This window comes from Streptomyces sp. SAS_281, from assembly GCF_052542855.1.
In genome coordinates this window covers 1-51,405 of the sequence record NZ_JBMNDO010000054.1, presented here as the reverse complement: position 1 = coordinate 51,405, position 51,405 = coordinate 1, and the positions used below count along the sequence as shown (strand labels likewise).

Genomic DNA, 51,405 nt, shown 5'->3' with positions numbered 1-51,405 from the left:
GGCCGCACCGACCGGTGAGGCGGCGGAGGCCCGGAAGCTGGAGTGGGGAACGTGTCCCGCCCGCGCCATGTGCGCCGAGCCGAAGGTACGGGGGGAACCCCGGCTCAGGACGCTGCCGATGACCAGTCGGCTCATTCCGTACAGCGTCCACAGGCCGGAAAACGTCACACCGGCCGGTAGCAGGGGTCAGCGGGCCGCCGCGGAGGCGGCCGGCACCGGGGTGGTGAAGGCGTCGGAGCCCGTCGTCGTACCGGTCTCCGTGCCTGTCTCCGCCCCGGGGTCCGGGGCGATGGCCGCCGCCGAGGGGCCGGGCGACTCGGTGAACCGGATGGAGGGGAGCGGTGCGGAGCCGTCGCCGCCCTGCCCGGCCCCGCCGCCGTGCTCGTCCTCCTCGGCGGCGAGCAGCCGGTCGCAGAACCGGTCCAGGTTGCGGGCACCCTTGGCCACGGCTTCGAGGCGGGTGCGGCGGTCGGCGTCGAGTGTGCCGTCGCGGTAGTCGCGGCACGCCTGGAGGGTCTTGGCGTACCAGGAGCTTGCGGTGCCGTCGCCCGGATGGCCGTTCCCCTTCGTGGGGCCCCCGTTCCCGCCGTCGTCGGCATCGTCGTCGCCGGGGTCCGCCCCGCCGCCGCTCCGGCTGCCGCCCGTCCGGTCGGTACCGGTCCCGTCGTCCTCGCCCTTCCGGTCGTCGTGGGACGCGCCGTCGCCGGGGCGCGCGGTGTCCTCGTCGTCGGTGTCGGTACGACCGCCGGGGGTGGGGCCGTCCGGGGTGGGGGTGCCGGGCGGCGGGGGCGCGGAGGTCTCCTCGTCGGGGACCACGTCGGTGCCCAGCTCCTCGGGGGATTCGGCGGCCGAGACCGAGGTCGCCGGTGAGGGGGCGTGCCGGCCGAAGGGGCCGGGCAGCACCCCGGACCCGGCGGCCACGGCCACCCCTCCTATGGCGCAGCAGGCCAGGGAGGCGGCAAGACCGAAGCGCAGGGGCCGGCTCCAGCGGAACGGGCGGTCACCGCGCGGACCGGCCGCCCTGCCTATGTGGACCGGGGGGAGCACCGCCGTCCCGGCGTCGTCGCCGTGCGCGGCCGTGGCCCCGGCGGTGCGGGGGCGGCGGGGAGCGGCGCGGAAGGCGGCGAGCGCGGCGGCCTCGCCGGGCAGGCGGCCGGTGGCCGGGCGGGCGGTGCGGGCGACGGCGTCGAGGGCGGCGGCCAGGCGTTCGGCGTCCTGGCGGGAACGGCCTTCGGCAGGGTCGACCGGTTCGCCGCGGAGCAGTTTCTCCGCCGCTTCCTTGTCAAGCCATGCGTCCTGCTCGTCGGCCATCACATGTCCTTCTGCGTCCACAGACGCGAATGCGTCACACCGGCGGGAGCCACCAGGCCGGTACGTGGGGGGCGTTGTACGGGTACGGCACCGAGCCCTCCGGTCCGTCCCGGTGCGTCCTCCGCATTCTCCCGGAAGGACGCCGAGGTGCCGCCGGGGCCCTCCGGCTCCGCCCCGTACCGCCGGCCGCTGTCCGCCGTGCCGGGGACGGGGGCGGGGGCGGGGCCGGGCTGTCCGTCCCCGCCGCCCGGGCGCGGGGCCGCGGTTCCCGCCGCGTCCGCCCGGAGCAGTTCGGCGAGCCGCTTCAGCCCCCGGTGGGCGGCGGTGCGCACCGCACCCGGCCGCTTGCCGAGCGTCTGCGCGGCGCTCTTCGCGTCGAGGCCGACCACCACCCGGAGCACCACCGCCTCGGCCTGGTCCTGCGGCAGCTGGGCGATGAGCGACATGGTGCGCCCGGTCGCCAGGGACTCGATCGCCTCGTCGGCCGTGTCGGAGCCGGCCGGCTTGTCGGAGAGCTCCGTCTCGTCGCCGCCGACGGCGGGGCGCCTGCCGCGCATCCGGAGATGGTCCAGCGCCCGGTTGCGGGCTATGCGCGCGGCCCAGCCCCGGAAGCGGTCGGCGTCCCCGCTGAAACGGTCGAGGTCGCGGGCTATCTGAAGCCACGACTCGGACGCCACGTCCTCGGCGTCCGGCTCCCCCACCAGTGTCCTTATGTAGCCAAGCAGCCGCGGCTGCACAGCGCGGTACACAGTACGGAAGGCGTCTTCGTCCCCGCGCTGCGCCGCGAGCACCGCGGCAGTAAGCCCCGCGTCGTCCCCCAGCACTACCTCAACCCTGCCCTGCTGTCCGAATCGCAGCTGGTCACCACTGCCGCGCCACCCTGCGCGACTCAGCACGCTACGTCCTTGGCGTGCACCGCGTCCATGACTTGTACAACCCGCAACATTCCATCGCCCCACCCCGGTGTGACAGAAAACGCACCCACGGCGCTGAGATGAGTACGGGGTCGTCCTGCGGCCCCGCGGAAGACGACCGGGGCCTCTCCTGTGGGGGGTGGCGGCCCCGGTCGTCCTCGTTTTTCCCGCGCCGCGACGAGGCGCCACCCGGAGGACGAGGCGGTAGCCCTCTCATCGACTCGGCCCACGCGTCTGCGGGGCCGACCTCAGGGAGCTGTCCGCGCGGACCGGAGCAACGGTCCGTGCGACGACCACCCTCCGCCGGAGCTTCGAACGGAGCGAGCGGACGAGGACGGGGCGCCCGGCGTCCATGTCTACGAGCTCGACGCGCCGACGGGGGCTTACGCGCCCGCCGGCATCCTCCGGGAATCCCTCCGTCGCCCCGTGCCCTTCCGGATCAGCCTCGAACTCGACGAGCTCACGCCGCCCCGGAACGGCTGAGGCCGCCGCCCCGAGTGCGGCACCCCCCGCTCAGCCCCGCACCCGCCCCCGTCGGGCCGCCGCCGCACGCAGCACCCGTTGGCCCTCCGTGGAGACGTCGCGGATCTGGCGCAGGCCGGCCGTGGCGGGGGCGGCCCCGTCCATGGCGGCCAGCATCTCCAGGATCGCCGTCTGGCGGGCCGCCTCACCGGCCAGGAGCGGGCCCGCGCCCGAGGGGTCGCCCGCGCGGCAGCGGGCCACCTGGTCCGGGGTCGCGGGGGCGGTCGTGTCGTGGCCGAGGTGGACCTCCAGGGCCAGCACCGAGCAGGCGTCCGCCCAGGCGCGCAGCGGATCGCCCGCCCGGTCGTCCGGGGCGGCGGCGAGCAGGTCCCGGACGCGGGCGGCCGGTGCGCCGGGGTCCCCGGCGGTGTCCAGGGCGGTGCGGGCCTCGGCGAGGCGGGCGGGCCAGAGCCGGGGCTCGGCGCAGGCGGCCCAGAGCGGGCGCAGCGGGTCGGGGCCGGCGCCCGGGGCGGGCCGGGGAAGACAGCGTTCGAGGCAGGCGACCGCTCCGGCGGCGAGCCCGCGGTCGTCGGCGGCGGCGATCAGGTCGAGCAGGCTCATCGGCGTCTCCTGTCAGCCCTCCCGTACGCATCCCATGCCGGGACACAGGGGGGCGCAGCGCTTCCTGTTATCGCATTCAGCGCCGAATGGCCGAAAAGCGTCACTGCCGATGGCTGATTACCACCGCCTCGCCTTACGGACCCGCCCCGCCCTGCGGACCTCCCCCGCCTTACTGACCCGCCCCGCCTTACGGACCTCCCCCGCGCCCGCCCCGCCCGCCGCCTGCGCGGCGGAGCCGCCTCAGTACGCCTGGAGCGCAGACGGCCCGGCGGGGAACGGGCCGAGATGCACGCGCGCGGACTGCATCGCGGTCAGCCTGCGGACGAACAGGATCGCCAGGACCGCCGCGGCGAGGTCCAGGGCGTCGGTGGCCGCGACCAGGTCGAGACCGCGGACGATCTCCTCGCCGGTCTCCGCGTCGGCGTAGAGGCGGCCGGTGCCCCGGCTCACGAGCTGGTCCGCGACGAACACCGCCCACCAGGCGTTCAGCGGTCCGCGCGGCACGGCGGTCCGGCCGCCGAGGGTGTCGACCGGGGCACTCGCGGCCCACACCCCCTTCGCCACCCGGTACGGCAGCCACAGGTTGCCGAGAGGCACGAACCAGCCACCGATCGCCCAGCCCGGCCGCATGGTGTGGGCGTACGGGTCGAGCACCTCGGCGTTGATCCGGACCCGGCGCAGCCAGACGAGGAAGACGACCGCCGTCGCGAGGAAGGTGAGCGCCTGGAGGGACCCGGCGGCCACGTACAGGTTGTCCGCGCGGGTCCACGCCTCCTCGTCGACCGCCAGGAAGCCGCCGTCCAGCCCGTCGGCGAGCAGCACGCGGGAGTGGATTCCGGCGGCGATCGACAGCACGTCCGCGACGGCCGCGGCGCCGAGCAGCACGCACACCGCCTTGGCCAGGCCCGCCGGCGAGCGCAGCCGGTCCGGCCCGAGCGGCTCCGGCGCCCAGCCGGTGCTGCCGGCCCAGGCCCGGCCCCGGTCGGCGCCGGCCGTGACGGCGCACACGGAGCACCGCACGTCGGCGGTGCCGGCCGGTCTCGTACCGCAGAGTGAACAGAGCATGGAAACGGGACCCCCCGGGATTCGGACGTCGACGCGAGAAGCGCGCGCGTCCCTCCCCGGACGGCGCGGCCACCGGACCGTATGCTCCGGAGGCCGCGTTGTCCACGGTCAGAGGCCCCGCACCGGCGCCTCAGCCCGCGTCGATCTCCTTCGCCAGCGACTGGAACTCCGCGTAGCTCAGCTTCGGCCTGCCCGGGACCCACAGCTTCTGGGCCGTCGCCCGCAGCGGCATCCGGATGCCCGCGGCGACCTGCTCGGCGGTCTGGGCGTTCGGGAAGTCGCCCCAGACGGCGAACCGGCCGCCGAGGATCTGGTCCGAGTAGCGGGCCGGGACCGGGGTGGTGCCGCGCAGCACGAGCGGGGTCCACTGCTCGTAGATCCGCTTGCCGGTCGGGTAGACGAAGGCGTTGGGCTGGCCGAGCACGTAGTACATGAACTCGTCGTTGAGGTTGAGGACCTTGCGGCCCTCGCGCAGGTACTCCTCCGGCGTCCGGGCCCCGTACTCCTTGCCCGTCCAGTACTCGACCTCGATGTCCTTGTCGGCGCGCACCTCGCTGTCGCGGAACTGGCCGTCGTTCCACGCCTTCGGCTGCATGCCGCGCTTGCGGACCACCTTCGCCCGGTCGTTGAGCCAGCCGGTGGCGAGGTCCGCGATGCCGGCCCCGGAGCCGTACTTCGCGACGGCGGCGCGCTGGAGCTGGGGGTAGGAGGCGGCCGGGTTGCTCGCCATCAGCGCCCGGTACTCGTCGCCGCCCAGGTGCCAGTACGCGCCGCCGAACAGTTCCGCGTACTCGCCCAGCAGCTCGTCGACCAGCTTGGCGGCGCCCGGCTTCGAGATGTCCAGCGATCCGGTCGAGGCGACGCCGGAGACGTTGTGCAGCTGGAGGTCGGGGTGGGCGCGCAGTACCGCGCCGAGGTGACCCGGCGAGTCGATCTCCGGGACGACCTGGATGTGCAGCCGGCCGGCCAGGGCGACGATGTGCCGGACCTGCTTCTTGGTCAGGTGGTCCGGGGAGACCACCTCGGGGTGCGAGTCGGACTCGATGCGGAACGCCTGGTCGTCGGAGAAGTGCAGGCCGAGCTGGTTGAGCTTGAGGTCGGCCATCTCCCTCATCCGGGCCTCGATCCAGGAGGCGGTGTAGTGCTTGCGGGCGATGTCGAGGTTGAGGCCGCGCTGCGGCTTGTCCGGCCGGTCGCGCACCACGCCCTCGGGCATGGAGCCGTCGGCGCGCACGGACTGCTTGAGGGTGCGGGTGCCGTAGAAGACGCCCGCCTCACCGGGACCGCTGATCCTCACCCGCCCGTCGGCGGTGCGCAGGGTGTACGACTCCGGCCCGCCGGACGCCTTCGGGGTGAGGGCGAGCTCGACGTCACCGGCGCGGGCGGGCACCTCGCCCCGGTAGTGGATCTTCAGCTCGCCCGCCAGGAGCTTTCCCTCGTCGGCCAGCTTGCCGCTGCCGTCCGCGATGACGACCCCGCTGTCCTCGGCGGGCTTCCAGCCGGGCCCGTGCGCGGGGGTGTGCTCCCGTACGGCGGGGATCGCGCGGGGCGTCTTCGAGAGCGGGTAGCTACGGGTCGGTGACGGGGTGGGGGAAGGGGACGACGCCGCGCGGGACGTCTCGGGGCCGTTGCCGTGCTCGGATCCGGAGCCGCCGCAGCCGGCGAGGGCGACGCCCGCCGCGGCCGCCGCCGCCACGGCCAGAAGGGTGCCGCGTGAGGGTGCCATCAGCCAGAAACCTCCGGTTCGGGGGAAAGGGAGCAGAAGGGGAGCAGAAAGGAAGCGGAACTGTCAGAAATCGGTGCAGATGTAGGGAGGTAACCGGGCATTCTCCTCACACATTCGCTCGTCAGGCATTGCGAAACTCTCCCGTCCGGGTGAAATTCGCGCATCCTTCGCCCACCCTTGTCCCCCCGTCGCTAGCGTTGAGCCCTCTTCCTATCCGAGTCCCCCTTCGTCTCTTCTTTCGGGAGCTCACGCTGTCCAGGTCCAGCGAGTCCCACGCCGGCCTCCCCGAGCAGCCGCCCCGGCCCGGCCGGCGCACCGCCGTGCCCGTGCAGAGCCGCACCGGCGCGTCCGCCCGGTCCACCATGCCCGCCTGGGACCTCCCCCGGTTCAACGGCGCTCCCGCACCCGAGGCCGAGGCGGCCCTCCTGGAGTGCTTCGGCAGCCCGGCGTGGGCGCGGCGCCTGGCCGGCCACCGCCCCTACCCGGACGCGGAGGCGCTGCTCGCCGCGGCCGACGAGGCGGCCTACGACCTCTCCCCCGGCGATCACGCCGAGGCGCTGGCGGCCGAGGTGTCCCCGGGGCTGCGGCCGGACGCGCCGCGCTCCGCCCATCTCGCGCTGGCCGCCGCCCACGCCGAGTACGAACGCAAGTTCGGCCACGCCTTCGTGATCTGCCTGGACGGCTATCCGCCCGCCGAACACCCCGACCAGGTGCTGGCCGGCATCCGGACCCGGCTGGCGCACGAGGAGGACCGGGAGCGGGCGGTCGCGGCGGACGAGATGCGGCGACTCGCCCGGGGCCGCCTGGCCGCGTTGATATCGAGTCGATAACGGGTTGGGGCCGGGCCGCCCGGCCCGGATTCCCCGGCACTGAGGGGCCGGAGAGGGTCGCGGAGGGTTGTCCATAGCCCGTCCGTGCCTGTTTCGTTGCCACTTTGATCACACCGGAGGGCCCCGCGCGATCGAACCGACAATCCGTCGCTACGATGGCCGGGGCCGGTGGACCGTACCCGGCCGGGTCAGACCGACAGTCAAGCCGGCCGACCCCAATCCCCGCTCCCGGAGGGTTCTTCCGTGCCGGCTGGAACGCTGTACCGCGGCCGGGAAGGCATGTGGTCCTGGGTGGCTCATCGAGTCACCGGTGTCCTCATTTTCTTCTTCCTGTTCGTGCATGTCCTGGACACCGCCCTCGTCCGCGTCTCCCCCGAGGCCTACGACGACGTCGTGTCCACGTACAAGACGCCGATCGTCGCGCTCCTCGAATACGGCCTGGTGGCCGCGATTCTCTTCCACGCGCTGAACGGTCTGCGCATCGTCGCCGTGGACTTCTGGGCCAAGGGCCCGCGCGTTCAGAAGCAGATGCTCTGGACCGTGCTGGGTATCTGGATCGTGCTGATGCTGGGTGCCCTGTACCCCGTCCTCGGCCACGCCGTACGCGAACTCTTCGGGAGCTGAGGCCCATGTCCACCGAGACTTCCGCGGTCGGCGCCGTCGAAGGCGTTGGCGCTGCAGGACAGTTCAACGCTGACAATCCGGCCCCCGTCATCGAGCCGCCGCGCAAGCGGACCGGCAAGACCCCCAAGGGCTCGCGCACCAACTTCGAGATGTACGCCTGGCTCTTCATGCGCCTGTCGGGCATCGTGCTGGTCGTCCTGGTCATCGGCCACCTGCTGATCCAGCTGGTGCTGGACGGCGGCGTGTCCAAGATCGGCTTCGCCTTCGTGGCGGGGCGCTGGGCCTCGCCGTTCTGGCAGGTCTGGGACCTGGCGATGCTGTGGCTCGCCATGCTGCACGGCGCCAACGGTCTGCGTACGGTCATCAACGACTACGCCGAACGGGACAACACCCGCTTCTGGCTGAAGATGCTGCTGTACACCGCCACGGTGTTCACCGTCCTGCTGGGCACGCTGGTGATCTTCACCTTCGACCCGAACATCCGCTAGGCGCCGGGCCCGAAGGACCAGAGGTAAACCATGCAGATCCACACGTACGACACCGTCATCGTCGGCGCCGGCGGCGCCGGCATGCGCGCGGCCATCGAGTCGACCAAGCGCAGCCGCACCGCCGTGCTGACCAAGCTCTACCCCACCCGCTCCCACACGGGCGCCGCGCAGGGCGGCATGGCCGCCGCGCTGGCCAACGTGGAGGAGGACAACTGGGAGTGGCACACCTTCGACACGATCAAGGGCGGTGACTACCTGGTCGACCAGGACGCCGCCGAGATCCTGGCGAAGGAGGCCATCGACGCCGTCCTCGACCTGGAGAAGATGGGCCTGCCGTTCGGCCGTACGCCCCAGGGCAAGATCGACCAGCGCCGGTTCGGCGGTCACTCCCGCAACCACGGCGAGGCCCCGGTCCGCCGTGCCTGCTACTCCGGCGACCGCACCGGTCACATGATCCTCCAGACGCTCTACCAGAACTGTGTCAAGGAGGGCGTGGAGTTCTTCAACGAGTTCTACGTCCTGGACCAGCTGGTCGTCGAGGAGGACGGCGTCAAGAAGTCCGCCGGCGTCGTCGCCTACGAGCTGGCCACCGGCGAGATCCACGTCTTCCGCGCGAAGTCGGTCATCTACGCCTCGGGCGGCACCGGCAAGTTCTTCAAGGTGACGTCGAACGCGCACACCCTGACCGGTGACGGCCAGGCCGCCTGCTACCGCCGGGGCCTGCCGCTGGAGGACATGGAGTTCTTCCAGTTCCACCCGACCGGCATCTGGCGGATGGGCATCCTGCTGACGGAGGGCGCCCGCGGTGAGGGCGGCATCCTCCGCAACAAGGACGGCGAGCGCTTCATGGAGAAGTACGCGCCCGTCATGAAGGACCTCGCGTCCCGTGACGTCGTGTCCCGCTCCATCTACACGGAGATCCGCGAGGGCCGCGGCTGCGGTCCCGAGGGCGACCACGTCTACCTCGACCTGACGCACCTGCCGCCGGAGCAGCTGGACGCCAAGCTCCCGGACATCACCGAGTTCGCGCGTACGTACCTCGGCATCGAGCCCTACACGGACCCGATCCCGATCCAGCCGACCGCGCACTACGCCATGGGCGGCATCCCGACCAACGTCGAGGGCGAGGTGCTGGCCGACAACACCACCGTCGTCCCGGGCCTGTACGCCGCCGGCGAGGTCGCCTGCGTGTCGGTCCACGGCGCCAACCGCCTCGGCACCAACTCGCTGCTCGACATCAACGTCTTCGGACGCCGCGCGGGCATCGCCGCCGCCGAGTACGCCGCGAAGAGCGACCTCATCGAGCTTCCCGAGGACCCGGCGCAGCAGGTCATCGACCAGGTCGAGCGGCTGCGCAACTCCACGGGCACCGAGCGGGTCGCGGCGATCCGCCAGGAGCTCCAGGAGTGCATGGACGCCAACGTGATGGTGTTCCGCACCGAGCAGACGATCAAGACCGCGGTCGACAAGATCGCGGAGCTGCGCAAGCGCTACCTGGACGTGTCCGTCCAGGACAAGGGCAAGCGGTTCAACACCGACCTGCTGGAGGCCATCGAGCTGGGCAACCTGCTCGACCTCGCCGAGGTCATGGCGACGTCGGCGCTGGCGCGCAAGGAGTCCCGCGGCGGTCACTACCGCGAGGACTACCCCAACCGCGACGACGTCAACTTCATGCGCCACACCATGGCGTACCGCGAGGTCGCCGAGGACGGCACCGAGTCGATCCGGCTGGACTACAAGCCGGTCGTCACGACCCGCTACCAGCCGATGGAGCGTAAGTACTGATGGCTACACCCACCCTGGACAAGGCCGACAAGGCTCCCGAGCCCGAGGCCGGCTTCGCCGACTCGCCGTACATCACGGCCACGTTCCGCATCCGGCGGTTCAACCCGGAGGTCTCCGACGAGGCCCAGTGGCAGGACTTCCAGATCGAGATCGACCCGAAGGAGCGTGTCCTCGACGCCCTTCACAAGATCAAGTGGGACCAGGACGGGACGCTCACGTTCCGCCGGTCCTGCGCGCACGGCATCTGCGGTTCGGACGCCATGCGGATCAACGGCAAGAACAGGCTCGCCTGCAAGACGCTGATCAAGGACCTGAGCCCGGAGAAGCCGATCACGATCGAGGCCATCAAGGGCCTCACAGTCCTCAAGGACCTCGTGGTCGACATGGACCCGTTCTTCCAGGCGTACCGCGACGTCATGCCCTTCCTCATCACCAAGGGGAACGAGCCGACCCGCGAGCGCCTGCAGTCCCCCGAGGACCGCGAGCGCTTCGACGACACCACCAAGTGCATCCTGTGCGCCGCGTGCACGTCCTCGTGCCCGGTGTTCTGGAACGACGGCCAGTACTTCGGCCCGGCGGCGATCGTCAACGCGCACCGCTTCATCTTCGACTCGCGCGACGAGGGCGGAGAGCAGCGCCTGGAGATCCTCAACGACCGTGACGGTGTGTGGCGTTGCCGCACCACCTTCAACTGCACGGACGCCTGCCCGCGTGGCATCGAGGTCACCAAGGCGATCCAGGAGGTCAAGCGCGCGCTGATCACGCGTCGCTTCTGATCCCCCGAGCACAGGAAGAGGCCCGGTCCCCCGCAGGGGGTCCGGGCCTCTTGCCGTGCCCGGGGGACCCGGCGGTACGGTCGTCCGGATGACCACCCTCCGGCACTCCGTCACCGTCCTGGCCGTGGAGCCGGCCCGGCAGGCGAAGGGCTGAGTCAGTCCCAGGCCGCCCCGCCCCGGTCCTCCGCGACCACCATGACGCGCCGCAGCATGTCGTTGAGCAGGGCCCGCTCGTCCGCGTCCAGGACGCCGAGCAGCCGTTCCTCCTCGTGCCCGAGGAAGGCCATCGCGCCGAGCCAGGTCGACCGGCCCTCGTCCGTCAGCACCACGTCGACGCGGCGCCGGTCCGTGGTGGACGGGGTGCGCCGGACGAAGCCGCGGCGCTCGACCGCGTCCAGCCGGCCGGTGACGGAGGCGGGGGCGAGGTCGAGGTCGGCGGCCAGTTCGGACGGGGCCGCCGTGCCGCCGCGCCCGGCCAGCTTGTGCAGGGTGTCGAACTCCTGCCGGTCCAGGTCGAAGTCGATGAGGGACTGCTCGCGCACCCGGCGCAGATGGACGGAGAGCTTCTTCATCCGGGTCACCGCGCCCTCGACATCCGGATCGAGCTCGGGAAGCACGGGTCTCCACCGGTCCACGTGCCCGTCGGTCCAGTCGCGTAGCTCCATGGCGCTCAGCCTACGCGGGCACCTCCCGGGGGCGGGGGACCCTTTCGGAAGCGGTATTCCCGTTGACGGTACTTCGGTTCCGAAATAGATTGCCGCCCATGGTCCACCCCTTAAGGACGCGCTCGTTCCGGCTGCTCTTCATCGGCCGCTCCCTCTCGATGCTGGGCGACTCCGCGATCCCCGCCGCGCTCACCCTCGCCGTCTATCTGGCCACCGGCTCGACCGGCGCCCTCGCCCTGGTGCTGGGGTGCGCGATGGTGCCCAAGCTGCTGCTGCTCCCGCTGGGGGGTGTCGTCGGTGACCGCTTCAACGCCCGCACGGTGGCCCTGACCACCGACCTCGTGCGGTGCGCGACCCAGCTCTTCGTCGGCGCCGAACTGCTCTCCGGCACCCCGGCCCTCTGGCAGATCGCCCTGGCCGAGGCGGTCGGCGGCGCCGCCGGGGCCTTCGCGATGCCGACCTCGTCGCCGCTGGTCCGGGGCACCGTGGACGAGTCGGGTCTGCTGCGCGCCAACTCGCTGATGGCGGTGGCCTCCGGGACCGCGCGGATCGGCGGGCCGGCCGTCGCCGGGGCCTTGATCCTCACCGCCGGACCGGGCTGGGCCTTCGTGCTGGACGGCGCCAGCTTCGCGGTCAGCGCCGCCCTGCTGTACGTGATCCGGGTCCGCCACGTCCCGATCCCCCGGAGCTCCCTGCTCGGCGACCTCAAGTCCGGCTGGACCGAGGTCCGCAGCCGCGACTGGTACTGGACGAGCCTGATCGCGCACGCCGTCTGGAACGGAGCGGCGGCCGTGCTGACCACGCTCGGCCCGGCCCTCTTCCTGCACGGCCCCGGCGGCAAGGGGAGCTGGGTCGTCCTGCTCCAGACCGGCGCGGTGGGCCTGCTGGCCGGCTCGCTGGTGGCCGGCCGCATCCGGCCCCGCCGGGCGGTCCTGGCCGCCAACCTCGCCGGCGCGCTGTACGCGCTGCCGCTGTGCCTGCTGGCCGCGCACGCCCCGGTGGCCGTCTCGCTCACCGCATACGGGATCGCCATGGCCGGTCTCGGCTTCCTCAACCCGGTCTGGGAGACCGCCGTCCAGTCCGCGGTGCCGCCGCAGGCCCTGGCCAGGGTGACCTCGTACGACTGGCTGCTCTCACTGGCCGCGATGCCCCTCGGCTACACCCTCGCCCCGCTCGCCGCCTCCGCCTGGAACACGGAGGCCCCGCTCGCCGCGGCCGGGCTGCTGGCGGGCGCCGCCTGCGCGGCCACCGCCGCCGTGCCGGGCGTACGGCGCTTCGGGGTGCCCGCCGCCGTCGCGGCGCGGGAGACCGGGGCGGCGGCGAGGACGACTCCGGCGGCGGGGTAGCGGGCGCGGCCCGGCTACGCTCGGGCCGTGGTGAAGGAAGAGAAGGACGTGAAGGCCGTCAAGGCCCCCCGGAGCGAGCAGACCCGCGCGCTGATCCTCGAAACCGCGCTCCGGCTCTTCCAGGAACGCGGCTACGACCGGACGACCATGCGGGCCATCGCCCAGGAGGCGGGCGTCTCCGTGGGGAACGCCTACTACTACTTCTCGTCCAAGGAGCACCTGGTCCAGGGGTTCTACGACCGGCTCGCCGCCGAGCACGCGGAGGCGGTGCGGCCGGTCCTGGACGGCGAGCAGGACCTCGCGGCCCGGCTGCGCGGGGTGCTGCTGGCCTGGCTGGACGTGGCGGAGCCGTACCGCCCCTTCGCCACGCAGTTCTTCAGGAACGCCGCCGATCCGGAGAGCCCGCTCAGCCCGTTCTCGCCGGAGTCGGTCACCGCGCGCGAGGCGGTCATCGCGATCCACGCGCGCTGCCTGACCGGCTCCACCACCCGGACGGACCCCGAACTGGCCCCGCTGCTCCCGCGGTTGATGTGGCTCGCGCACATGGGCCTGGTGCTGTTCTGGGTGTACGACCGGACGGCCGGCGCCGCCCGCAGCCGCCGGCTGGTCACGCGTACGGTCCCGATCGCCGCCCGCGCCCTGGCGCTGTCCCGGTTCCGGGTGCTGCGGCCGCTGGTGCGGCAGGTGCACGAGGTGCTGGAGGAGTTCCTGCCGGAAACGACGGCGCGGGCGGCCGGACCGGTGAGGCCCTAGCCGCCCGCGCGTCGTCGCAGGGGTGGATCAGATCCAGCCGAGCTCCCACAGGCGCCAGACGCCCGTGCCGTCGGAGAGGTACTGCGAGCCGGAGACGTCCGACTTGGCGATGACGTAGTCCTTCTTCTGCCACAGCGGCACCAGCGGCACGTCCTCGCCGACCAGCTTCTGGAGATCCTTGAAGTCCCCCGAGGCCCGGCTGCGGTCGCTGAACTGCAGCGTGGCGCCGATCAGATCGTCCATCTTCTTGCTGGTGTAGCCGTTGTGGAGGGTGTTGTCGCGGCCGACGAGCGGCTGGCTGAAGGTGTCGGGGTCCGGGTAGTCGGGGAGCCAGCCGACGGTGTACATGTCGTACTCACCGGCCGCGTAGCCCTTCTGGAACCGGGTCCACTCGACGGCCTTGATCGTCACCTTGAAGAGCCCGGTGGCGTTCAGCTGGCGCTGGATCTCCTTGGTCTCGTCGACGTACTGGTCACCCTCGCGGTAGCCGAAGGTGAGGGCCAGCGGCGTCTGGACGCCGGCCTCGTCCATGAGCGACTTCGCGCGCTTGGAGTCCGGCGAGGGGTAGGCGTCGAAGAACGGGGTGCTGTGCCCGATGGTGCCCTGCGGGATCAGCGAGTAGAGCGGTTCGACGGTGCCCTTGTAGACCTTGCTCACCAGCGGACCGCGGTCGATGACCGCCGCGATGGCCTGGCGGACCCTGCGGTCGGCGAGCGGGGCGTCCTTGCGGACGTTGAAGACGAGGTTGCGGATCTCGGCGCTGTCCGCCTCGGTGACGCGCTTGTCGGTGTCACCCGGGTTCAGCTCGGCGAGCGCCGACGGCGGCAGCTGACGGTGCGTCACGTCGACCTGGCCGGACTTCCAGGCCGAGAGGAGGTCGTCGGACTCCTTGTAGTACCGCACGGTGACCGGGCCGCCGGTCTTGGGGATCGCGCCCTTGTACCGCGAGTTCGGCACGAGTTCGGCCTTCGTTCCGGCCTCGTAGGACTTCAGGACGTACGGCCCCGAGCCCGTCACCTTGCCGTCGTTGCGCAGCTTGTGCTCCGAGTAGGAGTCCTTCTCCACGATCGCGCCGGCGCCCGTGGCGATCTTCTGCGGGAAGGTCGCGTCACGCGAGGAGAGGTTGAACGTGATGGTCCGGCCCTCGGTGACCACGTTCTTCAGGCTGGGGAAGAGGACCGAGGGACCGGCGTCCGCCTTGATCTCCAGCATCCGGTCGAACGAGTACTTGACGTCCGCGGCGGTGACCTCGTCACCGTTGGAGAACGTCAGGTCGTCACGGAGCTTGCACTGGTACGTCTGGAGCTTGCCGCCGATGAAGCCGCAGCTCTCGGCCGCGTCCGGCTCGGGGACGATCCCGCCGGACTTGAACGTCATCAGGGACTGGTAGACGTTGCTGTACATCGCCCAGGAACCCGCGTCGTAGGCGCCCGCCGGGTCGAGCGAGGTCACCGCGTCGGTCGTGCCGATGACGACCGGATCGGAGTTCCCCTCGTCCGAGGGAAGGAGTTGCCAGGCGACCACGCCTGCGATGACCAATACCGCGAAAATCGCGAGAATCCGTAGCCGGATCGACCGCATTGACGTGCTCTCCCTTAACAGCCCCACCTCGGTGTCGCGCTCAGATACGCAGATCACCGCACGTTCGCGCTCAGCAAATCACACGATTTTCACATCTGGAAGGGGAGATCAGAGGCTCATAGCCAATTGTTTGTCAGTCGAAACCTTTGACGCTTACGCCGAATACAGAGGGTTCCCGAACGGTCACCCGTTCCGCCATTTCGCGTGCGCGCGAGAGGGATTACGCCTGCCGGGAGGCGAGCTCGACCACGGTGATGTCGGACGGCGCGCCGACCCGCACGGGCGGACCCCAGGCCCCGGCGCCCCGGGTGACGTAGAGCTGGGTGTCGCCATGGCGTTCGAGCCCGGCGACCGTCGGGTTGGACAGCTCCGCCACGTAGTTGCCCGGCCACAGCTGGCCGCCGTGGGTGTGCCCGGACAGTTGCAGGTCCACGCCGTGCTCGACGGCCTCGTCGATCACCACGGGCTGGTGGGCCATGAGCACGACCGCGCGGGCGGGGTCGCGGCCCCCGAGGGCGCGGGCGAAATCCGGGCCCTGCCCCTCGCTCTCGCCGGCGATGTCATTGACCCCGGCCAGATCGAAACCGCCGGTCTGCACCCGGGCGTTCTCCAGCGGGTGCAGCCCCAATTCCCTTACATGATCAACCCATTGGGCCGCGCCGGAGTAGTACTCGTGATTGCCGGTGACAAAGAACGCACCGTGCCGGGCGCGGAGGCCGGCGAGCGGTTCGGCGGCCGGACCGAGATCGGCGACCGATCCGTCCACCAGATCACCGACGACCGCGATGAGATCGGGCTGCGTCCGGTTGACCGCGTCCACGATCCGTTGCGTATGGGAGCGGCCCAGGATCGGACCCAGGTGAATATCGCTGACGACGGCGATGCGGAAACCGTGGGCGGACCTCGGCAGCCGGGCGAGCGGCACGGTGACCCGCTTCACCCGGGGCCCGCGCAACACGCCGTACGTCCCGTAGCCCACGGTCCCCAGCCCGGCCACGGCGGCGGCGCCCCCGACCGCCCGCGCCACGAACAGCCGCCGGGACGGGGTGTGGAGGGCAGGCGCGGCGGACTGCGGCTCGGGCGGGGCCTCCGGCGCCGACGCCGGTACGGGGGCGGGCGCGGGTTCCCGTACGGGTGCCGCATCGGCCGCCGTCCGGCGCGCGAGCCACCGGCGGAGCAGGGGTCGTACGGCCTCGCCGACGAGCAGGGCGAGCGTCAGATAGAGCAGCGCGGCGAGCCAGAGGTACCCGGGCCAGGCCAGCGCCCGCTGGACCGGGAAGGGCGCGCCCGCCGGCCCTGCGACCAGGGCGCCGACGCTGAGCAGCGGCAGCACGTACGCGGCGATCGTGCCGGCCCTGCGCCACGGGCTGCCCTGGGTCGTCGTGTCACCGACGAACCGGCGCCACAGGTAGCGGTGCACGGCCGCCAGCAGGGCGAGCACCACGACCGCCGCCAGCGCGGCCCCCACGACCCGCATGTCCGCTCCCCCGCCCTGTTCATCCTATTTACACCGGTGCCCCCCGGTTCAGATCCCGGCCGGGACCAGTGATTTCAAGCCTTCTCGGTGCGCAGGGCCCTGACGCCCCGGAACCCGATCCAGCCCACGGCCGTCCCCAGGAGAAAGGACGTGATGGCGAGCAGCAGATGCACCCAGAAGTACGCGGTCGGGTCACCGGCGTCGTCGAAGGCGAGGCCGCTGCCGTCCTTCCACAAATTCTTGGCGAAGGTGACCCAGATGACCCACGACCACACCCCGAAGGCGAGCAGGAACCAGGAGACCGGGCGGCTGAGCTTCATGGATTCAGTATCGCCGCCGCGCTCAGGGGGGCTCGGGCGGGGTGGTCCGTACCGGCGGTCCGCCCGGCGGGTCAGGCCGCCAGTACATATATTCACATCAACTGCATGTACGTTTTCGACCGTGCCAGCTCTCAAGAAGGCCGCGTTGGCGGTCACCTCTGCCGCCCTGCTGTCCGCTTTCGCCGTCACACCCGCCTCCGCGGCCGACGGGGGCGACGACGCCCCGAAGCCTCCCGCGACCATGTCGCAGGTCGGTGGCGCGCAGCTGGGTCGGACCGGCACCCAGGTCAACCTCGGGCCCGGCGCCCCGGTGCTGCCCAAGGAGCTGACGGGCCGGTCGTGGATGGTCTCGGACGCGGAGACCGGCGAGGTGCTCGCCGCGCACAACGCGCACTGGCGGCTCCCCCCGGCGTCGACGCTGAAGATGCTCTTCGCGGACACCCTGCTCGACGACCCGGCGCTCCTGCCGAAGACGCGGGAGTACACGGTGAAGGACGAGGACCTCGCCGGCATGGGCGAGGGCAGCAGCCTCGTCGGGATCAAGGAGGACCTCAGCTACACGGTGCACGACCTGTGGCTCGGGGTGTTCCTGCGTTCGGGGAACGACGCGGTGCACGTACTGGCCTCGATGTACGGCGGTGTGCCGAAGACCGTCCAGGCCATGCAGAACCGCGCGGTGGAGCTCCAGGCGCTGGACACGAACGTGGTGTCGCCCGACGGGTACGACGCGCCCGAGCAGGTCTCCAGCGCGTACGACCTCTCGCTCTTCGCCCGCGACGGGCTCCAGAACGCGGACTTCCGGGAGTACTGCTCGACCGCCACCGCGCAGTTCCCCGGCGAGAAGAAGAAGGGCAAGAAGCGCGAGACCTTCGGCATCCAGAACACCAACCGGCTGCTCACCGGGGCCGACGGCGTCACCGCGTACAAGGGCATCGCGGGCGTCAAGAACGGCTACACCACGCACGCCGGCAACACGTTCACCGGTGTCGCCGAGCGCAACGGCAAGGTCCTCCTGGTCACCGTCATGCACCCGGCCGACGACGAGACGCACGCCGTGTACAAGGAGGCGGCCCGGCTCCTGGACTGGGGGTTCGCCGCGACCGGCAAGGTCACCCCGGTCGGTGAGCTGGTCGCGCCGAAGTCCGCGGTCACCGGCGACGGCGCGGACAGCGCCGGGACGGGCAAGGGCGCCGAGGCGGACACGGCGGTCGCGGACAAGGGCGGTCACGGACCGGACACGGCCGCGCGGGCGGCGGCCTCCACCGACGGCTCCAGCGGGGCCGGCATCGCGCTGGGCATCGTCGGCGGAGTGCTGGTCCTCGTGGCGGGCGGGGTGTTCCTGGTCAACCGGCGCTGGCCGCTGCCGGACCTGATGCGTCGCCGTCCTCGCCCGTGACGCGCCGGGCGGCGGGCGTGGAGCCCCCCTCCGCGTCCGCAGCCGGCGCGTCCTCCTTGCTCGGGGTCGCCGTCCAGGCGGCGCAGAACAGCAGCAGCTTGGCCGTGAAGTTGATCCACAGCAGCAGGGCGATCGGCACTCCGAAGGCGCCGTACATGCTCTTGGACGCGACGCCCTTCATATAGCTGCCGAGCAGCAGCTTGAGCAGTTCGAACCCGACCGCGCCGAGCAGCGCGGCCACCATCAGCCGGCGGCGCGGCGGTTCGACGCCGGGCAGCAGCGTCAGCAGATAGAGCAGCAGCAGGAAGTCGGCGGCGACGGCCACCAGCAGGGCGGCGATCCGCAGCAGCACCCCGCCCGCCCCGTTCTCGGGGATGTTGAGCAGGTCCGCGACCCAGCCGACGGCAACCGAGCCGACCGAGGAGATGGCGAGCGTCACCAGCGCCGCGCCGCCGAGACCGAACAGCACGCCGGCGTCCTTGAGTTTGCGCAGGACCGGATTGCCCTCGTCCAGGTCGTCCCTCTCCCAGACCGCCCGCAGGCAGTCCCGCATCGAGCCGATCCAGCCGATACCGGTGAAGAGCAGCAGCGCACCGGCCACCAGACCGACCGTCCCCGCGTGGGCGACCAGATTGTCGATGCCGAGCTGGTCGGAGATGCCGGGCACCTGCTCGGCGATCTTGTTCTCGATCGTGTTCAGCTGCTTGTCGGTCAGCAGCGCGGCACCGATCGCCGCGCCGACCGCGATCAGCGGAAAGAGCGCCAGGAAGCTGATGAACGTGATGGCCGCGGCCAGCCGGGTCCAGTGGACCCGGACCAGCGTCTCGTAACTGCGCCAGGCGTGCGTCTCCATCAGCCGGGAGACGAGTGGCCCGATGACGGGGAGTTTCTTCAGCCAGTCCATAGGTCACGACTACCCCTCCGGCGCGCCAAAACCGAAGCCCGGTGAGGGGTGCTGGGGATGACGGACCCTCAATCACCCATTTCGGTGAGTGTTGTAACAAATCCCTCAAAGGTGTTATCCCGGGCGATACGGTCACCCCCATGTCTGTCGACACCGTGTCCCTGACCGGCTGGGGCCGCACCGCCCCGACGACCGCGCTGCGTTTCCGCCCCCGTAGTCACGAGGAGGCGGCGGCGACCGTGCTGGGCTGCGGGCCGCGCGGCTCGATCGCCCGGGGGCTGGGCCGGACGCATGGCGACGCGGCGCAGAACGCCGGGGGTTCGGTCCTCGACATGACGGCGCTCGACCGCGTCCGGGGGATCGACGCGGCGGCCGGTCTGGTGGTCTGCGACGCGGGCACGACCCTGCACCGGCTGCGCGAGGTGATGCTTCCGCTCGGCTGGTTCCCGCCGGTGGTGCCCGGCGGGCGCTACGTCACGGTAGGGGGCGCGATCGGCTCGGACGCACACGGCGACAACCACCGCACGGCCGGCTCCTTCTCCCGCCACGTCATGGAGTTCACGCTGCTCACCGCCGACGGCGAGGTGCGTACGGTGCGCCCGGGCACCCCGCTCTTCGACGCGACCGCCGGCGGTCTCGGCCTGACCGGGGTCATCCTCTCGGCCACGCTCCGCTTCCGGCCCGTCACCACGGCCCTGATGGCGGTCGACACCGAGCGGGCGGCCGGCCTGGACGACCTGCTGGCCCGGATGGCGCGCGGCCACCGCCCCTACGAGTACGCCCGGATCGACCTCACCGCCCGGGGCCGGGCCACCGGCCGCGGCGTCCTGGTCCGCGCGAACCACGTCCCGGTGCGGGCGCTCCCGGCGCACGCCCGGCACACCGCGCTCGCGCTCGGCCCGGCGCGCCGCCCGGCCGCGCCGCCGCCGCTGCCCCGTCTCCTCGGCAGGCTGTCCGCCGCCGTGCTCAACGAGATCGGCTACCGCTCCGCGCCCCGGTCGCGCACCGGGGAGCTCCAGCCGCTCGGCGCCTTCTTCCGCGCCCTGGACGCCCGGCCGCACAGCAACCGCGTCTCCCCCACCGGCGGCCGCATCCACTACGCGTTCCTGGTCGGGCACGGGCAGGAGGAGACGCTGCGGCGGATCGTCGGGCGCATCGCCCGCAGCCGCTGCCCGTCCTTCCGGGCGGTGCTCAGGCGGTGCGGCGAGGGCGGCCCCGGCTGGCTGTCGTTCCCCGCGCCCGGCTGGCACCTCTCCCTCGATCTGCCGGCCGGCCTGCCGGGGCTCGCCCGCTTCCTCGACTCGCTGGACGAGGAGGTGGCGGCGGCGGGCGGCCGGGTCTCCCTCACCGAGGACGCCCGGCTGCGCCCCGGCGCGCTCGCCGCGATGTACCCGCGGCTGCCCGACTTCCGGGCGCTGCGGACCGAGCTGGACCCGAACGGGGCGTTCCGCTCGGACCTGTCCCGCCGGCTGTCGCTGTAGACCCCTCTTCCCCTGCAAGGAGCGTTCCCGTGAAGGATGCCTTCGGTGCCCCGCAGTCCCTGCTCGTCCTCGGCGGCACGTCGGAGATCGGGCTCGCCACCGCACGCCGGCTGATCGCCCACCGCACCCGCACGGTCTGGCTGGCCGGCCGGCCCTCGCCCGCCCTGGAGGCGGCGGCGGAGGACCTGCGCCACCGGGGGGCGTACGTACAGACCGTGGCGTTCGACGCGCTGGACACCGAGTCCCACGAAACGGTCCTGGGCAAGGTCTTCACCGAGGGCGACATCGACATGGTGCTCCTCGCCTTCGGTATCCCGGGCGACCAGGAGCGCGACGAGGAGGAACCGCTCGCGGCGGTCCGGGTGGCGCAGACGAACTACACCGGCGCGGTCTCCGCCGGTCTGGTGTGCGCGGGCGCGCTCCAGGCGCAGGGGCACGGTTCGCTGGTGGTGCTGTCCTCGGTGGCCGGTGAGCGGGCCCGGCGCGCGGACTTCATCTACGGGTCGAGCAAGGCGGGCCTGGACGTGTTCACGCAGGGCCTCGGCGACGCGCTGCACGGCACGGGGGTGCACGTGATGGTGGTGCGGCCCGGGCTCGTGGTCCCGGACGCGGCGGCGGTGCGGGAAGCCGGGGGGCCGCTGGCGACGATCCCGTTCACCCGGACGCCGCTGGTGACGACGCCGGGTGCGGTGGCGGACGCGATCGTGACGGGGCTGCGGAGGCGTTCGGAGACGGTGTGGGTGCCGGGGGCGCTGCGCGGGGTGATGTCCGCGCTGCGGCACGTGCCCCGGCCGCTGTTCCGGCGGCTGCCGGTGTGACCCGCCGTTACGGGTGCAGCGAGGGCGCGTCCAGGGTGCTGCCGCTCTGCGCGGGGACGGCGGGGCCGGTGCCGCCCGCGCCGAACGGAAACTCGTTGATCTTGCGCCAGACGCGGTCCAGCCGGCCCTGCTCGTACAGCGCGAAGGAGCCGCAGATCCAGGACGCCTCGTAGTCGGCGAGCTCCTCGTACGCCCGGTCCATCGCCGCTTCGGGGATGTCGTGGGCGACGGTCACATGCGGGTGGTACGGGAACTGGAGCTCGCGCACCAGCGGCCCGGAGGCGTCCCGTACCCGCTTCTGGAGCCAGGCGCAGGCCGAGGCGCCCTCGACCACCTGGACGAAGACGACCGGGGACAGCGGGCGGAAGGTGCCCGTGCCGGACAGCCGCATCGGGAACGGGCGGCCGCCGGTCGCGATGGGGGCGGGGTGCGCCTCGATCGCGGGCAGGTCGGCGGCCTCGGCCTCGGTCGGCGGCAGGAGGGTGACGTGGGTGGGAATGCCGTGTGCGGCAGGGTCCCCGAAGCTCGCGCGGCGTTCCTGGAGCAGGCTGCCGTAGGGCTCCGGGACCGCGATCGAAACGCCGAGCGTTACGGTCCCCACGTCGTTCTCCTCAATCCTCGGTGGTCTGTTTTCAGCCACTGACGGCCGCAGACTTCACGCCGCAAGTGTGCCGCCTGCGAGCCCTCCGCCGCCAGGGTCCTTGGACTCAGTGCTTGGCGGGCAGAAGGCCCATCCGGTCGTAGGTGAGCGCCAGGGTCTCGGCGGCCACGGCCCGCGCCTTCTCGGCGCCCTCGGCCAGGATGGAGTCCAGCGTCTCGGGGTCGTCCAGATATTCCTGCGTACGCGTGCGGAACGGTGTGACGAAGTCGACCACGACCTCGGCGAGGTCCGTCTTCAGCGCGCCGTAGCCCTTGCCCTCGTACTTCTGCTCCAGCTCCGGCACCGACACGTCGGTGAGCGCCGAGTAGACGGTGAGCAGATTGCTGACGCCGGGCTTCTCGGCCAGGTCGAAGCGGATCACCGTGTCGGTGTCGGTGACGGCGCTCTTCACCTTCTTGGCGGTGGCCTTCGGCTCGTCCAGGAGGTTGATCAGACCCTTCGGGTTCGCCGTCGACTTGCTCATCTTCGAGGACGGGTCCTGGAGGTCGTAGATCTTCGCCGTCTCCTTGAGGATGTACGGGTCCGGGACGGTGAAGGTCTCGCCGTAGGTGCCGTTGAACCGCTCGGCGAGATTACGGGTCAGCTCCAGGTGCTGGCGCTGGTCCTCGCCCACCGGGACCTGGTCGGCCTGGTAGAGCAGGATGTCGGCGACCATCAGCATCGGGTAGGTGAACAGGCCGACCGAGGTGCGGTCGGCGCTGTGACGGGCGGACTTGTCCTTGAACTGCGTCATGCGGGACGCCTCGCCGAACCCGGCCAGGCAGTTCATGACCCAGCCCAGCTGGGCGTGTTCGGGCACGTGGCTCTGGACGAACAGCGTGCAGCGCTCGGGGTCGACCCCGGCGGCCAGCAGCTGGGCGACGGCGAGCCGGGTGTTGGCCCGCAGCTGCGCCGGCTCCTGGGCGACGGTGATGGCGTGCAGGTCGACGACCATGTAGAAGGCGTCGTGGGACTCCTGCAGGGCCACCCACTGGCGGACCGCGCCGAGGTAGTTGCCGAGGTGGAACGAGCCGGAGGTGGGCTGGATTCCGGAGAGCACGCGGGGACGTTCAGAGGCCATGGGCTCATTGTCTCAGGTGCGCGGCCCTTCCCGGGCGCCCGGTGGAGGAATCACCCGGCGGGCCCGCACGGCGGAACTCGACGGCCTCGCGCGGCGGAAGAATCAGCCGCGCCGTGAACCGCAGGTTTCCTCGCGGACGAACCGACCGACGATACAAAGTGGGCCCGCGGCGAGGCACCCCCCAACCTCAGCCCACGCCGCACGACGATCGGAGATCCCGTGTCGACCACGGAAGACGCCATCGCCTCCGCCGAGGCGCACAGTGCGCACAACTACCACCCGCTGCCCGTCGTCGTCGCCACGGCGGACGGGGCCTGGATGACGGATGTCGAGGGCCGCCGCTACCTCGACATGCTCGCCGGATACTCGGCGCTCAATTTCGGCCACAACAACCGCCGGCTGATCGACGCGGCGCGGGCGCAGCTGGAGCGGGTGACGCTCACCTCCCGGGCCTTCCACCACGACCGGTTCGCCGACTTCTGCACACGCCTGGCGGAGCTGTGCGGCATGGAGATGGTGCTCCCGATGAACACCGGGGCGGAGGCCGTGGAGACGGCGGTGAAGACCGCCCGCAAGTGGGGCTACCGGGTCAAGGGCGTCCCGGACGGCATGGCGAAGGTCATCGTCGCCGCCGACAACTTCCACGGCCGCACGACCACGGTCATCAGCTTCTCCACGGACCCGGAGGCCCGCGCCGACTTCGGCCCGTACACCCCGGGGTTCGAGATCGTGCCGTACGGGGATCTCACCGCGATGCGCGAGGCCATGACGGAGAACACCGTGGCCGTGCTGATCGAGCCGATCCAGGGCGAGGCGGGCGTGCTGGTGCCGCCGCCGGGCTATCTCGCCGGGGTGCGGGAGCTGACCCGCGAGCGGAACGTGCTGTTCATCGCGGACGAGATCCAGTCCGGTCTGGGCCGGACCGGGAAGACCTTCGCCTGCGAGCACGAGGGCGTCGTCCCCGACGTGTACCTCCTCGGCAAGGCGCTCGGCGGCGGCGTCGTGCCGGTGTCCGCCGTGGTGTCGTCGGCGGCGGTGCTCGGCGTGTACCGCCCCGGGGAGCACGGCTCGACGTTCGGCGGCAACCCGCTGGCCTGCGCGGTGGCGCTGGAGGTCATCGCCATGCTGAACACCGGCGAGTACCAGCAGCGCGCCGCCGAGCTGGGCGACCACCTCCACCACGAGCTGGGGCTCCTGGCGGGCGGGGACTCGGTGCGAGCCGTGCGGGGACGCGGGCTGTGGGCGGGCGTGGACATCGAGCCGGAGCTGGGCACGGGCCGCGAGATCTCCGAACGGCTGATGGAGCGCCGGGTCCTGGTGAAGGACACCCACGGCTCCACGATCCGGATCGCGCCGCCGCTGGTGATCGGCAAGGAGGACCTGGACTGGGGGCTCGACCAGCTGCGGGAGGTGCTGCGGGGCTGAACCGGAGCGGCGCGGGGCGGGCGCGAGCCGGGCGCACGGCGCGGGCGCGGGCGCGAGCCGGGCGCACGGCGCGGGCGCGGGCGCGAGCCGGGCGCACGGCGCGGGGCGCCCGCCCTCTCACGTCAGCACCCGCAGCAGCGCCTCCAGGGCCCCCGTCCACGCGCTGTCCGTCGGCGTGCCGTAGCCGATGACCAGCGCCTCGCGCTTCAGGTCGGCGTCCGGGTGGCGGTAGAAGGCCAGGCCCTCGACCGCGAGGCCCTGCCAGAGCGCTGCCCGGATCACCTCGTCCTCGCCGCCCTCCGGGAGTTCGAGGACGGCGTGCAGCCCGGCGGCGATCCCGCTGACCCGGATCCGCGGGGCGCGCTCGGCCAGCGCCGCGACGAGCTGGTCGCGCCGGTTGCGGTAGCGCAGCCGCATGGACCGCACATGCCGGTCGTACGCCCCCGAGGCCATGAACTCCGCGAGCGTCAGCTGGTCCAGCGCGCCCGGCGCCCAGTCGCTCGTCCCCTTCGCCTCGGCGATCCCGGCGGCCAGGGCGCGCGGCACCACCATCCAGCCGAGCCGCAGCCCCGGTGCCAGGGACTTGCTGGCGGTGCCCAGGTAGACGACGCGTTCCGGGTCCAGGCCCTGGAGGGCGCCGACCGGCTGGCGGTCGTACCGGAACTCGCCGTCGTAGTCGTCCTCCAGGATCAGCCCGCCCGTGGCCCGGGCCCAGTCGACGGCCGCCGCCCGCCGGTCCGGGTGGAGCGGGACCCCCGTGGGGAACTGGTGCGCCGGGGTCAGCAGGACCGCGCCCGCGTGGCGCAGGGTGTGCAGCTCGCCGGTCCGGGTGCCGAGCTCGTCGAGCGGCAGGCAGGGGATGCGCAGCCCGGCCTCGGTGAGCAGGCGGGTGTGGATGCCGAGCCCGTACGACTCGACGGCCACGTCTCGCACGCGGCGCCCGCGCAGCACCCTGCCGAGCAGCATCAGGCCGTGCGCGAATCCGGAGCAGACGATGATCCGGTCCGGGTCGGCGTACACCCCGCGCGCCCGGGCCAGGTACTCGGCGAGGACGGTGCGCAGCTCGATCCGGCCGCGCGGGTCTCCGTAACCGAAGGCGTCGTTCGGCGCGGCGGAGAGGGCGCGCCGGGCGGCCTTCAGCCACTCGCCGCGCGGAAAGGTGGCCAGGTCGGGGGTGCCCGGCTTCAGGCTGTACGCGGGTGCGCCGCGCGGCGGCCTGGCGCGGGGGGCCTCGGGCGCCGCCGGGGGCCGGGGGTCGGCGCGGCGTGCCACCCGGGTGCCGGAGCCCTGGCGGGCCGTGAGCCAGCCCTCGGCGACGAGCTCCGCGTACGCGTCGGCGACGGTGTTGCGGGCGATGCCGAGGTCGGCGGCGAGGGTGCGGGAGGACGGCAGGCGGGTGCCGGGGGCCAGGCGGCCGGTGCGGACGGCCTCGCGCAGGGCGTCCATCAGGCCGGCCCGCAGACCGGTCGAGCCGGTCGGGTCGATATGGAGGTCGGCCCCGAAAGTGGCCCAGGCATCTGTCATGGAAATGGACCATACCGCTGCGCCACTCTCCCCGTAGCGTGGGGGCATGACGACGAACGAGAACAGCGACCGCACCTCCGGCTACTGCCCTGAGCACACCCCGCGCCTGGCCTGGGCACAGCACGCCCCCGACGTCTACAAGGCGATGGCCCGCCTGGACGCCGCCACCCGCAAGGGCATCGACCCGGTGATCGGCGAGCTGGTGAAGATCCGCGCCTCGCAGCTCAACCACTGCGCGTTCTGCCTGGACATGCACACCAAGGACGCGCTCGCGGCGGGCGAGTCCGTGGAGCGGATCATCCAGCTCAGCGCGTGGGAGGAGTCGCAGCACTTCTTCACGCCGAAGGAGATCGCCGCGATCGAGCTGACCGAGGCGGTGACCGTGCTGACCGACGGCTTCGTGCCGGACGAGGTGTACGCGCGGGCCGCGAAGCACTTCGGCGAGGAGGAGCTGGCCCACCTGATCGGTGCGATCATCACGATCAACTCCTGGAACCGGTTCGCCGTGACCACCCGCATGGTGCCGGACCACGACACGCCCGGCGACCACGGCCGAGCGGCCCGGTGACCGCGCCGGTACTGCGGGCCCTGCACCACGGCCGCGCCCCCGGCGACCCGCTGGTCCTCCCCGGCCCGTGGGACGCCGCGAGCGCCCGCGTCTTCGCGGACGCCGGTTTCCCCGCGCTCGCCACGCCGAGCGCGGGGGTCGCCGCGTCCCTGGGGTACGAGGACGGCTCGACGCCCCCCGCCGAGATGTTCGCGGCGGTGGCGCGGATCGCCCGGGCCGTCTCCGTGCCGGTCTCCGCCGATATCGAGGCCGGGTACGGGCTGGCGCCCGGCGAGCTCGTGGAGCGGCTGCTCGCGGCCGGGGCGGTCGGCTGCAACCTGGAGGACACGGTGGACGGGGTCCTGCTGGACGCCGGAGCACAGGCGGACCGGCTGGCCGCGGTGCGGGCGGCGGCCGGGGACGCGCTCTTCGTGAACGCCCGGATCGACACGTACGTCACGGGCGTCCCGGAGGGGGTGGACCCGGCGGCGGAGACCCTGCGCCGGGCGCGGCTGTACGCGGCGGCGGGCGCGGACTGCGTGTACCCGATCCTGGCCCCGCCCGAGGTGTTCGGGCCGCTGGCCGGTGCCCTGCCCGGGCTGCCGCTGAACGCGCTGGCCCGCCCGGACGGGCCGGGGCCGGGCCGCCTCGGCGAGCTGGGCGCGACCCGGATCACCTTCGGGCCGGGCCTCCAGCGCCGGGCGACGGCCGCGGTGCGGGAGATCGCGGACGGGCTCCGCTGACGTGACAGACACCACGCCCCCGGCAGCGCTGCGCTGCCGGGGGCGTGTGCGTGACCCCGAGGGGCTCAGATCAGGCCGAGCTCGCGGACCGCGTCGCGCTCCTCGGTGAGCTCCTTCACCGAGGCGTCGATGCGCGCACGGGAGAACTCGTTGATGTCCAGGCCCTGGACGATCTCGTACGTGCCGTTCTTCGTGGTGACCGGGAACGACGAGATGATGCCCTCGGGCACGCCGTAGGAGCCGTCCGACGGGATGCCCATCGAGGTCCAGTCGCCCTCGGCGGTGCCGTTGACCCAGGTGTACACGTGGTCGATGGCGGCGTTGGCGGCGGAGGCGGCGGAGGACGCGCCACGGGCCTCGATGATCGCGGCGCCGCGCTTGGCGACGGTCGGGATGAAGGAGTCGGCCAGCCACGCCTCGTCGGCGACCAGCTCGGCGGCGTTCTTGCCGGCGACCTCGGCGTGGAAGATGTCCGGGTACTGGGTGGCCGAGTGGTTGCCCCAGATCGTCAGCTTCTTGATGTCGGAGACGGCGGCACCGGTCTTGGCGGCCAGCTGCGAGATCGCGCGGTTGTGGTCCAGGCGGGTCATCGCGGTGAAGCGCTCGGCCGGGACGTCCGGGGCGGCGGCCTGCGCGATGAGCGCGTTGGTGTTGGCCGGGTTGCCGACGACGAGGACCTTGATGTCGTCCGCGGCGTTGTCGTTGATCGCCTTGCCCTGCGGCTTGAAGATGCCGCCGTTGGCGGAGAGCAGGTCGCCGCGCTCCATGCCCTTGGTGCGGGGGCGGGCGCCGACGAGCAGGGCGACGTTCGCACCGTCGAAGCCGACGTTCGCGTCGTCGGTGATCTCGATGTTGCGCAGCAGCGGGAAGGCGCAGTCGTCGAGCTCCATCGCGGTGCCCTCGGCGGCCTTCAGCCCCTGGGGGATCTCCAGGAGACGCAGGTTGACCGGCACGTCCGGGCCGAGCAGGTGGCCGGAGGCGATGCGGAAGAGCAGCGCGTAGCCGATCTGGCCGGCTGCGCCGGTCACGGTGACATTCACGGGAGTGCGGGTCATGGCGATCTCCGTTAGACAGCTGGCGGTCCGGGCTCCTGGCCCCTGGTGCGGGACATCTCCCTGAATCTTGATGTGAAGAGATATCCGTCGGCCAGGCTATCCGACCCGGAACCCCACGGCCGCCCGGCCCCCGTTGCCTGTTGATCACACCATGGCGGAATGGTCACTTCCGTGCCACAGGGGACAGCCATCCCTTGAACGGGTGAGGGCTGTCAACAAGGCTGGACACAGGACGGGGCAAGGCCGCTCGACCGCCGTTTCGGGAGCTTCGCGCTCCGGGTTGCCCCGCCTCCGGTGTCCGTCCCTTCTCGGGGGAGGGGACGGCCACCGGGTTCTTCCGCTCCTCGGAGCGGTCAGCGGACCGTGAAGTGGACCGCGTCCTCCAGGAACGGGATGTCGAGCCACGGCTCCGGCTGCGCGACCAGCGCGAGCAGCACGATGAGGACGCCGAGCAGGCCGTACGTCACCAGATCGGTGAAGCGCGACCGCACCGCGAGCATGCCCACCGACCGGACGGTCACGCGCAGGACCGCTCCCAGGACGAGGCCGATGCCGATCAGTATCGTGCCGACGCGGAAGGCTTCCTCGAAGGGATCGGCCGCCACGATCAGCAGTCCGACGCCGGCCGTGCAGAGCACCGCGAGCAGCGGCCACTGCCGGGCCGGGGCCGGCGCGTCCCCGCCGGCCGCCCGTCCGCCGCCCTCGGGCCGCGCGGTGTCCCGGGTCAGTGAGAACCGCCGCGACCGCCGGGTGGCGGCGGTCGCGTCGGACGGCTCGGAGGGGACCGCCGTGGACCCGGTCGCACCGGTCTCCTCCGTGGAGCCGGTGTCCGGACTCGTACCAGCACCCACGGGTCAGCCGGCGGAGACGGCCGCGGCGTCGCGCTCGGCGGCCTCGACCACGTTGACGAGCAGCTGGGCGCGGGTCATCGGGCCGACACCGCCCGGGTTCGGCGAGATCCAGGCGGCGACCTCGGCCACGCCGGGGTGCACGTCGCCGACGATCTTGCCGTTCTCGTCGCGGCTGACGCCGACGTCCAGGACGGCGGCGCCCGGCTTCACGTGCTCGGGCTTGATGATGTGCGGCACGCCCGCGGCGGCGACGATGATGTCCGCCTGCTTCAGGTGGGCGGCCAGGTCCCGGGTGCCGGTGTGGCACTGGGTCACCGTGGCGTTCTCCGACTTGCGGGTGAGCAGCAGCGGGATGGACCGCCCGATGGTGACACCGCGTCCGACGACCACGACGTGGGCGCCGTTGATCTCGACGCCGTGGTGGCGCAGGAGCTGGACGACGCCCTGCGGGGTGCACGGCAGCGGGCCGGTCTCGTTGAGCACCAGGCGGCCGAGGTTCATCGGGTGCAGGCCGTCGGCGTCCTTGGCCGGATCCATCAGTTCCAGGACGCGGTTGGTGTCGATTCCCTTGGGCAGGGGCAGCTGCACGATGTAGCCCGTGCAGGCCGGATCGGCGTTGAGCTCGCGGACGACGGCCTCGATCTCCTCCTGCGTGGCGGTGTCGGGGAGTTCGCGCTGGATGGAGCCGATGCCGACCTGCGCACAGTCCTTGTGCTTGCCGTTCACGTACCACCTGCTGCCCGGGTCGTCCCCGACCAGCAGGGTTCCCAGGCCGGGCGTGACGCCCCGGGCCTTGAGGGCCGCCACGCGGACGGTCAGATCGGACTTGATCGCGGCTGCGGTGGCCTTGCCATCGAGAATCTGGGCAGTCATGGCCCCCATACTCCCGGATGAACCCGCCCTCGGACCAATCAGGTACCAGGCGTGGACGCAAGGTTGCACTTGGACAACTTCTTGAACCGCGGCTGGACAAACGTACTAACTGCTTATAACGATGAGGGCCGCTGTGCCGCAGCAGTTACCGGGGGGTCTGGACCGCTGACGTTTTCTCTTCCTCCGCGCGGCCGCACCGTCCCCGTACATCTGTTGGAGGAACGCCCATGAGCTTCGGCGACCCGAACCCGAACAACCCCTACGGGCAGCAGCCCGGTCAGCCGCAGCCGGGCTATGGCTACCCCCAGGCCCCGCAGGGCGTGCCGCAGCAGGGCTACGGCTACCCGACGGCCCCGCCGGTGCCGGGCGGCGACTACGGCCAGCAGCCCGGCTACGGTGCCCGCCCGCCGCTGGCCGGCTGGTGGCGGCGCGTCGGTGCGTTCCTGATCGACTACCTGGTGGTCGGCGTCCCCTACGGCATCATCCTGGCCGTCGGCGGGGGCATGGGCGGCGGCGCGGGCGCCGGAGTCATGGCGCTCGGTGTCGTCGTCGCCATCGGACTCGGTCTCTTCAAGCTGTACAAGGAAGGCACGACCGGCCAGTTCGTCGGCAAGAAGGCCCTCGGCATCAGCCTCCTGCGCGAACAGGACGGCCGCCCGCTCGGCTTCGGTATGACCTTCGTCCGCTACCTCGCCCACTTCCTGGACGGCATAGCCTGCTACATCGGCTTCCTGTGGCCGCTCTGGGACGCCAAGAAGCAGACCTTCGCGGACAAGGTCTGCTCCACCGTCGTGGTGCGCGTCGGCTGACCGGCCGCCCGTACAGGCCCGAGGGCCGTAACCGCACGCGGATCGCGTGGGGTTACGGCCCTCGGTCGTACGGGGACGAGGCGGCTCAGTGGAAGAAGTGCCGGGTGCCCGTGAAGTACATCGTCACGCCGGCCTTCTTCGCGGCCTCGACCGCCAGCTCGTCGCGGACCGAACCGCCCGGCTGGACCACGGCCTTGACGCCGGCCCCGGTCAGGATCTCCAGCCCGTCCGGGAAGGGGAAGAAGGCGTCGGACGCCGCGTAGGAACCGGCGGCCCGCTCCGCGCCCGCGCGCTCGACGGCCAGCTTCGCGGAGTCGACCCGGTTGACCTGGCCCATGCCGACGCCGACCGACGCGCCGCCCTTGGCGAGCAGGATGGCGTTGGACTTGACCGCCCGGCACGCCTTCCACGCGAAGGCGAGCTCCTTCAGCTCGTCGGCGGAGAGCGCGTCGCCCGTGGCGAGCGTCCAGTTGGCCGGGTCGTCGCCCTCGGCCTGGAGGCGGTCGGTGACCTGGAGCAGCGCGCCGCCGTCGATCGGCTTGACCTCGACCTCGGCGGACGGGGCCTCGGGGCAGCGGAGCACACGGATGTTCTTCTTGCGGGCCAGGATCTCGACCGCGCCGTCCTCGTACGCCGGGGCGACGATGACCTCGGTGAAGATCTCCGCGACCTGCTCGGCCATGGCGACGGTCACCGGACGGTTGACGGCGATGACACCGCCGTACGCCGACAGCGGGTCGCAGGCGTGGGCGTTGCGGTGCGCCTCGGCGATGTCGTCGGCGATGGCGATGCCGCACGGGTTGGCGTGCTTGATGATCGCGACACACGGCTCGGCGTGGTCGTACGCGGCACGCCGGGCGGCGTCGGTGTCCGTGTAGTTGTTGTACGACATCGCCTTGCCGTGCAGCTGCTCGGCGCCGGCCAGGCCGCCGGTGCCCGAGGTGTAGAGCGCGGCGGGCTGGTGCGGGTTCTCGCCGTAGCGCAGGACGTCCTGGCGCTCGTACGTCGTACCGAAGAAGTCCGGGAAGCCGGAGTCGTCGGCGGCGGCGTAGTCGGCGGCGAACCAGCCGGCGACGGCCACGTCGTAGGCGGCGGTGTGCTGGAACGCCTCGGCGGCGAGCCGCTTGCGGGCGGTCAGGTCGAAGCCGCCCGCCTCGACCGCGGCGAGCACGTCGGCGTAACGCTCCGGGCTGGTGACGACGGCCACGGAGGGGTGGTTCTTGGCGGCGGCGCGGACCATGGACGGGCCGCCGATGTCGATCTGCTCGACACACTCGTCGGCGGTGGCGCCGGAGGCGACGGTCTCCTTGAACGGGTACAGGTTGACGACCACCAGGTCGAACGGCTCGACGCCCAGCTCGGCCAGCTGCTCGCGGTGCGCGTCGAGGCGCAGGTCGGCGAGGATGCCGGCGTGGACGCGCGGGTGCAGCGTCTTGACGCGGCCGTCGAGGCACTCGGGGAAGCCGGTCAGCTCCTCGACCTTGGTGACCGGGACACCGGCGGCGGCGATCTTTCCGGCGGTGGACCCGGTGGAGACCAGTTCGACACCCGCCTCGTGCAGGCCGCGGGCGAGGTCTTCGAGGCCCGTCTTGTCGTAGACGCTGACCAGGGCGCGGCGGATGGGCTTATTCTCCGACATGACCGAGATGAACCTTTCGTCCCTCAATGCGATAGCCGTCGCGGGCGAGCCGCCCCACGGCCTCGACGAGCAGCTTGCGCTCGACTTCCTTGATGCGTTCATGGAGGGCCGCTTCGCCCTCCGGGGTGTCCTCTTCGGTCACCTCGACCACGCCCTGCGCGATGATCGGACCGGTGTCGACGCCGTCGTCGACGAAGTGGACGGTGCACCCGGTGACCTTCACGCCGTACGCGAGCGCGTCGCGCACGCCGTGGGCACCGGGAAAGCTGGGGAGCAGGGCGGGGTGGGTGTTGACGAACCGGCCGCCGAACCGGGCCAGGAACTCCTTGCCCACGATCTTCATGAACCCGGCGGACACGACGAGGTCCGGCCGGTGCGCACCGGTCGCCTCGGCGAGCGCGGCGTCCCACTCGTCGCGGGTGGCGTGGTCCTTGACGCGGCATGTGAAGGTGGGGAGCCCGGCGCGCTCGGCCCGCTCCAGGCCGGCGATGCCGTCGCGGTCGGCGCCGACCGCGACGATCCGGGCGCCGAAGCCGTCGGGGTCGTCACCGATCGCGTCGAGCAGGGCCTGGAGGTTCGTACCGGAACCGGAGACCAGGACGACCACACGGGCCGGGGCGGCGGAGGGAAGCGGGGAGGCCACGGCTGGGCCCTTTCTCGCGTGCGAGCGGTTCGAAGCGGCCGGCCCGCCGCCACGGCACCGGGGCGGCGGCCTGCGGTTTGTACGGTCGTACGAAAGAAGCGCGCTCCCCCATACGGGGAACTCTACGAACGGGCCGACCGTCAGCAACGATACCGGCACCGCGCCGCGCCCCCGCCTGACGGGGGTGACGGAGCCGCGAGGCCCAGACCCTGTCGCCGCATTCCCGTCGTCCGCCCGGAGGGCGGGCCGGGCGCGTGACGGCAGGGCCCAGGGGGTCACGGACCCCGCGCTCCCCGCTTTCGGCGCTTCCTCACCGGAAGGTAGCGTCAGGGGCAGCGAACCGTCCGCCGGGCGGAAACGACGAGATGGGGAAGACGTTCACCACATGCCGGACCGACGCCGCCGCACCGCCTTCCGCCAGCCGCTGCCCGAGCGGGCCACCCTGCTGATGCGCGAGCGCTCCTCCTCGTCCTCTTCCGGCTCCTCCGGTTCCCCCGGTTCTTCCGGGGGCCGGAACGACGACAACCCCTTCGCGCCGCCGCCGGAGGGCCGGCCCGACCAGCCCTGGCAGCCGCGCCACCCGTCCGGTTCAACGGACGGCTCCAACGGCTCCGCGGACGGCTCCACCAACGGTGACGGAGGCGACCGGCCCGAGGGCGGGCCGTCCGACGACCGGCCCGTGTGGGGCAGCCAGTGGAGCAGCCGGCAGCCCGGTCGCCAGAACGGCTCCTTCGGCGGGCGGCCCTCCGGTCCCGCCGGTCAGGAGAAACCCCCGGCCGGCCCGCGCTGGGACCCGACCGACCCCATCCAGCGCCGCGCCCGCTACGCGCTGCTCTCCGGCATGTGGGCCTTCTTCTTCGCGATCTTCGACTTCTCCGAGATCGCCCTGCTGCTCGGCGCGCTCGCCACGTACTGGGCGGTCAGCGCGCTGCGCGCCAAGCCGAAGCCGCCCGCGGCGGGTGCCGGTGCGCCCGGTGCGGCGACGACCCCCGGGAAGCCGGCGGCGGCGGACGGGACGGGGCCCGCGCCGGACACGCTCGCCGCACAGCGCGGGGGCCGGCAGCAGACCACGGCCGCGGTGAGCGGTCTGGTGACGGGCGTGGTCGCGCTGGCGATCGTCGCGACGACGTTCACGGTGCAGATGGTCTACCGCGACTACTACACCTGTGTGAACGACGCCCTGACCAAGTCGGGCCAGCTGGCCTGCAACGACCTGCTCCCGAAGCCGCTCGAGCCCTTCTTCGGCGTCAAGCGCTAGCGGCCGGCGGGCCGGGGGGCGCGTCGGTCTCCCGGTCGGTGTCCCGCTCGGCCTCCCGGGCGTGCCAGGGATCGGTGGGGAGGAAGTCGTACGCGTCGAGGTCGTCGTCCACCTCGTCCCGGCCCCCGCCTCCGCCCTCGTCCTTCGCGGGTCCGGGCGGCTCGGAAACGACGGGCGCGGGTGTCTCGCGGGCCTTGGGGGGCTCGGGGGCCTCGGGGGCCTTGGGGGCCTTGGGGGCCTTGGGGGCCTTGGGGGCCTTGGCCATGCTCACCGGGGGCGCCGTCGGTTCCGGCGCCGTCGGTTCCGGCTCCACCGGCTCGGTGTCCTGCTTGCGCCCGCGCAGCCGCCAGGCCCGTAGCAGCAGGGCCGCGGGGACGCCGACGACCGTGGTCCACGCCAGCGCCGCCGCCCCGGTGAGCCACCACACCGGGCCGAAGTCCGCCAGGGCGTGCGTGCCCAGCGGTCCCCCGGCGGCCGCCGCCAGGAGCGCCGCGCCGAGCCCGCAGCCCACCGCCCCGAGTGCGGTCGTGAGCGCGGTCTCCCCGAGGCCCCACGCCTCCTCCCGCTCGCCCTGGTCGGGCACCGCCCTCCGTACGGTGAACCAGGCCACCGTCAGCGCCGCCGCCACCGGGACCGCGCCGGCCGCCCAGTTCCACGGCCCGCCCGGACCGTGGGCGGGCATCGCGGCCAGCAGCGGGAAGTCGGGGACGGCCGGGGGCCCGGTGAAGGCCAGCGGGGTGACCGTGGACGCCGTGCCGAGGGCGAACCCGGGACCCAGCCCGTACGCCGCGCCCCACACCGCCGCGTTCGGTACGAGTCCCAGCGCCAGCAGGAGCACGGCGATGCGGCCGCCCCAGTCGGTGGCGAGCCGGAGGAACGATTCCTGGACCGGCGCGCCGTGCCACACCAGGGCCGACGCGACGACCAGCGCGCCGCCGCCCAGGAGGACCGCCGTCCCCGCCAGCGCCGACCGGCCCACCGCGTCGGCCCGCCGGAGGAACCGGGTGCGCGCCATCGCCTCGTGCAGCCGTACCGGCGCCCAGGAGGGCGGCGGCCCGAGCGGGCGCCCGCAGGCCGTCCACACCCCCGCCGCCGCAGCGCCTGCCACGACGAGGGCGGCGGGAACGAGCAGGGAGAGCGGGCTCACGGACAGCGACGCGCCGCGCGCGTAGAGGGCGACCGCCCCGACGACCAGCAGATATCCGCCCGTCACCAGGGCGAACGCGCCGCCGGGCGACGGGGCCCCGTGCCCCTCCTCGGGCTCCAGCACATCCCTGGCCGCCCGGTGCACCAGCCAGACCGGCAGCACGGAGAGCAGCAGCGGGACGACGCCCATCGGTGCCGGGGCCCCGGTCAGCGTCTCGGTCCTGACCAGTTCGGCGCCGTGCGCGAGGAGCCAGAGGCCGGCCGCCGCGTGGAACGCCTCGCCCGGACCGCTGTCCGGAGCCGGTGAGCTGATCCAGAGCGCGGCGACGAGGACGGCGACGGATCCCAGGCCGAGCCCGGCCGCGATCGCCCCGCGCAGCACCGCGGAGACCAGTACGGCGGGCCGCCCCCGCTCGTCCTGCGACAACAAGGGGCTGCGTTCGGTCACTTGGGTCACGCGGTCATGCTGCCAACGACACGCGCTTATTTCGTGTAACGGGCGAACAGCCGGGGTGTCGATCAATATACGTTTATGTACTTTTTCACCCGGTGCAGGCCGTATGGGCGGCCCTCATGACGCAGAGCACGTCCGAGACGGCCGCCGCCCCTCCGCTGCCCTCGCCGAAGGAGCGGCGCAGGCTGCGGAAGGCCCTGGCGCTGACGGAGGAGCAGGTCGCGTCGGCCGTCGGCGTGACGCGGGCGACGGTGCGGGCCTGGGAGACGGGCCGCAGCACCCCGCGCGGCCGCAAGCGGGAGGCGTACGCCCGGCTGCTCGGAACGGGCACGGCGGGTGCGGCTGCCCCGCCACCCCTTCCGCCGGTTCCCGCCGAAGCCCCTGGGAGCGTCGCCGTGGATGCCGCCGAACCGGACCGGGCCGCCGTCGAGGTGGCCGAGGCTGTCGCGCCCGAGACGCCCGAGGCACCTGAGATGCCTGCGGCACCCGAGATGCCCGAGTCGCCTGAGGCACCTGAGGCGCCTGAGGCCCCTGAGGCAGCGCCCCCGGTGCTGGCGGAGGCGCCCCAGGTGCCCGAGGACGTGCCCGAGGACGTGCCCGAGGACGTGCCCCAGGTGCCCGGGGCAGCGGCCCAGGGGCCCGAGGTACCCGACGTAGCCCACGTTCCCGAGGCGCCTCCGGGCGGGCCGGACGGCGACCACGCGGAAGGCGCGCCCGCTGCCGCGTTCGACGCGTTGTACCGGTACGCCGCCCCGGCCCTCTTCCAGCAGACCTATCTGCTGACCGGGCAGCACGCCCTGTCCCGCGCGGCCGTGTCCAAGGCGTTCGAGCTGGCCTGGGAGCGGTGGCCGGAGGTCGCGGTGGACCGGGACCCGGTCGGCTGGGTGCGGGCCGCCGCGTACGAGTACGCGATGTCCCCCTGGCGCCGGCTGAACCGGGAGCACCGCCGCCCCGACCCGCCGCCCGAGGCGCCGGTCTCGCGGGCGCTGCTCGACGCGCTGCTGGCCCTGCCCCCCTCGTACCGCCGCACGCTGGTGCTGCACGACGGGGTGGGTCTCGGGCTGCCGGAGACCGCGGCGGAGACCGAGGCGAGCACCCGGGCGGCGGCCGGCCGGCTGGTGACCGCGCGGGCGGCCGTCGCCGAGCGGCTGCCCGAGATCGCGGAGCCGGACTCACCGGCCGAGCAGTCCGCGCTGATCCACGAGCGGCTGGGCACGCTCGCCCGCAGCCGCTCCGCCTCCTCGTTGCCGGTGCCGGAGCTGATCCGTACCGGCAGCGAACGCAAGGCCCAGCTGTGGGCCCGGACGGCCGTCGCGTTCACCGTGCTGATCGTCGGGCTCACGCTGATCACTCTGGCGACGGCTCCCCGGAAGTACGAGACGCCACCGGCGCCCGCCCAGAAGGTCGGCGGGGTGCCGCCGGTCGGGGGCCCGCAGAAGCTGACGCCGCAGGACGTCGAGCTGCGGAAGAAGCTCGGCGACGAGCTGTTCCACGGCCCGGCCCGGCTGGTGCCCGAGGCCGGCTGAACCGGTCCGGCGCGCACGACGACGCGGGCCCGTCCCCCCGGTGAGGGGGACGGGCCCGCGTCGTACGTACGGTGACACCCTGCCGCGCGAGCGCGGCGGCGGCGTCAGGCGCCGAGGATCTCGCGCGCCAGCTTGGCGGTCTCGGTCGGCGTCTTGCCGACCTTCACGCCGGCGGCCTCAAGGGCCTCCTTCTTGGCCTGCGCGGTGCCGGAGGAGCCGGAGACGATGGCGCCGGCGTGGCCCATGGTCTTGCCCTCGGGGGCGGTGAAGCCCGCGACGTAACCGACGACCGGCTTGGTCACGTTGGCCTTGATGAAGTCGGCCGCACGCTCCTCGGCGTCGCCGCCGATCTCGCCGATCATGACGATCAGGTCGGTCTCGGGGTCCGCCTCGAACGCCGCGAGGGCGTCGATGTGCGTCGTACCGATGACCGGGTCGCCACCGATGCCGACGGCGGACGAGAAGCCGATGTCGCGGAGCTCGTACATCATCTGGTAGGTCAGCGTGCCGGACTTGGACACGAGACCGATGCGGCCGGGCTTGGTGATGTCGCCCGGGATGATGCCGGCGTTGGACTGGCCGGGGGTGATCAGGCCGGGGCAGTTCGGGCCGATGATCCGGGTCTTGTTGCCCTTCGAGCCGGCGTACGCCCAGAAGGCGGCCGAGTCGTGGACGGCGATGCCCTCGGTGATCACGACGGCGAGCGGGATCTCGGCGTCGATCGCCTCGACGACGGCGGCCTTCGAGAAGGCCGGCGGCACGAAGAGGACGGACACGTTCGCGCCGGTCTTCTCCATCGCCTCGGCGACGGAGCCGAACACGGGCACCTCGGTGCCGTCGAAGTCGACGGTCGTGCCGGCCTTGCGCGGGTTGACGCCGCCGACGATGTTGGTGCCATCGGCGAGCATGAGCTTGGTGTGCTTCATGCCCGTGGCGCCGGTCATCCCCTGGACGATGACCTTGCTGTCCTTGGTGAGGAAGATAGCCATGGTGGTCTGAGTCCCTCTTCCTTACTTCGCAGCCGCGGCGAGCTCGGCGGCCTTGTCGGCCGCGCCGTCCATGGTGTCCACGCGCTGGACCAGCGGGTGGTTGGCGTCGGAGAGGATCTTGCGACCCAGCTCCGCGTTGTTGCCGTCGAGACGCACGACGAGGGGCTTGGAGACGTCCTCGCCCTTCGACTTGAGCAGCTCCAGGGCCTGGACGATGCCGTTGGCGACCTCGTCGCAGGCGGTGATGCCACCGAAGACGTTGACGAAGACGGACTTGACGTCCGGGTCGCCGAGGATGATCTCCAGGCCGTTCGCCATGACCTCGGCGGAGGCACCGCCACCGATGTCGAGGAAGTTGGCGGGCTTCACGTTGCCGTGCTTCTCACCGGCGTACGCGACGACGTCCAGGGTCGACATGACCAGTCCGGCACCGTTGCCGATGATGCCGACCTCGCCGTCGAGCTTGACGTAGTTGAGGTTCTTGGCCTTGGCGGCGGCCTCGAGCGGGTTGGCCGCGGCCTTGTCCTCGAGGGCCTCGTGCTCCGGCTGGCGGAAGTCGGCGTTCTCGTCGAGCGAGACCTTGCCGTCCAGGGCCAGGATGCGGCCGTCCTTGGTCTTCACCAGCGGGTTGACCTCGACGAGGAGCGCGTCCTCGGCGACGAAGGTGTCCCACAGGGTGACCAGGGCCTCGGCGACGCCCTCGGCCACGTCGGCCGGGAACTTCGCCTGGGCCACGATCTCGCGGGCCTTGGCGATGTCGACGCCGTCGACGGCGTTGACCGGGACCTTCGCGAGGGCCTCGGGGGTCTTCTCCGCGACCTCCTCGATGTCCATGCCACCCTGCACCGAGGCCATGGCCAGGAAGGTGCGGTTGGTGCGGTCGAGCAGGTACGAGACGTAGTACTCCGCCTCGATCTCCGGCGACAGCTCGGCGATCATCACCTTGTGGACCGTGTGGCCCTTGATGTCCATGCCGAGGATGTCGGTCGCGCGGGCGACCGCCTCGTCGGCGTTCGCCGCCAGCTTGACGCCGCCGGCCTTGCCGCGGCCGCCGACCTTCACCTGCGCCTTGACGACCGACTTGCCGCCCAGCCGCTCGGTCGCCTCGCGGGCTGCCTCAGGCGTGTCGATGACTTCACCGGCCAGCACCGGTACACCGTGCTTGGCGAAGAGGTCCCTCGCCTGGTACTCGAACAGGTCCACGCGCGTCCGTCCCTTATCAATGGTCTCGCGGTTGGTTTTCTGCGTGGGCGTGCCGCGAGGGGCAACGTGACTGCGGTGTCACTAGGAAGGCGCACACGGTGACCGGATACGCGGCATGTCCATCTCGCAGGTTATCCCCGCGCCCCGCGTGGCCCTAAATCGCAGATCGCACCCGGGCGGTGATTACGGTCACAGAATCCCCCTGGTGGAGGCGTTCTCGGGGTCCGGTATGGGCAGCGGGCGCTTCTCGATCGCGGCGGCCATGACGTCCGGGAAGAGGTCCGGCGTACAGGCGAAGGCGGGGGCGCCGAGGGCGGACAGGGCCGCCGCGTGGTCGCGGTCGTAGGCGGGGGCGCCCTCGTCGGAGAGTGCGAGCAACGTCACGAACTGGACCCCCGACGCCTTCATCGCGGCCACCCGCTTCAGCATCTCGTTGCGGATGCCGCCCTCGTACAGGTCGCTGATGAGCACGACGACGGTGTCGGCCGGCCGGGTGATCCGGGACTGGCAGTAGGCCAGGGCGCGGTTGATGTCGGTGCCGCCGCCGAGCTGGGTGCCGAACAGGACGTCAACGGGGTCGTCCAGCTGGTCGGTGAGGTCGACCACCGCCGTGTCGAAGACGACGAGCCGGGTGCGCAGGGCGCGCATCGAGGCGAGCACCGCGCCGAACACCGACGCGTAGACAACGGAGGCGGCCATCGAGCCCGACTGGTCGATGCAGAGGATGACGTCCTTCTTCACGGACTGGGCGGCCCGCCCGTAGCCGATGAGCCGTTCGGGGACGACCGTGCCCGCGCCGTCCCGGCCGGGCAGCTCCAGGTAGTTCTTGAGGTTCGCCCGGATGGTGCGGTCCCAGTCGATGTCGTGGTGGCGGGGGCGGGTGATCTTCGCCGACCGGTCGAGCGCTCCGGTGAGCGTGGCCCGGGTGCGGGTGGTGAGCCGCTTCTCCAGCTGCTCGACCACCTTGCGGACCACGGCCCGGGCGGTCTCCTTCGTCGTCTCGGGCATGGCCTTGTTGAGCGAGAGCAGGGTGCCGACCAGGTGCACGTCGGCCTCAACGGCCTCCAGCATCTCCGGTTCGAGCAGGAGGGCGGAGAGGCCGAGGCGGTCGATCGCGTCGCGCTGCATGACCTGGACGACGGAGCTGGGGAAGTACGTCCGGATGTCACCGAGCCAGCGGGCCACCGAGGGCGCGGAGGCGCCGAGCCCGGCCGAGCGCCCGCCGCCGCTCCGGCCGCCGGGCCGTCCGCCGCTCCCGTAGAGCGCGGTGAGCGCCTGGTCCATCGAGGCGTCGCGCCCGGTGAGAACGCGGCCGGTGCTCTCCTCGCTGTCGGCGCCCAGCACCAGGCGCCAGCGGCGCAGCCGCTCGTCGTGGGCGTTGTCGTCCGTGGTCATGCCGTCTCCCCGAGTGGTGTGCGGTCGTGGTGGGCGGGAGCCGTGGGCGCCGGGCCCTCGTCCAGGCCGAGGAGCAGGCGCAGGACCGGGACCACCGCGTCCGCGCGGGCCGCGTCCAGGACCGGCCCGAAGCCCGGGGCCGTCGCGCCCGCCCCCGAGGGGGAGCCGGCCCCCGTCGCCCCGGCGGGGGCCGGGCCGCGCCGGACGAGGTCGCCCAGGGTGCGCCGGACGCCCGGTTCGTACGCGGAGAACGTGCGCCGCAGCAGGGGCAGCACGTCGGTGAACGTGTCGGCGGGGACCCCGGTGAGCCAGGAGTCGACCAGGGCGAGCAGCCGTTCGTCGTGGACGAGGAGCATGCCGCCGCCCGCCGCCCCGCCGACGAAGCCCTCGATCCAGGCGGCGGCGTCGGCCGGCGGGGTGCCCGGGGAGAGGGCGAGGCCCATCAGCCGGGCGGCGGCGTCCTCGTCGAGGTGGCCGTCGTCCAGGAGCAGCCGGGCGGCCCGGCCCCGGATGACGCCCGCGACCGTGTCCCGGACGGTCAGCTTGTGCAGCACCGCGCGCCAGCGCTCGCGCAGCCCGTCCGCGCTCGAAGGGACGGCGCCGGCGAGGAGCCCGATCGCGGTGTGGACGCCGTCCACCTGGCGGCGCAGTGCTTCGGCGCCCTCGGCGTCGAGCCCGGTGCAGGCGGGGGGCAGGCCGACGCAGATCCGCTCCGCGAGGCCGGCCGCGACCTCGCCGAGCGCCGTGGTGTCCGTGGCGCGGACGTCCCCGTAGCGCAGGGTGCGGGCCAGGGCCGGGAGGGCGTCCGCGAGGTGGCCGACGTCGGCGTCGAGCGCGGCACGGTCGGCGAGGGCCCGCATCACGACCGGCAGGGCGTCCGGCAGGTCGGCGAGCAGGCAGCGCTCGGCCAGCGCGGTGATCTCGGCGAGCGCGGTCGCGGCCAGGGCGTCCGACTCGGCGCGGGCGGTGGCGGCGAAGAGCACGGTGGTGCCCCAGACGCCCGCCTCGGCGACGCGCACGTACAGCTCGGGCTCCCAGCGCAGCCGCCAGCTCTCCCGGAAGGTGCCGGTGCTCCCCCGGCCGGCAGCCGGTTCGCCCCAGCCGATGCCGAGGAGGCGGAGCCGGTGCAGCAGGCGGCCGCGGGAGGCGTCGGTGTCCTTGCGGAGGTCGAGCTCGATCTCCCGCTCGTCGGCCTCCGGCTTGAGCCGCAGGGTGCGCTGCTGCCGGGTCAGGTCGCGCTGGAGGGGGACGGCGGGGGCGGTGTCGGGGACCTCGCCGAGCGTGGTGCCGACGACGAGGCGGTCATGGACGAGCGCGAGCGGCACGTCGGAGCCCTCGCACATGACGGCCCGGATCGCGTCGGTCGTCTCGCTCAGCCCGGCGAGCGGCCGGCCGCGCATCGCGGCGAGCGTCTCGGCGAGCCGGACGGCCTCGATGGCGTGGGCGGACGAGACGAAACGGTCCTCGTCGCGCAGGAGTCCGGCGACCTTCGTCATCCAGCGCTCGATCGGGCGGTCCGGGGCGGCGAAGAGGTGCTCGTACCAGCCGGGCGACTCGATGCCCGCGCCGTATCCGCTGTGCCGGGCCAGTCTGCGGTGGGTCCAGGGCACCCAGGTCAGTTCGGCCTTGGCCTTGGGCAGGCCCTTGAGCAGGGCCCGGTCGGCGGTGAGCGTCGTCCGCGTACGCAGGGCGGGGACGTGCCAGGCGCCGCAGACCACGGCGATGTCGTCGCCGAACTCCTTCTTCGCCGTGCGGAGCTGGATACGCATGTACGCCTCGCGCACGGCGTCCCGGGGGTGCCCGCCGTCCCCGTACGCCTCACGGAGCGCGGTCATCGCCTCGCCGAGCGCGGCGAACGCGGCGAGCGGTCCGGCCGCCTCGCCGCTGCCGGGCACGCGGTGCTCGACCACGTCCTCCCACCAGCGCTCGGGGTCGTCGTACCCGGCGGTCTCGGCGAGCACCCGGATCGGGTCGACGGGGACGGGCTCTTCCCCGGCGGTGTCGTCCCGGTCCGTCTCCGCGTCGGCCTCCATGGCCAGCGAGTGGGCGGCGGGCAGGTCGATGAAGCGGACCGGCAGGTCCCGGGCCAGGGCCCAGCGGATGGCGACCCACTCGGGGGAGAACTCGGCGAACGGCCAGAACGCCGCCCGGCCGGGGTCGTCCACCGCGTGGGCGAGCAGGGCGACCGGGGGCCGCATCTCCTCGTCGGCCGCGAGCGGCAGCAGCGCGTCGCCCTCGGGCGGGCCCTCGATGAGGACCGCGCGCGGGTTCGCCGTGTCGAGGGCGGCGCGGACGGCGCGGGCCGAGCCGGGACCGTGGTGCCGCACCCCCAGCAGCAGCGGCCCCGGTCCACGGGTGGCGGTCATGCGGACGCCTCCCGGCAGGCGCGGTAGAAGTCCTTCCAGCCGTCCCGCTCGCGCACCACGGTCTCCAGGTACTCCTGCCAGATCACCCGGTCCGCCGCCGGGTCGCGGACGACGGCGCCGAGGATGCCGGCCGCGACGTCGCCGGGGCGGAGCACACCGTCCCCGAAGTGGGCGGCGAGCGCGAGGCCGTTGGTGACGACGGAGATGGCCTCGGCCGTGGACAGCGTGCCCGAGGGGGACTTGAGCTTGGTGCGGCCGTCGGTGGTGACCCCGTCGCGCAGTTCGCGGAAGACCGTGACGACGCGGCGGATCTCGGCGAGGCCGTCGGGCGCGGGCGGCAGGTCGAGCGAGCGGCCGACCTGGTCGACGCGGCGGGAGACGATGTCGACCTCCGCCTCCGGGGTCGCGGGCAGCGGCAGGACCACGGTGTTGAACCGGCGGCGCAGCGCGCTGGACAGCTCGTTGACGCCCCGGTCGCGGTCGTTGGCGGTCGCGATGACGTTGAACCCGCGCACCGCCTGGACCTCTTGGCCCAGCTCGGGCACGGGCAGGGTCTTCTCGGAGAGGATCGTGATCAGCGAGTCCTGCACATCGGCGGGGATGCGGGTCAGTTCCTCGATGCGGGCGGTCATGCCCTGGGCCATGGCGCGCATCAGCGGGCTGGGCACGAGCGCCTCGCGGCTGGGGCCGTTGGCGAGCAGCTGCGCGTAGTTCCACCCGTAGCGGACGGCTTCCTCCGGGGTGCCCGCCGTGCCCTGGACGAGCAGCGTCGAGTCACCGCTGACGGCGGCGGCCAGGTGCTCGGAGACCCAGGTCTTCGCCGTGCCGGGGACGCCGAGGAGCAGCAGCGCCCGGTCGGTGGCGAGCGTGGTGACGGCGACCTCGACGAGGCGGCGCGGTCCCACGTACTTGGGCGTGATGACGGTGCCGTCGGGCAGGGTGCCGCCCAGCAGGTACGTCGCGACGGCCCAGGGCGACAGGCGCCAACGCTCGGGCCTGGGGCGGTCGTCGGCTGCCGCGAGCGCCTTCAGCTCGTCGGCGAAGGAGTCCTCGGCATGCGGGCGCAGAACCTCGTCTGTGCTCGCCTGGGTGGTTTCGGACACGGTCATGGATCCCCCTCCGGATCGGTCGCCAAGTCGGTCGGCCGGATGTGGTTCCACCGTGCACCATGGCACTGACAATCGGCCTTCGCGCAGGTCAGGGCCATTGTCAGTGGGGCCGCCTAACGTCGTTGGCATGCTGCTGACTGACGGGGGAGAACCCTTGGGCGCCGCTGCCTCGGCCGCGCGCTGGACGGTGGAGCAGGTGCTGGCCCTGGCTCCTGACGACGCCTCACGCAAGGCGGGGAACAAGCTCGGTGCGGCCGGCTCCTGGTCGGACACCGGGTGGGATGCGACGGGCGGGGTGTGGGGGCTGTGCAAGGGCAGTGGGAGCAAGCCGTACCGGACGGTGGTCGACACCACCGGCCCGGCGTACAAGTGCAGTTGCCCCAGCCGGAAGTTCCCGTGCAAGCACGCGCTGGGGCTGCTCCTGCTCCGCGCCGCCGACGACGCTGCGGTGCCCGCCGGGTCGCCGCCCGACTGGGCCGAGGAGTGGCTGACCGGCCGCCGCGCCCGCGAGGAGGCGAAGGCGCGGCCCGCCGGGGGTGAGGGCCCGGCGGGCCCCGCCGATCCGGAGGCCGCGCGCAGGCGGGCGGAGAGGCGCGCCGAGCGGATCGGGGGCGGTGCGCGGGAGTTGGAGCAGCGCCTCACCGACCTGCTGCGCGGTGGTCTCGCGGCGGCCGAGCAGGCGGGGTACGGGCTGTGGGAGGAGACGGCGGCCCGCATGGTCGACGCGCAGGCGCCCGGTCTCGCGGGCCGGGTGCGGGAGCTGGGCGCCGTCCCGGCGTCCGGTCCGGGCTGGCCGGTGCGGCTCCTGGAGGAGTGCGCGCTGCTGCACCTGCTGGACTCGGCGTGGCTGGGCCGCGACCGGCTGCCGCCCGCGCTCGCGGCCACGGTCCGTACGCGGGTGGGGCTGCCGGCCTCCCCGGAGGGCCCCCCGGTCCGCGACCGCTGGCTGGTCCTCGCCCAGTACGACACCCCCGAGGGCAAGATCGTCACCCGCCGCATCTGGCTGTACGGCGAGGAGTCGGGGCGCACGGCGCTGCTGCTGTCCTTCGGGGCGGCCGGCCGCTCCCCCGCCCAGGCCCTGCCCGTGGGCGTCACCGTCGACGCCGGGCTGACCCCCCATCCGGGCTCCGGGCAGCTCCGCGCCGAGCTGGGCGAACGCTTCGGCGTGCCCGAGCCCGCCGTCACGCCTCCGCCGGGTGCCTCGGTCACCGAGGCGATCGCCGCGTACGGGCGGGCCCTGGCCGACGACCCGTGGGCGGAGTCCTGGCCGGTGACCTTGCGCGATGTCATACCGGTGCCGTCCCCGGACGGCTGGCAACTGGTGGACGCGGAGGGCCGGGAGGCCCTGCCGGTGGCCGCTGCCGCCCTGAACCGCCCGTCGCTGTGGAAGCTCGTCGCGGTCTCGGGCGGGGCCCCGCTCACGGTCTTCGGCGAGTGCGGCCACCGGGGCTTCGACCCGCTGGCGGCGTGGGCCGCGGGCGGGACAGGCACTCCCGTCGAGACCGTCACGCTCATCTGACTCCGTAGTCCGGCTCCCGAGGAGGGGCGATGTCCCGTACGACCGCACCAGCCGCCACCCCGACACCGGCCGCACCGGCGGCCTCCGCACCTGCGGCCTCCGTGCCGTGGGAGGAGCTGGTCACCTCGGCCCTGCTCGGCACGGACCGCCGGCCGCCCGAGGGTGCGTCCGGCACCGGCCCGGACGGCGCGGCCGCCGCGCTGCTCGACGCCGCTGCGCTGCACACCGTGCGGCGCCGGGCGGGGCTGCTGCCCGCCGCCGCGTCCCCGCGCCCCGCCGTGGCGCCCGACGACCCCCGGCCGCCGCTGCCGGAAGCCGCCCGGGGCCGGCTGGCCCAGCTGCTGGCCGACCGGACGGCGGGCTCCGGCGGCAGGCGGGGCGCGGCCCCGGACCTGACGGAGCTGATCCCGCAGTGGCTGGCCGCCGCCAATCTGCACGGGTACCGGGCGCCGGACTCCGCCCTGCCCGCGCTGCTGGACGCGGCCAGGGCCCGCACCGATCTGCGCCCGCAGACCCTGGAGTTCGCCGGGCCGCGCGGCCTGTGGCTGGCCGGGCTGAATCCGGAGTGGAAGTTCGCGCTGCGCGGCGCGTCCGGCAGTGCGCTGCTGCCCCCGCCGGACGACGCGGAGGCGGTGCGGCGGCTGTGGGAGGAGGGCCTGTTCGCGGAGCGGATCGCGTTGCTCGGGGCCGTACGGGCGCATGACGCGGAGGCGGCCCGCGCACTGCTGGCCACCACGTGGAAGACCGAACGCGCCGAGGACCGGCTGATGTTCGTGGACTCGCTGCGTACCGGGCTGTCCGCCGCGGACGAGGAGTTCCTGGAGCAGGCGCTCGCCGACCGCAGCCGCAATGTCCGGACGACGGCGGCCGAGTTGCTGTCCGCGCTGCCCGGTTCGGCGCTGGCCCGGCGGATGGCGGGCCGGGCGCTGTCCTGCGTGAGCCCGGGACTGACCGGCGACGAGCCGTTCGTCGCGGTGGAGGCGCCGCACGAGTGCGACGAGGCGATGCAGCGTGACGGGGTGGTGCCGCTCCCGCCGTCCGGCAGGGGCGAACGGTCCTGGTGGCTGGGTCAGTTGGTGGAGGCGACCCCGCTGTCGGTCTGGCCGGCGCGGTTCGGCGGGCGTGGCGCGGAGGAGATCGTGGAGCTGCCGGTGGCGGACGGCTGGGGCGAGGAGCTGCACGCGGCCTGGTGCCGGGCCGCCGTCCGGCAGCGCGATGCCGGGTGGGCGCGGGCGTTGCTGGGTCCGCCGTCGACGCCCCCGTCCAACGGCCCCGGTACGGCGTCGCTCGCCGAGCGGGCGAAGCTCCTGGCGGTGCTGCCCCCGGCGGAGCGGGCCGTCTGGGTGGGCGACTTCGTCGCCGCGCACGGCTTGTCGGAGGCGTTCCAGCTGCTGGGGGTCTGCCCGGTCCCGTGGGCGCCGCCGCTCGGCCGGGCCGTGGTCGACGCGCTCGACATCGCGAGGGACGCGGGCAGTTATCCGTGGAGCTTCAGCGGCGTCATGGGCCTGGCCGAGCGCTGCCTCGATCCGGCGGAGGCGGCCCGCCTGGAGGTCCTGACCACCACGCCCGCCGAACCGGCGGACGCCTCCCCCGGCGCGAACGGCTACTGGACGGAGGCGTTCCAACGCCTGGTCTCCACGCTGCGCCTACGCGCCACGATGGACAGCGAGCTCTCCGGGCCCCCGGTGCGGTGATCCCGCGCCCCGGTTCCGCCCACCCGGCGCCGGACCGCCGCCTCCCCGGCGACCCCGCCCCGCGCCGGCTCGGCCCGGGCGCGGACCGGCACGGGCCTCCCCGCGAGCGGGCGGAACGCCGATGAGCGCCCGGTGAGCACGGCACCCGGGGCATCGGCCGATCGCGCGCCCCGGGGCGTCCCGGGCCCCGGCCCGGCAGCCGCAACACGGCGCCCCGGACCCCCGGCGACGCCCGGTTACGCCTCCGCCGGGTGGCGGACGTTCGCGTTGACCCAGTCGACGATCGCGGTGGTCGTCGCGCCCGGGGTGAAGATCTCCGCGACGCCCTGGTCCTTCAGGGGGGCGATGTCCGCCTCCGGGATGATGCCGCCGCCGAAGACCTTGATGTCTGCCGCGTCGCGGTCCTTCAGGAGTTCGATCACCTTGGCGAAGAGCGTGTTGTGGGCGCCGGAGAGGATCGAGAGGCCGATCGCGTCGGCGTCCTCCTGGATCGCCGTGTCCACGATCTGCTCGGGCGTCTGGTGCAGGCCCGTGTAGATGACCTCCATACCCGCGTCGCGCAGCGCCCGCGCGATCACCTTCGCCCCGCGGTCATGGCCGTCGAGGCCCGGCTTGGCAACCACCACACGGATCGGACCGGTCACACCCATCACTGCCTCCACATGCGTCTCCCGTGCCTGAAGGGCCGGGGATGTGAACGAACGTTATCCACAGCATCCCGCAAGCCGCCGTTTCACGGTGAGCCGGGAGGGGGAAATCACACATGGGACATTGTTCACGGGCACCGGTTCCCGGGCCTGCGGCGGTTTCGCCGTGCGGGACCGACGCCCGGAGAGCCGCATCGGGTCGCCGTATCACCGCGCCGTCAGCCGCACGGCACGGTGGTACGGGTCCGTCCGCACGGGCCGCCTCCCACACGGCGCCCGCCCGGACCTCCGCCGGCGCGGCGCACGTCCGGAGCAGGAGGCCGACCATGAAGCCCCCCAGCCTGCCGTTCCCCGCCCCGCCGGCCGCACTGCTGAGAGCGACCGCCCTGGAACTCGTCGTGCTCGCCGGGCACGCCCTGCTGTATCCGACCGGGATCGCCGGTGAACGCCACCCGGGCCGGAATCCGGCCGGCGACGGCGCCGAGCCCGCCCGCGCGGACATCGCGCCCGCCGACCGGCCGCCTGTCGTGTTTCTTCACGGTTTCATCGACAACCGCTCCGTCTTCGTCCTGCTGCGCCGCTCCCTGGCCCGGCACGGCTGGACCCATCTGGAGTCGCTCAACTACTCCCCGCTGACCAGCGACATCCGTGCGGCCGCCGAGCTGCTGGACCGGCACATCGAGGACATCTGCGCCCGCACCGGCCACCCCCGGGTGGACATCGTGGGCCACAGCCTCGGCGGCCTCATCGCGCGCTACTACGTACAGCGGCTGGCCGGTGACCGCCGGGTGCGCACCCTCGTCACGCTGGGCACGCCGCACGCCGGGACCGCCGTCGCCCCGCTGGCCGGGGCGCTGCCCATCGTGCGGCAGATGCGCCGGGGTTCGGCCCCCGTCGAGGAGCTGCGGCTGCCCGCACCCGGCTGCCGCACCCGGTTCGTCAGCTTCTGGAGCGAACTCGACCGGGTGATCGTCCCCGCCGATGCGGCCTGCGTCGACCACCCGGACCTGGACGCGGTCAACGTACGCGTCACCGGCATCGGCCACCTCGCGCTGCCGGTGCACCCGGCCGTGGCGACTGCCGTGCGCCGGGCGCTGGACGAAGCGGAGCCCGTCCCGGAGGCCGGGACCGCCCCCGGGACCACCCCTTCCACCCCTGCCGCATAAATCGAACAGACTTCGAACCTAGAGCCAAGGCTCTGTGCTCTCGCCACCGAATGACGGCCGATTGCCCGCTTTCCCGAGCGCTTCGGAGCCGTCGAAGATTGTCGACGGCGGATACCGCCGGGTACAGTCGCCGCCAGTTCTCCCGGGGCACCCCACGGCCCCGGAACCTGGTCCTGCTGCCGAGGCGAGAGAGAAGTTGGTGAACGACCAGCACCCCCACGCCGGGTATGCCGGATACGACGGCTGCTCCACGGGCAGCTTCGAGACGGACCCGCTCTTCGGCTCCCTCCCCGGCACCGGCGTCGTCCACGACGGCGTCCATGACGCCTCGTACGACACCTCGCAGGGCTACGGCATTCCGTACACCGGTGGCGGGACCGGATACGGCGGCACGTACGGCACCACCCACTGGGACACGGGCGAGCACCACGGCTATCAGGCCCCGCAGCACCCGCAGTACGACGCCGCCCAGTACGACGGAACGCCGCAGTACGACACCGCCACCACCTGGCTGCCGACGGAGGGCTACGCCCCCGGCATCCCGTCCCAGGGCGGCGCCCCGGATTCCTCCGGCCAGTGGGACACCACCACCTGGACCGCCGCCGCGACCGCGTGGCCCTCCGACGACACGGGGACGTACGACACCGGCGTGTACGACGCCACCGCCTGGAACACCGGCGCCACGCCCGGGCACGAAGAGCAAAATGTGCAAAGCCCGGCCGCCTCGAACGAAGCCGAACAGGCCGACCCCTCGGAGTCGTACGAGACCTACGCGTCGTACGACGGGCACGGCTCCGACGACTACGACCCGTACGAGCCCCACCGCCGCGCCGACGACGCGCCGGTCGCCGCCGCCGAGCCGCACCCCGATCTCGCCCCCGCCGAGCCCCGCCGCGGCGGTGGCCGCAGCCGCAGGCGTTCCCCCGCGAAGCGTTCCGCGCTCCTCACCGTCGCCGTTCCCTCCGCCTGCGTGATGAGCGTGGCCGGGATCGCCGCCGCCTCGGTGAGCGGGATGAGCGGGGACGACACGAAGAAGGACGCCACCACCGCCATGGCCGCCGCCGACCCCGGCACGGTCAAGCCGGTCGCGGCCAACAACAAGCTGGACACCCAGCTCGCCAACCTCAGCGCCGACGCCGAGAACTTCGCGGACCGCGCCAGCCGCACCCAGGAACGCATCGACCTGAAGCAGCGGCAGGCCGCCGAGAAGAAGAGGCGCGACGCGGAGGCCGCCCGCAAGGAGGCCCTGCGCCCCAAGTTCGTGCTGCCGGTCAAGCAGCACGGTCTGAGCGCCTACTTCGGCCAGGCGGGCGTCAACTGGATGTCCGTGCACACGGGCATCGACTTCCCCGTCCAGTACGGGACCCCGGTGATGGCGGCGACCGACGGCACGGTCCGTACGCAGTACAACAGCGCCTACGGCAACATGGCCATCGTGACCATGGCCGACGGCACGGAGACCTGGTACTGCCACCTCAGCAGCACCCGTATCCGCTCGGGCCCGGTCAAGGCCGGCGACGTCATCGCGTACTCCGGGAACTCCGGGAACTCGACCGGCCCGCACATGCACTTCGAGGTGCGGCCGGGCGGCGGTGCGGCGATCGACCCGCTGCCGTGGTTGGGCAGCCACGGGGTCAACCCGACCTGAGCAGGACGGACGACGGCGGGGGGGGGGGGGGGGGGGGGGGGGGGGGGGGGGGGGGGGGGGGGGGGGGGGGGGGGGGGGGGGGGGGGGGGGGGGGGGGGGGGGGGGGGGGGGG

Annotated in this window: 44 protein-coding genes and 2 pseudogenes; 21 read left to right on the top strand and 25 right to left on the bottom strand. The window is 73.1% G+C overall.

Going from position 1 to position 51,405, the window contains the following annotated elements; genetic code table 11:
* Positions 1–186: 186 nt before the first annotated feature.
* Entirely contained in the window at positions 187–1,311 is a 1,125-nt protein-coding gene (locus ACN6LM_RS21245) for a hypothetical protein (RefSeq protein WP_445066948.1), read from the bottom strand.
* Positions 1,311–2,135, bottom strand: a complete 825-nt coding sequence (locus tag ACN6LM_RS21240) for an RNA polymerase sigma factor (RefSeq protein WP_445066950.1) — start codon at positions 2,133–2,135, stop codon at positions 1,311–1,313. Before ACN6LM_RS21240 ends, ACN6LM_RS21245 begins: the two co-directional genes overlap by 1 nt.
* Before the next feature lie 417 nt (positions 2,136–2,552).
* Here ACN6LM_RS21240 and ACN6LM_RS21235 point away from each other — a divergent pair.
* Positions 2,553–2,708, top strand: a pseudogene (locus tag ACN6LM_RS21235) (Uma2 family endonuclease); the annotation flags it as partial.
* Between the two features lie 30 nt (positions 2,709–2,738).
* Here ACN6LM_RS21235 and ACN6LM_RS21230 read toward each other — a convergent pair.
* The 3 genes from ACN6LM_RS21230 to ACN6LM_RS21220 form a co-directional block, all read right to left on the bottom strand.
* Complete coding sequence (locus ACN6LM_RS21230; protein ID WP_445066947.1) at positions 2,739–3,308, bottom strand: hypothetical protein; 570 nt, start codon at positions 3,306–3,308, stop codon at positions 2,739–2,741.
* A gap of 240 nt (positions 3,309–3,548) precedes the next feature.
* Entirely contained in the window at positions 3,549–4,373 is an 825-nt protein-coding gene (locus tag ACN6LM_RS21225) for a DUF4328 domain-containing protein (protein WP_445066946.1), read from the bottom strand.
* Positions 4,374–4,503: 130 nt separating this feature from the next.
* Entirely contained in the window at positions 4,504–6,099 is a 1,596-nt protein-coding gene (locus ACN6LM_RS21220; RefSeq protein ID WP_445066945.1) for a beta-N-acetylhexosaminidase, read from the bottom strand.
* Between the two features lie 320 nt (positions 6,100–6,419).
* On the opposite strand from ACN6LM_RS21220, the gene ACN6LM_RS21215 reads away from it, so the two are divergent.
* The 5 genes from ACN6LM_RS21215 (at position 6,420) to ACN6LM_RS21195 (ending at position 10,602) form a co-directional block, all read left to right on the top strand.
* Positions 6,420–6,929, top strand: a complete 510-nt coding sequence (locus ACN6LM_RS21215; RefSeq protein ID WP_445066944.1) for a 2-oxo-4-hydroxy-4-carboxy-5-ureidoimidazoline decarboxylase — start codon at positions 6,420–6,422, stop codon at positions 6,927–6,929.
* Positions 6,930–7,172: 243 nt separating this feature from the next.
* On the top strand, positions 7,173–7,553 hold the full coding sequence (sdhC, locus tag ACN6LM_RS21210; protein WP_164399125.1) for a succinate dehydrogenase, cytochrome b556 subunit: 381 nt from the start codon (positions 7,173–7,175) through the stop codon (positions 7,551–7,553).
* Between the two features lie 5 nt (positions 7,554–7,558).
* Positions 7,559–8,041: a succinate dehydrogenase hydrophobic membrane anchor subunit gene (locus ACN6LM_RS21205; RefSeq protein ID WP_445066943.1), complete on the top strand. Its 483-nt coding sequence runs from the start codon at positions 7,559–7,561 to the stop codon at positions 8,039–8,041.
* A 30-nt stretch (positions 8,042–8,071) separates the two neighbouring features.
* On the top strand, positions 8,072–9,826 hold the full coding sequence (gene sdhA / locus ACN6LM_RS21200) for a succinate dehydrogenase flavoprotein subunit (protein ID WP_445066942.1): 1,755 nt from the start codon (positions 8,072–8,074) through the stop codon (positions 9,824–9,826).
* A complete protein-coding gene (locus ACN6LM_RS21195) occupies positions 9,826–10,602 on the top strand; it encodes a succinate dehydrogenase iron-sulfur subunit (RefSeq protein WP_018101096.1) in 777 nt (258 codons plus the stop codon). Before sdhA ends, ACN6LM_RS21195 begins: the two co-directional genes overlap by 1 nt.
* Positions 10,603–10,757: 155 nt before the next feature.
* Here ACN6LM_RS21195 and ACN6LM_RS21190 read toward each other — a convergent pair whose 3' ends face one another.
* A complete protein-coding gene (locus tag ACN6LM_RS21190) occupies positions 10,758–11,267 on the bottom strand; it encodes a MarR family winged helix-turn-helix transcriptional regulator (protein WP_445066941.1) in 510 nt (169 codons plus the stop codon).
* Positions 11,268–11,365: 98 nt separating this feature from the next.
* Here ACN6LM_RS21190 and ACN6LM_RS21185 point away from each other — a divergent pair, with 98 nt between their 5' ends.
* Positions 11,366–12,613 carry an MFS transporter gene (locus ACN6LM_RS21185; RefSeq protein ID WP_445066940.1) on the top strand — a complete coding sequence of 416 codons (1,248 nt, stop codon included), beginning with the start codon at positions 11,366–11,368 and terminating at the stop codon, positions 12,611–12,613.
* A 27-nt stretch (positions 12,614–12,640) separates the two neighbouring features.
* Complete coding sequence (locus ACN6LM_RS21180) at positions 12,641–13,366, top strand: TetR/AcrR family transcriptional regulator (RefSeq protein ID WP_445066939.1); 726 nt, start codon at positions 12,641–12,643, stop codon at positions 13,364–13,366.
* A 27-nt stretch (positions 13,367–13,393) separates the two neighbouring features.
* On the opposite strand, the gene ACN6LM_RS21175 is transcribed toward ACN6LM_RS21180, so the two are convergent.
* From ACN6LM_RS21175 to ACN6LM_RS21165, 3 genes are all read right to left on the bottom strand, one after another.
* The gene (locus ACN6LM_RS21175; protein WP_445066938.1) at positions 13,394–14,947 is read right to left on the bottom strand and encodes an ABC transporter substrate-binding protein; all 1,554 of its coding nucleotides are present in this window, start codon (positions 14,945–14,947) and stop codon (positions 13,394–13,396) included.
* 220 nt (positions 14,948–15,167) lie between these two features.
* Positions 15,168–16,424, bottom strand: coding sequence for a metallophosphoesterase (locus ACN6LM_RS21170; RefSeq protein ID WP_445066937.1), 1,257 nt, complete (start codon positions 16,422–16,424; stop codon positions 15,168–15,170).
* Positions 16,425–16,498: 74 nt separating this feature from the next.
* Positions 16,499–16,744 (bottom strand): SCO4848 family membrane protein, encoded by a 246-nt coding sequence (locus tag ACN6LM_RS21165; protein WP_202542706.1) that lies wholly within the window; start codon positions 16,742–16,744, stop codon positions 16,499–16,501.
* 121 nt (positions 16,745–16,865) lie between these two features.
* Here ACN6LM_RS21165 and ACN6LM_RS21160 point away from each other — a divergent pair, with 121 nt between their 5' ends.
* Positions 16,866–18,140, top strand: a complete 1,275-nt coding sequence (locus tag ACN6LM_RS21160) for a D-alanyl-D-alanine carboxypeptidase family protein (protein ID WP_445066936.1) — start codon at positions 16,866–16,868, stop codon at positions 18,138–18,140.
* On the opposite strand, the gene ACN6LM_RS21155 is transcribed toward ACN6LM_RS21160, so the two are convergent.
* Positions 18,088–19,044, bottom strand: coding sequence for a YihY/virulence factor BrkB family protein (locus ACN6LM_RS21155; RefSeq protein WP_445066935.1), 957 nt, complete (start codon positions 19,042–19,044; stop codon positions 18,088–18,090). The genes ACN6LM_RS21160 and ACN6LM_RS21155 overlap by 53 nt on opposite strands.
* Before the next feature lie 140 nt (positions 19,045–19,184).
* On the opposite strand from ACN6LM_RS21155, the gene ACN6LM_RS21150 reads away from it, so the two are divergent.
* Together ACN6LM_RS21150 and ACN6LM_RS21145 are read left to right on the top strand one after the other, a co-directional pair.
* On the top strand, positions 19,185–20,525 hold the full coding sequence (locus ACN6LM_RS21150; protein ID WP_445066934.1) for an FAD-binding oxidoreductase: 1,341 nt from the start codon (positions 19,185–19,187) through the stop codon (positions 20,523–20,525).
* Positions 20,526–20,554: 29 nt separating this feature from the next.
* Positions 20,555–21,343 carry a decaprenylphospho-beta-D-erythro-pentofuranosid-2-ulose 2-reductase gene (locus ACN6LM_RS21145; RefSeq protein ID WP_164404405.1) on the top strand — a complete coding sequence of 263 codons (789 nt, stop codon included), beginning with the start codon at positions 20,555–20,557 and terminating at the stop codon, positions 21,341–21,343.
* Between the two features lie 7 nt (positions 21,344–21,350).
* Here ACN6LM_RS21145 and ACN6LM_RS21140 read toward each other — a convergent pair whose 3' ends face one another.
* Both ACN6LM_RS21140 and trpS read right to left on the bottom strand, forming a co-directional pair.
* Positions 21,351–21,944 carry a 2'-5' RNA ligase family protein gene (locus ACN6LM_RS21140; protein ID WP_445066933.1) on the bottom strand — a complete coding sequence of 198 codons (594 nt, stop codon included), beginning with the start codon at positions 21,942–21,944 and terminating at the stop codon, positions 21,351–21,353.
* A 106-nt stretch (positions 21,945–22,050) separates the two neighbouring features.
* Positions 22,051–23,064, bottom strand: coding sequence for a tryptophan--tRNA ligase (gene trpS / locus ACN6LM_RS21135; RefSeq protein ID WP_445066932.1), 1,014 nt, complete (start codon positions 23,062–23,064; stop codon positions 22,051–22,053).
* Between the two features lie 219 nt (positions 23,065–23,283).
* Between trpS and rocD the strand changes: the two genes are divergently transcribed.
* Positions 23,284–24,489: an ornithine--oxo-acid transaminase gene (gene rocD / locus ACN6LM_RS21130; RefSeq protein WP_445066931.1), complete on the top strand. Its 1,206-nt coding sequence runs from the start codon at positions 23,284–23,286 to the stop codon at positions 24,487–24,489.
* 117 nt (positions 24,490–24,606) lie between these two features.
* Here rocD and pdxR read toward each other — a convergent pair whose 3' ends face one another.
* On the bottom strand, positions 24,607–26,013 hold the full coding sequence (gene pdxR / locus ACN6LM_RS21125) for a MocR-like pyridoxine biosynthesis transcription factor PdxR (RefSeq protein WP_445066930.1): 1,407 nt from the start codon (positions 26,011–26,013) through the stop codon (positions 24,607–24,609).
* Between the two features lie 46 nt (positions 26,014–26,059).
* Between pdxR and ACN6LM_RS21120 the strand changes: the two genes are divergently transcribed.
* Positions 26,060–26,581: a carboxymuconolactone decarboxylase family protein gene (locus tag ACN6LM_RS21120; protein ID WP_445066929.1), complete on the top strand. Its 522-nt coding sequence runs from the start codon at positions 26,060–26,062 to the stop codon at positions 26,579–26,581.
* Positions 26,578–27,303: an isocitrate lyase/PEP mutase family protein gene (locus tag ACN6LM_RS21115; RefSeq protein ID WP_445066928.1), complete on the top strand. Its 726-nt coding sequence runs from the start codon at positions 26,578–26,580 to the stop codon at positions 27,301–27,303. Before ACN6LM_RS21120 ends, ACN6LM_RS21115 begins: the two co-directional genes overlap by 4 nt.
* Positions 27,304–27,368: 65 nt before the next feature.
* On the opposite strand, the gene ACN6LM_RS21110 is transcribed toward ACN6LM_RS21115, so the two are convergent.
* From ACN6LM_RS21110 to ACN6LM_RS21100, 3 genes and pseudogenes are all read right to left on the bottom strand, one after another.
* Positions 27,369–28,358 carry a malate dehydrogenase gene (locus tag ACN6LM_RS21110; RefSeq protein ID WP_445066927.1) on the bottom strand — a complete coding sequence of 330 codons (990 nt, stop codon included), beginning with the start codon at positions 28,356–28,358 and terminating at the stop codon, positions 27,369–27,371.
* Between the two features lie 353 nt (positions 28,359–28,711).
* Positions 28,712–29,185: pseudogene (locus tag ACN6LM_RS21105) on the bottom strand (DUF3017 domain-containing protein); the annotation flags it as partial.
* Positions 29,186–29,212: 27 nt separating this feature from the next.
* The gene (locus tag ACN6LM_RS21100) at positions 29,213–30,082 is read right to left on the bottom strand and encodes a bifunctional methylenetetrahydrofolate dehydrogenase/methenyltetrahydrofolate cyclohydrolase (protein WP_445066926.1); all 870 of its coding nucleotides are present in this window, start codon (positions 30,080–30,082) and stop codon (positions 29,213–29,215) included.
* Positions 30,083–30,309: 227 nt separating this feature from the next.
* On the opposite strand from ACN6LM_RS21100, the gene ACN6LM_RS21095 reads away from it, so the two are divergent.
* On the top strand, positions 30,310–30,891 hold the full coding sequence (locus ACN6LM_RS21095; protein ID WP_445066925.1) for an RDD family protein: 582 nt from the start codon (positions 30,310–30,312) through the stop codon (positions 30,889–30,891).
* An 85-nt stretch (positions 30,892–30,976) separates the two neighbouring features.
* Here the strand turns inward: ACN6LM_RS21095 and purH are convergent, their stop codons facing one another.
* Both purH and purN read right to left on the bottom strand, forming a co-directional pair.
* Positions 30,977–32,530 (bottom strand): bifunctional phosphoribosylaminoimidazolecarboxamide formyltransferase/IMP cyclohydrolase, encoded by a 1,554-nt coding sequence (gene purH, locus ACN6LM_RS21090; RefSeq protein ID WP_445066924.1) that lies wholly within the window; start codon positions 32,528–32,530, stop codon positions 30,977–30,979.
* Positions 32,517–33,173 (bottom strand): phosphoribosylglycinamide formyltransferase, encoded by a 657-nt coding sequence (gene purN / locus ACN6LM_RS21085; protein ID WP_445066923.1) that lies wholly within the window; start codon positions 33,171–33,173, stop codon positions 32,517–32,519. Before purN ends, purH begins: the two co-directional genes overlap by 14 nt.
* Positions 33,174–33,558: 385 nt before the next feature.
* Between purN and ACN6LM_RS21080 the strand changes: the two genes are divergently transcribed.
* On the top strand, positions 33,559–34,431 hold the full coding sequence (locus ACN6LM_RS21080; RefSeq protein ID WP_445066922.1) for a hypothetical protein: 873 nt from the start codon (positions 33,559–33,561) through the stop codon (positions 34,429–34,431).
* On the opposite strand, the gene ACN6LM_RS21075 is transcribed toward ACN6LM_RS21080, so the two are convergent.
* Positions 34,421–36,025: a cell division protein PerM gene (locus ACN6LM_RS21075; RefSeq protein WP_445066949.1), complete on the bottom strand. Its 1,605-nt coding sequence runs from the start codon at positions 36,023–36,025 to the stop codon at positions 34,421–34,423. The two genes, ACN6LM_RS21080 and ACN6LM_RS21075, sit on opposite strands and share 11 nt — an antisense overlap.
* A 125-nt stretch (positions 36,026–36,150) precedes the next feature.
* Between ACN6LM_RS21075 and ACN6LM_RS21070 the strand changes: the two genes are divergently transcribed.
* A complete protein-coding gene (locus ACN6LM_RS21070) occupies positions 36,151–37,557 on the top strand; it encodes a helix-turn-helix domain-containing protein (RefSeq protein WP_445066921.1) in 1,407 nt (468 codons plus the stop codon).
* 104 nt (positions 37,558–37,661) lie between these two features.
* Here the strand turns inward: ACN6LM_RS21070 and sucD are convergent, their stop codons facing one another.
* The 5 genes from sucD to ACN6LM_RS21045 form a co-directional block, all read right to left on the bottom strand.
* Positions 37,662–38,546 (bottom strand): succinate--CoA ligase subunit alpha, encoded by an 885-nt coding sequence (gene sucD / locus ACN6LM_RS21065; protein WP_445066920.1) that lies wholly within the window; start codon positions 38,544–38,546, stop codon positions 37,662–37,664.
* 21 nt (positions 38,547–38,567) lie between these two features.
* Positions 38,568–39,749, bottom strand: coding sequence for an ADP-forming succinate--CoA ligase subunit beta (gene sucC / locus ACN6LM_RS21060; RefSeq protein ID WP_445066919.1), 1,182 nt, complete (start codon positions 39,747–39,749; stop codon positions 38,568–38,570).
* Between the two features lie 189 nt (positions 39,750–39,938).
* Positions 39,939–41,144, bottom strand: coding sequence for a VWA domain-containing protein (locus ACN6LM_RS21055; RefSeq protein WP_445066918.1), 1,206 nt, complete (start codon positions 41,142–41,144; stop codon positions 39,939–39,941).
* Positions 41,141–43,510 carry a DUF5682 family protein gene (locus tag ACN6LM_RS21050; protein WP_445066917.1) on the bottom strand — a complete coding sequence of 790 codons (2,370 nt, stop codon included), beginning with the start codon at positions 43,508–43,510 and terminating at the stop codon, positions 41,141–41,143. Before ACN6LM_RS21050 ends, ACN6LM_RS21055 begins: the two co-directional genes overlap by 4 nt.
* On the bottom strand, positions 43,507–44,619 hold the full coding sequence (locus ACN6LM_RS21045; protein ID WP_445066916.1) for an ATP-binding protein: 1,113 nt from the start codon (positions 44,617–44,619) through the stop codon (positions 43,507–43,509). Before ACN6LM_RS21045 ends, ACN6LM_RS21050 begins: the two co-directional genes overlap by 4 nt.
* A 127-nt stretch (positions 44,620–44,746) precedes the next feature.
* Between ACN6LM_RS21045 and ACN6LM_RS21040 the strand changes: the two genes are divergently transcribed.
* Both ACN6LM_RS21040 and ACN6LM_RS21035 read left to right on the top strand, forming a co-directional pair.
* Positions 44,747–46,138, top strand: a complete 1,392-nt coding sequence (locus ACN6LM_RS21040; protein WP_445066915.1) for an SWIM zinc finger family protein — start codon at positions 44,747–44,749, stop codon at positions 46,136–46,138.
* 29 nt (positions 46,139–46,167) lie between these two features.
* Positions 46,168–47,832 (top strand): DUF5691 domain-containing protein, encoded by a 1,665-nt coding sequence (locus ACN6LM_RS21035; RefSeq protein WP_445066914.1) that lies wholly within the window; start codon positions 46,168–46,170, stop codon positions 47,830–47,832.
* Positions 47,833–48,068: 236 nt separating this feature from the next.
* Here the strand turns inward: ACN6LM_RS21035 and ACN6LM_RS21030 are convergent, their stop codons facing one another.
* Positions 48,069–48,482, bottom strand: a complete 414-nt coding sequence (locus tag ACN6LM_RS21030) for a cobalamin B12-binding domain-containing protein (RefSeq protein ID WP_361023831.1) — start codon at positions 48,480–48,482, stop codon at positions 48,069–48,071.
* A gap of 323 nt (positions 48,483–48,805) precedes the next feature.
* Here ACN6LM_RS21030 and ACN6LM_RS21025 point away from each other — a divergent pair, with 323 nt between their 5' ends.
* Positions 48,806–49,645, top strand: a complete 840-nt coding sequence (locus ACN6LM_RS21025) for an esterase/lipase family protein (RefSeq protein ID WP_445066913.1) — start codon at positions 48,806–48,808, stop codon at positions 49,643–49,645.
* A 199-nt stretch (positions 49,646–49,844) separates the two neighbouring features.
* On the top strand, positions 49,845–51,293 hold the full coding sequence (locus tag ACN6LM_RS21020) for a M23 family metallopeptidase (protein WP_445066912.1): 1,449 nt from the start codon (positions 49,845–49,847) through the stop codon (positions 51,291–51,293).
* Positions 51,294–51,405 lie beyond the last annotated feature (112 nt).

What these genes read in the sequence shown, in the direction of transcription:
- ACN6LM_RS21225 (WP_445066946.1), bottom strand. Translation starts at nt 4,373, where the DNA reads ATGCTCTGTTCACTCTGCGGTACGAGACCGGCCGGCACCGCCGACGTG.
- ACN6LM_RS21185 (WP_445066940.1), top strand. Translation starts at nt 11,366, where the DNA reads ATGGTCCACCCCTTAAGGACGCGCTCGTTCCGGCTGCTCTTCATCGGC.
- ACN6LM_RS21050 (WP_445066917.1), bottom strand. Translation starts at nt 43,510, where the DNA reads ATGACCGCCACCCGTGGACCGGGGCCGCTGCTGCTGGGGGTGCGGCAC.
- ACN6LM_RS21045 (WP_445066916.1), bottom strand. Translation starts at nt 44,619, where the DNA reads ATGACCGTGTCCGAAACCACCCAGGCGAGCACAGACGAGGTTCTGCGC.
- ACN6LM_RS21040 (WP_445066915.1), top strand. Translation starts at nt 44,747, where the DNA reads ATGCTGCTGACTGACGGGGGAGAACCCTTGGGCGCCGCTGCCTCGGCC.
- ACN6LM_RS21150 (WP_445066934.1), top strand. Translation starts at nt 19,185, where the DNA reads ATGTCTGTCGACACCGTGTCCCTGACCGGCTGGGGCCGCACCGCCCCG.
- sdhA (WP_445066942.1), top strand. Translation starts at nt 8,072, where the DNA reads ATGCAGATCCACACGTACGACACCGTCATCGTCGGCGCCGGCGGCGCC.
- ACN6LM_RS21030 (WP_361023831.1), bottom strand. Translation starts at nt 48,482, where the DNA reads ATGGGTGTGACCGGTCCGATCCGTGTGGTGGTTGCCAAGCCGGGCCTC.
- ACN6LM_RS21110 (WP_445066927.1), bottom strand. Translation starts at nt 28,358, where the DNA reads ATGACCCGCACTCCCGTGAATGTCACCGTGACCGGCGCAGCCGGCCAG.
- ACN6LM_RS21220 (WP_445066945.1), bottom strand. Translation starts at nt 6,099, where the DNA reads ATGGCACCCTCACGCGGCACCCTTCTGGCCGTGGCGGCGGCGGCCGCG.
- ACN6LM_RS21100 (WP_445066926.1), bottom strand. Translation starts at nt 30,082, where the DNA reads ATGACTGCCCAGATTCTCGATGGCAAGGCCACCGCAGCCGCGATCAAG.
- ACN6LM_RS21205 (WP_445066943.1), top strand. Translation starts at nt 7,559, where the DNA reads ATGTCCACCGAGACTTCCGCGGTCGGCGCCGTCGAAGGCGTTGGCGCT.
- ACN6LM_RS21155 (WP_445066935.1), bottom strand. Translation starts at nt 19,044, where the DNA reads ATGGACTGGCTGAAGAAACTCCCCGTCATCGGGCCACTCGTCTCCCGG.
- ACN6LM_RS21035 (WP_445066914.1), top strand. Translation starts at nt 46,168, where the DNA reads ATGTCCCGTACGACCGCACCAGCCGCCACCCCGACACCGGCCGCACCG.
- ACN6LM_RS21080 (WP_445066922.1), top strand. Translation starts at nt 33,559, where the DNA reads ATGCCGGACCGACGCCGCCGCACCGCCTTCCGCCAGCCGCTGCCCGAG.
- sucD (WP_445066920.1), bottom strand. Translation starts at nt 38,546, where the DNA reads ATGGCTATCTTCCTCACCAAGGACAGCAAGGTCATCGTCCAGGGGATG.
- ACN6LM_RS21175 (WP_445066938.1), bottom strand. Translation starts at nt 14,947, where the DNA reads ATGCGGTCGATCCGGCTACGGATTCTCGCGATTTTCGCGGTATTGGTC.
- ACN6LM_RS21245 (WP_445066948.1), bottom strand. Translation starts at nt 1,311, where the DNA reads ATGGCCGACGAGCAGGACGCATGGCTTGACAAGGAAGCGGCGGAGAAA.
- ACN6LM_RS21165 (WP_202542706.1), bottom strand. Translation starts at nt 16,744, where the DNA reads ATGAAGCTCAGCCGCCCGGTCTCCTGGTTCCTGCTCGCCTTCGGGGTG.
- trpS (WP_445066932.1), bottom strand. Translation starts at nt 23,064, where the DNA reads ATGGCCTCTGAACGTCCCCGCGTGCTCTCCGGAATCCAGCCCACCTCC.
- ACN6LM_RS21095 (WP_445066925.1), top strand. Translation starts at nt 30,310, where the DNA reads ATGAGCTTCGGCGACCCGAACCCGAACAACCCCTACGGGCAGCAGCCC.
- ACN6LM_RS21055 (WP_445066918.1), bottom strand. Translation starts at nt 41,144, where the DNA reads ATGACCACGGACGACAACGCCCACGACGAGCGGCTGCGCCGCTGGCGC.
- ACN6LM_RS21025 (WP_445066913.1), top strand. Translation starts at nt 48,806, where the DNA reads ATGAAGCCCCCCAGCCTGCCGTTCCCCGCCCCGCCGGCCGCACTGCTG.
- ACN6LM_RS21230 (WP_445066947.1), bottom strand. Translation starts at nt 3,308, where the DNA reads ATGAGCCTGCTCGACCTGATCGCCGCCGCCGACGACCGCGGGCTCGCC.
- ACN6LM_RS21120 (WP_445066929.1), top strand. Translation starts at nt 26,060, where the DNA reads ATGACGACGAACGAGAACAGCGACCGCACCTCCGGCTACTGCCCTGAG.
- ACN6LM_RS21170 (WP_445066937.1), bottom strand. Translation starts at nt 16,424, where the DNA reads ATGCGGGTCGTGGGGGCCGCGCTGGCGGCGGTCGTGGTGCTCGCCCTG.
- ACN6LM_RS21070 (WP_445066921.1), top strand. Translation starts at nt 36,151, where the DNA reads ATGACGCAGAGCACGTCCGAGACGGCCGCCGCCCCTCCGCTGCCCTCG.
- ACN6LM_RS21190 (WP_445066941.1), bottom strand. Translation starts at nt 11,267, where the DNA reads ATGGAGCTACGCGACTGGACCGACGGGCACGTGGACCGGTGGAGACCC.
- ACN6LM_RS21195 (WP_018101096.1), top strand. Translation starts at nt 9,826, where the DNA reads ATGGCTACACCCACCCTGGACAAGGCCGACAAGGCTCCCGAGCCCGAG.
- purH (WP_445066924.1), bottom strand. Translation starts at nt 32,530, where the DNA reads ATGTCGGAGAATAAGCCCATCCGCCGCGCCCTGGTCAGCGTCTACGAC.
- pdxR (WP_445066930.1), bottom strand. Translation starts at nt 26,013, where the DNA reads ATGACAGATGCCTGGGCCACTTTCGGGGCCGACCTCCATATCGACCCG.